This window comes from Martinezella lusitana (assembly GCF_014207095.1).
GTDB classification, from domain to species: Bacteria; Pseudomonadota; Alphaproteobacteria; order Rhizobiales; family Rhizobiaceae; genus Rhizobium; species Rhizobium lusitanum_B.
In genome coordinates this window covers 1-57671 of sequence record NZ_JACHBG010000030.1, presented here as the reverse complement: position 1 = coordinate 57671, position 57671 = coordinate 1, and the positions used below count along the sequence as shown (strand labels likewise).

Below are 57671 nucleotides of genomic sequence, written 5' to 3'. Positions count from 1 at the left end.
GCCTCCAAGCTGACGTCGCCGATGACGGCGCTGACCATTGCCCGCCACATGGTCGTCTATATGCGGCGGACGGGCGCTGAGCCGCAGCTTTCGCCCTGGCTCAGCGGCCGCAACCATGTGCACCCCGCCATCCATCGCGTTCAGGATGCGATCATGGCCGACCCGGCCCATGGCTGGTCGCTCTCTGAGCTTGCCGGCATCGGCACGATGAGCGCGCGACATATTTCACGACTGTTTCAAGAGCATGCCGGCCTGTCGGTGACGGCTTATGTCAATCTGATGCGCGTGACGCTGGCGCGGGACGTGCTTACCAATTCGCGGCTGGACATGGAGCGCGTGGCGGAGAAATCCGGCTTCGCATCGCCACGCCACATGCGGCGCGTCTGGTCGAAGTACAACACGCTGCCGCCCAGCCACTATCGGCGCTCGACGGCGGAATAAAGAAATCGTTAGTAGCCTTTGGCCGGAAAGGCCGGTACCCTGCCGTATCCCTCCCTGCTGGCGCCTCCGACGCCGGCTTTTTGCTCAAGTGACTTGGAGAAATATCATGGACATGCGCAAGCTTGGACGAACCGATCTGTTTGTCGCCCCTATCGTTTTCGGCGGCAACGTCTTCGGCTGGACGGCCGATGAGAAAACCTCCTACGCACTGCTCGACGCCTTCTTCGACGCCGGCTTCAACACGATCGACACGGCCGATGTCTATTCGCGCTGGGTTCCCGGCAACAAGGGCGGCGATTCCGAAGAGATCATCGGCAAGTGGCTGAAGCAGGGCCGCGTTTCTCGCGACAAGGCCATCATCATCACCAAGGTCGGATCGGAGATGGGGCCGGACAAGAAAGGCCTCAAGGCCGATTACATCATCGAGGCGGCGGAGGCTTCGCTGAAGCGGCTGCAGACCGATCATATCGATCTCTATCTCTCGCACTGGCCGGATCCCGAGACGCCGCATGAGGAATCGCTTGCCGCCTATGCCAAGCTGAAGGAACAGGGCAAGATCCGCCATGTCGGCTGCTCGAACCTCGATGCGACGCAGCTCCAGGCTTCGCTCGATGCCGCCGCCAAGGCCGGCCTGCCGCGCTACGACGTGTTGCAACCCGAATACAATCTCTATGCCCGCGACAGCTTCGAGGGGCCGCTGGCGGATCTCTGCGTCAGGCAAGAGATCGGTGTCATCACCTATTTCAGCCTCGCCGCCGGCTTCCTGACCGGCAAATACCGCAGCAAGGCGGACACCGAGGGACGGGCGCGCGAGAACCGGGTTGCCGCCTATCTCGACGACAAGGGTCTGCGGATCCTCGCAGCGCTCGACAAGGTCGCGGCCGAAACCAGCGTGAAGCCCGCTGAGATCGCGCTTGCCTGGCTGCTGCGCAAGCGCGGCGTCACCGCGCCGATCGCCAGCGCCACTAGCCTCAGCCAGCTCGACGCGCTAATCAATTCGGCGAAGCTTTCGCTTTCCGACGAAGCCATGCGCCTGCTCGACGCAGCCGGCGAATAAGAGAGACAACCCGATGACCGTGACGATCCGAGACGCCAGACCTGAAGACGAAGCCCGCTGGCGTGCTCTGTGGGAGGGCTACCTCGCCTTCTACCGCGTCACCATCGCGCCCGAGATCACCGATGCAACCTGGCGCCGGGTCTTCGATCCGGCGTCGGCCATCTTCATGCGGGTAGCAGAGGTCGACAGCGAGGTGAAGGGTTTCACGCTCTGCATCACGCATGAGGGCACATGGACGCTCGCCCCCGACTGCTATCTGGAAGATCTGTTCGTCGATGAAAGCGCCAGAGGCCACGGCGTCGGCCGGGCGCTGCTCGACGATCTCGTCGCGCTCTGCAAGAAAAGCGGCTGGGCACGGCTTTACTGGCATACGGAAGAGACCAACGCGACAGCCCGCAAGCTCTACGATACCTATGTCGAGACGGACGGGCATATCCGCTACCGCGTCAAAATCTGAGCTTGGGAAAGCCCTCGTAAAGAGCCGAATGATCGCCCTCCCAATTGACCATGCCCGGCTTGGTCAGCATGCCGCGCGGGCTGACATAGCTTTGGATGATTCGCATCGGCCGCTCGTGCCATTGGATGTTGAAGGCCCACAGCTTCGGGAAGAAGCAAAGCGACGCATAGGGCAGATGATCGTGAATCCACCAGGCCAGCTTCTGCCAGTCGCCTTCATGGCTGTGGTGATCGATCAGCCACGGCACGACGATGCAAACCGCCGCGCCCATGCAGCCGTCAAGATCGCGCATGTCCCAGATATGGTGTGCGGCGGTGTGGGGATTGGTCGAGCAGTTCAGCCCGTTCCTGTTGCCGAAGGCGTTGACCTCGGGCGAGCGATAGCCCGAACGGATATGTAGCCGGCCAAAGGTCGCCTCCAGCGGCTCCAGCAATTCCTCGCAAAGCCGGCGGCCCGTCTCGATCGCAAGATCGGGATCCTCCGGAATATTGGGGATGCGATAGAAATCAGCGATTTCCGAATGCAGGAAATCGCGAAAGAAGAAGTTCTTCGACAGTCGGACACGTCCGAGATCTTCGAGCCCCTTCATCGACCCCGGTTTTCTCATCGCTGCAATCTCCCTTCTGAAACCATCCGATCAGTCGAGACGAGTTATGGCATTATCGATGCGCGATTTCTGTCAGCAGTCGCTGGTCGCTTGCTTCAACGCAACTCCGAATGCCCTAAGGCCCTGTATATTTGAAGAAATCGATAAAGGCCCTGAGCGCCGGGCGCATCTGGCGGCGGCTCGGGTAATAGATGCAGAAACCAGGATAGGGCGGACACCAATCCTCCAGAACACGGATGAGCTTGCCCTCGGCCAGCTCCTGCTGCACACGAATATCGAAGAGATAGGCGAGGCCGGCGCCATTGAGGGCGGCCAGGACACCGAGCCGATCCTCGATGACGATCAGAGGTCCCTCGATGGCAACGACCAATTCCCGGCCATCCTTCTCGAACTCCCAGCGATAGATCGAGCCATCGGCAAATCGCCGCTTGATGCAGCGGTGGTTGACGAGGTCGCGCGGATGCAGCGGCTTCGGATGCTTCTCGAAATAGGCCGGGGAGCCAGCGATGACGGTGCGGATATCAGGTGAGACCTTCACCGCGATCATATCGCCTTCGATGCTCTCCGCTAGCCGGATGCCGGCATCGTAGCCTTCCTTGACGATATTGCTGAAACCATCCTCGTTGGCGATCTCCAGTGTGATGTCCGGATAGGTATTGAGAAAATCGCCAAGCCGCGGCGCCATGAGAAGATCGGAAGCGAAGCGCGGGGCGGTGATGCGCAGCGTCCCGGCCGGGCGGCCTCGGGTCGCGAGCGTATCCTCCAAGGCGATGTCGATTTCCTCCAGGGCCGGCGCCAGCCGTTGCAACAGTGCCTGCCCCTCCTCGGTCGGCAGCACGCTGCGCGTGGTGCGCGCGAGCAGCCGCACACCGAGGCTTTCCTCCAGGCTGGACACGGCATGACTGACCGCGGACGGCGCGATCGACAATTCCTTGCCAGCAGCGCGAAAGCTGCGATGGGCGGCGACAGCGGCAAAAACCGCAAGTTGGGACAGCTGTGTTCGGTTCATTGATCTAAATTATAGAACAGCTTGTAAGGATTTGCATGGATTTTCATTCATTATGCAGGCCCCTACGTTGAGCTCGTAGGCAGCGGACATAAGCCCCTGCCGCTCCCATAAGGCTCAAGAGGAATACAACATGAAAACCCGCAGGCTTGGTAAGGATCTCACCGTTTCCGCCGTTGGACTTGGCTGCATGGGCATGAGCTTTGCCTATGGCGCTACCGACGAGGCCGAATCCGTCAAAACGCTTCTTCGCGCCGTCGATCTCGGCGTTACCTTCTTCGACACAGCCGAAGTCTATGGCCCCTTCACCAACGAGGAGCTGCTCGGCCGCGCACTGAAGCCCGTTCGCGACCGTGTGGTCATCGCCACCAAATTCGGCTTCAAGCTCGATCATACGAAAAGCGGCCCGGCGGCGATGATCGGCGTCGACAGCCGCCCCGAACATGTCAGGGAAGTCGCTGAAGCCTCCCTGAAGCGGCTCGGCACCGATGTCATCGACCTGTTCTACCAGCACCGCGTCGATCCGAACGTGCCGATCGAAGATACGGTTGGCGCCATGGCAGAACTGGTGAAAGAAGGCAAAGTGCGCACACTCGGCCTTTCCGAAGCCGGCTCCGCCACCATCCGCCGCGCCCACGCGGTGCATCCGATTGCCGCCGTACAGAGCGAATATTCGCTGTGGAGCCGCGATCCGGAAGAGGACGTGCTTGCCACCTGCCGCGAACTCGGTATCGGCTTCGTGCCCTATAGCCCGCTCGGTCGCGGCTTCCTGACCGGCGCAATCCAAAAGACGGATGATCTCGCCGCCGACGACTTCCGCCGGTCGCTGCCGCGCTTCCAGGGCGAGAACTTCGATGCCAACGCGGCTCTGGTCGCCCGGTTGCAATCGCTCGCCGAGGAAAGGGGCGTCACGGCGGCACAACTGGCGCTCGCATGGGTGCTGCACCAGGGCGACGACATCGTCCCGATCCCCGGCGCCCGTAAGCTGCATCATCTCGAGCAAAATGCGGCGGCAGCCGACATCGAACTTTCGCCGCAGGAAGTGAAGGAACTCGGCAACATTATCGCGCCCGACAGCATCGCCGGAAAGCGGTACAGTGATACCGCCCTCGCCATGACAAATATATGACGATTGAGGCGCCGCAAACGCCCTCTCAAAGACACCGGCCGAAGGGGCCGGTGTCATTCCGGGACTGAAAAGAAAAGTGAAGTGCCATCAAGGCACAGCGGAATATGCAAACCGCCTGATTTTCAGTCTTTTTCAATCTTCTAGACAGATCGCCATAGGCGTAAAACGCGTTCGTCCCTCCACGCTCGGTTGACAAACCGGCCTGAAATTTGAAGATTGCCGCCATCAAAAATGGGGTAGCGTTGGGAGGACTTATGTCTAAGCGCGCGTTTATCGGCTTCTCTGCTTTTCTTCTTGCCACTTTTGCATCCTTGAGCCCTTCGGCGGCCGCTGACGTCAAGCGTCAGGTGGTCACCACCAAGGACGGCGACTATTTTGGCTTCGATCTGCGCACGGAGCAGAACGTAACGCTGGACCAGTGCTCCGCCTCGTGCATCGGCGACAAGTCCTGTAAGGCCTTCACCTACAATCCCAAGGTGAAGTGGTGCTTCATGAAGTCCGACTTCAATCAGCTGAACAGCTTCCCGGGCGCGATCGCCGGCAAGGTCGTCGAGACTGCCGCGACCAGCGAGCCGGACATCGGCGCCGCCCCCGCCCTTTCCTTCCTGACAGGTGATTTCATCAAGAGCGCCGGCGATGCGAAGAGCACGCTGACGCTCGGCGACGAACTCAAGGGACAAGGCGTCGAAAGCCTGATCGCGCTCGGCCGTATCGAGCTGACCTCGGGCAACGTCAATGATGCCCTGAACGCCTTCCAGGGCGCGCTTTCGCTCAACCCCGACGATGGCGACCTGTGGATCGAGATGGCGCGCGCCGCCAATACCGTTACGAACGACACGTCTCTCGCCACCAAGGCTGCCTACGCAGCGCTCAACGGCTATCAGCTGACCCGCACGACGACGAGCCGCGCCGATGCGCTCGCCGTTCTCGCCGAGGCGCTGAAGAACGCGCAGAACTACCGCCCCGCGCTGAATGCCTACAAGGCGAGCCTCAATCTCGTCAGCTCCGCCGCCGTGCAGGCGGCCTACAACGATCTGCTGGCACGCCAGGGCTTCCGCGTCTCCGGCAACACGCTCGACAACGATAATGCTTCGCCGCGGGCCTGCGTACAGTTCTCCGAAAAGCTGGTGAAGAGCGGCGTCGACTATACGCCTTTCGTCACTGTCAACGGCGCGGCACCGAAGGGCGTCGACGCCAAGGACAACCAGATTTGCGTCGAAGGCCTGGAGTTCGGCCAGCATTATCGCATCTCGCTGCGCGCCGGCCTGCCGTCCTCCGTTGGCGAAAACCTTGCCGCACAGGTCAATGTCGACGTCTACGTCAAGGACCGCAGGGCTTCGCTGCGCTTCACGGGCGACAATTTCGTGCTGCCCTCCACCGCGCGCCGCGGCATCCCGATCGTCTCCGTCAACGCCAACACGGCCAATCTCAAGCTCTACCGCATCGGTGACCGCAATATTGCGCAGACCCTCAACAACTCGCAATTCCTGACGCAGGTGGACAGCTACAACGCTCAGACCATTCAGGACACCAATGGCGAGCTAGTCTGGCAGGGTTCGATCGAGATCAAGCAGGAACTCAACAAGGAAGTCGCGACCAGCTTCCCGGTTGACGAAGCTCTGCCGAAGCGCAAGCCCGGCGTCTATGTGCTGACGGCCGTTGCGCCCAACAGCGGCGGCCAGGAATGGGATCCGCAAGCAACGCAATGGTTCGTGGTTTCCGATATCGGCGTCACCACCTATGCCGGCACCGATGGCCTCAACGTCTTTGCCCGCTCGCTCGGCAGTGCCAAGCCGCTTGCCGGCGTACAGCTGCAGCTGCTTGCCAAGAACAATGAGATCCTCGGCACCGCCAAGACCGACGACAAGGGCCGCGCCGTTTTCAGCGCCGGCCTGATACGCGGCACGGCGGGCATGACGCCGGCCGTCATCACGGCTCAAAACGGCGACCAGGACTACGTCTTCCTCGACATGACACGCGCCGGCTTCGATCTTTCCGACCGTGGTGTCGCCGGCCGAACCGCGCCCGGCGCGATCGACCTGCTGACATGGACCGAACGCGGCATCTACCGCGCCGGCGAAACGGTGCATGCGTCCGCTCTTGCCCGCGACGTCAGCTCGACAGCGGTTGAAAACCTGCCGTTCACCTTCGTCTTCCTGCGCCCGGATGGCGTCGAGGATCGCCGCATCGTCACCGATGGCGGCAAGCGCGGCGGCTACAACGTCGACCTGCCGCTGCAGCAAACTTCTATGCGCGGCACATGGACGATGAACATCTACACCGATCCGAAGGGCTCCTCCATCGGCTCGCAGACCTTCATCGTCGATGACTTCGTGCCGGATCGCATTGAATTCGACATGAAGAGCGACGCCAAGGAGATCGAAGTCGGCCAGCCGACACCGGTCAATGTCGATGGACGCTATCTCTATGGCGCTCCGGCAGCCGGTCTCAACCTCGAAGGCGAAGTGACGCTGAAGCCGACGCGCCAGAGCGACACCTACAAGGGCTATCTGTTCGGCCTCGCCGACGAAGGCGCCGGCAAGGCCAATAGCGACGACGACAATAGCGGCGGCGACAGCAAGGCCGAAAATACGCAGGTGCCGCTTGAGGACCTTCAGGCGCTGGACGAGAATGGCAAGACGACCTTCGATGTCACCATCAAGGACACGCCCTCGACCACGCAGCTGTTGAACGCCAACATTACCGTGCGCATGCAGGAGGCCGGCGGCCGTGCCGTCGAGCGCTCGCTGACGCTGCCGGTCAAGGCGGATGGTCCGCGCATCGGCATCAAGCCGCAATTCGACGGCAATCTCGGCGAAAATTCCGTCGGCAATTTCCATGTCATCGCCATCGACGAGAACGGTCAGAAGCAGGCGATGCAAGGCCTGACCTGGAAACTCCTCAGTGTCGAGCGCAATTATCAATGGTATCGCGACGGCAACAGCTGGAAGTTCGAGCCGATCATGTCCACCAAACAGGTGGCAGTCGGCACCGTGAACGCCACCACCGACGGTGCGGCGATTTCCATGCCCGTCACCTGGGGCCGCTACCGGCTGGAAGTGTCCACTGCGGACACGAACGGCCCGGAATCCAGCATTGAATTCAATGCCGGCTGGTATGTCGCCTCGAGTTCGACGGAGACGCCGGATGCGCTCGAAATTGCGCTCGACAAGCAGAGCTACCATGTCGGCGACACCGCCAAGCTGAAGGTAACCTCGCGCTATGCGGGCCAGCTGATGGTAACTGCCGGCTCCGAGACGCTGATCTCGGTCACCAATGCCGATATCGGCGCCACCGGCGGCGAAGTCGACGTTCCCGTGACCGCCGATTGGGGTGCCGGCACCTATCTGACCGCCACCCTCTTCCGTCCCGGCGACGCCCAGGAAAGCCGCATGCCGATGCGCGCCATCGGCATCAAGTGGGCGCCTGTCGATCCAGGCGAGCGCAAGCTGCAGATCAAGCTTGACGCGCCGCAGAAGACCCTGCCGCGTCAACCGCTGACCATCGGCCTTCAGGTCGCGGGCGCAGGTGCCAATGAGGATGCCTACGTCACCCTCGCCGCCGTCGATGTCGGCATCCTGAACCTGACGCGCTACCAGCCGCCGGCACCGGATGATTGGTATTACGGTCAGCGCCAGCTCGGCCTTGAAATCCGCGACATCTATGGTCGCCTTATCGATGGCTCGCTCGGCGCGACCGGCAAGCTGCGCACCGGCGGCGATGGCGGGCAGGTCGCCCTGCAGGCAAGCCCTCCGAAGGAAAAGCTGGTCGCCTTCTTCTCAGGCCCGATCAAGCTTGACGCCAGCGGCAAGGCGAGCGTCAGCTTCGATATCCCGCAGTTCAACGGTACCGCGCGCCTCATGGCCGTGGCTTGGTCGAAAGCCGGCGTTGGACATGCGACGCAGGATGTCATCATTCGCGATCCGGTCGTCGTTACCGCCAGCCTGCCGAAGTTCCTCGCACCGGGGGACAAGGCGAACCTGCGGCTAGATGTTGCCAATACCGATGCCCCCGCCGGCGAATACACGCTTGCGGTGACAGGAAATAGCGCCGTGACCGTGGATGAAAAAGCCACACAGCAGAAAATCAACCTGCAGGCCGGCGGCAAATACAACATCACTTTGCCGCTCATCGGCGGCCAACCGGGCGACGGCACGGTCTCGATCAAGCTGTCGAACGCTTCGGGCATGTCTCTGGACCAATCGGTCGATATCCCGGTTCGTCCGGCACAGCTGCCGCTCGCTGAACGGCGTGTGATCGCGCTCGCGCCCGGCAAGAGCCTGACCGTCAACTCAGACCTTCTCGCCGACAGCGTGCTGCCCGGCGCCTCGGTCAGCGTCAATGTCAGCCGCTCCAGCGCCTTCGACGTGCCGGCGCTGTTGATGAGCCTCAGCCGCTATCCCTATGGCTGCGCGGAACAGACCGCGAGCGGTGCCTTGCCGCTGCTCTACTTCAGCGACATGGCCGTCAAGAACGGCCTTGCCGATGACGCCGAGATCCGCAAACGCGTGCAGGACGCCATCTATCGCGAAATGTCCTACCAGTCTTCCACCGGCAGCTTCGGCCTCTGGGGCCCTGGGTCGGGCGATCTTTGGCTGGACGCCTACATTACCGACTTCCTGACCCGTGCCCGCGAACAGAAATATGCCGTGCCGGATCAGGCCATGGTGCAGGCGCTGGAAAACCTCCAGAACGCGCTGAGCGCCAATACCAACGTCAAGGACAACGGCAACGAGATCGCCTATGCGCTCTATGTGCTGGCACGCAACAAGAAGGCCTCGATCAGCGATCTGCGCTACTATGCCGATACGATGCTGAACGACTTCCCGACACCGCTGTCCAAGGCGCATCTGGCGTCCGCATTGGCGCTCTATGGAGATGCCCAGCGCTCGCGCAACATCTTCATCGATGCCCTGCAGATGTCGCAGAAGGCGGCGGTCACGAAGGTCAGCTTCGCCCGTTCGGACTACGGCTCGTCGCTACGTGACGGTGCTGCCGTGCTGGCGCTTGCCGCCGAAAGCCGCCCCGTACCGCCGATCATTCCCGATCTGGCAAGCGTCGTCGCCAAGGATTGGCAGAGTCGGAAATATACCAGCACGCAGGAACAGACCTGGATGCTGCTTGCCGCCCGCGCTCTGCAGAATGGCGATGACGGCCTGACGCTCGACGTCAACGGTGCTGCCCATACCGGCACCTACATGGCGCAAATGTCCGGCGATGCCTTGATGGGCCATCCGCTGACGGTCACCAACACGACGCGCCAGCCGCTGTCTGCTGCCGTGACCACCGTCGCAGCCCCGGCATCGCCACTGCCGGCCGGCGGCACCGGCTTCAAGATCGAGCGCAAGTACTACACGCTCGATGGCGAGGAGGCCAACGTCAGCCAGGCCCAGCAGAACGAGCGCTATGTCGTCGTGCTGCACGTGACGGGCGCCAATGACTGGCCGCAGCGCATCCTTGTGACCGATCTCTTGCCCGCCGGCTTCGAGATCGACAATCCGAGCATCGTCGGCAGCGCCCAGCTCTCGAACTTCGACTGGCTGAGCGATGTGCAGCCCGCCCATGTCGAATTCCGTAGCGATCGCTTCGTCGCCGCCTTCGACCAGACAGACGGCGCCAATCGCGACATGAGCTTCGCCTATGTCGTGCGCGCCGTGACCCCCGGCGTCTACGACCACCCGGCCGCGAGCGTCGAGGACATGTATCGTCCGCAGTTCTCGGCCCGCACCGCAATGGGCCGCATGGAGGTGCTGGCAGCCCAGCAGTAAGTGCAGCCATGAAAGCACGATGGAAGATTGCGATCGGTTTTGGAGCCACTGCCTTGACGGCGGTGGCTCTGGTCTTCGGCCTGGAGGCCGCGGACCGCGCCTATCCGCCGCCTCTGGACGCTGCCCGCGTTGTTTCAGCCGAGGTGCTCGACGCCAACGGCGATCTCCTGCGCGCCTTCGCCACGCCTGAGGGGCGCTGGCGGCTGAAGACCGGGGTTGCCGATGTCGATCCGCAATATCTGCGCATGCTGGTCGCCTATGAAGATCACCGCTTCTACGATCATCACGGTATCGACCCGATGGCGATCGGACGCGCCTTCGTGCAGCTCGTCACGCATGGTCGCATCGTCTCGGGCGGCTCGACGCTCTCCATGCAGGTGGCCCGACTGATCGAGCCTCGCGGTCAGCGCTCGATGACCGCCAAGCTTCTGCAAATCGTTCGTGCCATCCAGATCGAGCGGCGCCTGACAAAGGAGCAGATCCTCGATATCTATCTGACGCATGCGCCCTATGGCGGCAACCTGGAGGGCGTACGGGCGGCAAGCCTTGCCTATTTCGGCAAGGAGCCTCGCCATCTCAGCGTCGCGCAATCCGCGCTTCTCGTCGCCCTGCCGCAGCTGCCGGAAAAGCGCCGGCCGGACCGCAATCTCTCGGCGGCGCAGGCAGCCCGCCACCGCGTCCTCGAACGCGCAGCCGTCGCGACCATCATCGGCGAAGGGGAAGCCGAACGCGCCGCGTTGACACCTGTGCCGGCCGACAGGCGGCAGCTGCCGGCCTATGCGGCACATCTCGCCGAGCTCGCCCTGAAAAAGCAGCCCGATGTCATTCAGCGCCGAACAACCTTGCGGCGCGGTGTGCAACAGGGGCTGGAAGCCGTCGCCGATACGGCTGCGAAACGGCTTGGGCCGAAGGTGTCCGTGGCCATGGTCATGGCCGATGCCAAGACCGGCGAGATCATCGGCGAAGTCGGCTCGGCCAACTATTTCGATTCCGGCCGCGCGGGCTGGATCGACATGACCCGCATCTTGCGCTCTCCCGGCTCGACGCTGAAGCCCTTCATCTATGGGCTCGCCTTCGAACAGGGCTATGTGGCGCAGGAAACGATCATCGAGGACCGTCCCGCCGATTTCTACGGCTATCGGCCGCGCAATTTCGATATGAACTACCAGGGCGATGTCAGCGTGCGGCAGGCGCTGCAGCTGTCGCTCAACGTGCCGGCCGTGCGCCTGCTCGATGCCGTAGGTCCCACCCGGCTGCTGGTGCGCTTCCGCCGCGCCGAGGTGAACCTCAAGCTGCCGCCGAACGAAGCTCCCGGCCTTGCCATCGGCCTTGGCGGCGTCGGCGTGACCCTCAAGGATCTGGTGCAGCTCTATGCCGGGCTTGCCAATCGCGGCAAGGCGATGCGGATCGGCGACGGCGTTCAGGATCAGCCCGGACCGATCGACAGCGAGCCGTTGATGGAGCCGGTGGCCACCTGGAACATCACCGACATTCTCTCCGATATCATCGCGCCGCGCGGCAGCAAACAGCTTGGTATCGCTTACAAGACTGGCACTAGCTACGGCAATCGCGATGCATGGTCGATCGGCTATGACGGCGCGCATGTGCTCGGCGTCTGGGTAGGCCGGCCGGACAACGGCGCCGTGCCAGGGCTGGCGGGCTATGTCTCGGCCGCTCCCATCCTGTTCGAAGCCTTCGCGAAATCGGGCGTTGCCATTACCCCCTTCCCGCCGCCGCCTATGGGCGCCGTGCGCATCTCCGCAACCGAGCTGCCCATCAGCCAGCGCCGTTTTTCGGTCACCGCCGCAGGGCTGCTGGCCGCTTCAAGCCGCGAGCCGGCGCCGCAGATCGTCTATCCGCCCGAAGGCGCACGCGTCGACCTCGGGGCAGGCACCGGCGCCGATCGGATCGCGCCGCTGGCGCTGAAGCTGCAGGGCGGGCGGGCGCCATTTCGGTGGCTCGCCAACGGCAAGCCGCTGCCGGAACTTTCGCGCCGCCGCACCAACCAGTGGACGCCCGACGGCGCCGGCTATTCGACGCTGACCGTCATCGATGCGGCAGGCCGCGCCGCCAGCGTGCGGGTTTTCGTCGAGTAGTATCAGGCAAATCAGCGTGATCGCGCTGTCGTATTTTTGCCAGCCTGTATGGCCTATGCTATCTTGATAGATGTCTCAAACGAGGAATGGCGAGATGTCGGAAGAGCAGGCAATCCGCGCGGTTGTTCACCTCTATGTCGATGGCATGGCCTTCGCGAATGAGCCGGCGCTGCGCAAGGCACTCCACCCGCGCGCTGATATCATCGGCAATTATCAGGGCGCGGTCGAATGGATGACACGGGATGAGTTCATCTCGGCGATCGTCGAGGAAGGCAGCGCGCCACCCGGCACCATACCCCTCATGGAGATCGAGCTGATCGATATCGAAGGCGATGCCGCAAGCGTCAAGGTCGTCGACGAATTCGCCGGAATGCGGTTTTCGGACTATCTGTCACTGGTGAAGATCGACGGACGCTGGAGTATCGTCAACAAGGTCTATCATCTGCATCGGTAGAACCGATTGCTTTCGATATGCCGAGCCCCTGATACCCCCTCTGTCCCTTCGGGACATCTCCCCCACATGGGGGGAGATTGGTACCTCGTTGCACACGCCTGTCATAAAGTAACGTTGCGCCTGCTGAAATCGCAGTTTATTGTTATGAGGTCGACGAGCGACAAGCTCCCAACGATCTCCCCCCATGTGGGGGAGATGTCGCGACAGCGACAGAGGGGGGTGACGCACCCTCCGCAAATTCAGCAGCTGGCAGATTAACCGCGCAGCACCCCACCCGTCGACTTCGTGACGTTCGCCACGATCTTCTGAGTCAGTGCTTCGAAGTCCTCATCGGTGAGCGTCCGCTCGGCGGGCTGGATCTGTACCTCGATGGCGATGGACTTCTTGCCTTCGCCGAGCGATGCGCCTTCGAAGATATCGAAGACGTTGACGCCGGTGACCAGCTTGCGGTCGGCGCCGACGGCAGCGCGGACGATGGCGCAGGCTTCCACCGACTTGTCGACCACGAAGGCAAAGTCGCGCTTGACGGCCTGGAACGGAGAAAGCTCCAGTGCCGGCTTGGTGCGGGTCGCCTTCTTTTTCGGCTCGGGCATGGCGTCGACATAGACTTCGAAGCCGGCGAGAGCGCCCGACACATCGAGTGCTTCCAGCGTCTTCGGATGGAATTCGCCGAAATAGCCGAGCACGACCTTCGGACCCATCTTGATGGTGCCGGAACGGCCGGGATGATACCAGGCCGGGCCACCCTGCTCAATCTGGATATTGGTCATCGGCAGGCCGCAGGCTTCGATCACGGCGAGAGCATCGGCCTTAGCATCGAAGACGTCGACCGGCTTGCCGCCGCCCTTGGCGGTGTTCGACCACATGCGGCCGGCGCCGGAGAGCGTTGCCGTGCCGCGGCGGATGCCGCCGGCAACACGACGCTGGCCCTCGGGTGTGTCATTCTCATAGGTGCCGGAGACTTCGAAGATCGCGACGTCACCATAACCCTTGTCGGCATTGCGCTGCGCGGCAGACAGCAGACCCGGCAACAGCGACGGGCGCATGTCGGACATGTCAGCGGCGATCGGGTTCGCAAGCTTCAGCGCGTCGGAGCCGCCGCCGAAAAGCTTGGCCTGATCTTCGGAGATGAAGGACCAGGTGACGGCTTCGAGCATGCCGCGCGAGGCAAGCGCCCGCTTGGCGGTGCGCGTGCGGATCTGCAGCGTCGTCAGGATCTTGCCGTTGACGGCATTATGACTGCTAAGCGGCTGCGGCTTGATGTTGTCGACGCCGTGGATGCGCATGATTTCTTCGACGAGATCGGCCTTGCCGTCGACATCCGGGCGCCAGGAGGGAACGGCGACCGAAATGCGCTCGCCCGAACCGGAGACCGAGAAGCCGAGCTTCGTCAGGATGGACTTGCTTTCATCGGCCGAGACTTCAAGGCCGGTCAGGCGCTTGACCTCCGACAGCGGGAAGTCGACGACCTTGGCGTCATAGCCCTTATAGCCTTCGACGCGGGCCTTGGCGGCCGTGCCGCCGCAGCAGGCGAGCACCAGTTCCGTAGTGCGCTCAAGGCCCGGAACCATATATTCCGGATCGGCGCCACGCTCGAAACGGTAGCGCGCATCGGTGATGATGCCGAGGCTGCGGCCGCTCTTGGCGATGTTCATCGGATCCCAGAGTGCGGACTCGATCAGCACATCCGTGGTGTTCTCGTCGCACCCGGAATGTTCGCCGCCCATGATGCCGCCGATCGACTCGACGCCGTTATCATCGGAGATGACGACATTGCTCGGATTGAGCTTGTATTCGCGCTCGTCCAGCGCCAGCACAGTTTCACCATCCTTGGCGCGACGCACGACCAGATTGCCCTTGACCTTGGCGGCATCGAAGACGTGCATCGGCCGACCCTGATCGAAGGTCATATAGTTGGTGATGTCGACCAGCGCGCTGATCGGACGCAGGCCGATGGCAAGCAAACGCTGCTGCATCCACTTCGGGCTCGGGCCGTTCTTGACGCCGCGCACGAGGCGAAGCGCAAAGCCGGGGCAAAGGCGCGTATCATCCAGATCGATTTTGAGTTCAGTCGTCGTTTCGCCTTCAATGGCGAAAGATGGCGTGCGGCGCGACTTCAGCGTGCCGAGGCCGGATGCGGCGAGATCGCGGGCGATGCCGTAGACGCCGGTGCAATCCGGGCGGTTCGGCGTCAGGTTGATCTCGATCATCGGGTCGTCGAGGCCGGCATAGGCGGCGAAGCTCGTGCCGACGGGCGCATCTTCGGACAAGTCGATGATGCCGTCATGGCTATCGGAGATTTCGAGTTCCTTTTCCGAGCACATCATGCCGCGGCTTTCGACGCCGCGGATGTTGCCGATGGCAAGCGTCACGTCGATACCGGGAACATAGGTGCCGGGAGCGGCGAAGGCGCCGATAAGGCCGGCGCGTGCATTCGGTGCACCGCAAACGACCTGAACCGGGGAACCGCTGCCGGTATCGACCATCAGCACCTTCAGGCGGTCGGCCTGGGGATGCTTTTCGGCTGACAGCACCTTGGCGATGACGAAGGGCTTGAACGCCGCCTTGTCGTCGACCTCTTCCACTTCCAGCCCGATCATCGTCAGGCGGGCGCAGATCTCGTCGAGTGTGGCGTCGGTTTCCAGATGCTCTTTCAGCCAGGAGAGTGTGAATTTCATGTGCTTTATCCCTTCCTTACGCGCTCAGACCGCCGAACAGCGTCGGCATATCGAGCGGGCGGAAGCCATAGTGGTTCATCCAGCGGACATCGGCGTTGAAGAAGTCGCGCAGGTCAGGCATGCCGTATTTCAGCATGGCGATGCGGTCGAGGCCCATGCCCCAGGCAAAGCCCTGGTACTCATCGGGATCGAGGCCGCCGTGGCGCAGTACGTTCGGATGCACCATGCCGCAGCCGAGAATTTCCATCCAATCCGTGCCTTCGCCGAACTTGACGATCGGGCCGGAGCGGTCGCACTGGATATCGACCTCGAAGGACGGTTCCGTGAACGGGAAGAAGGACGGGCGGAACCGCATCGTCACATTGTCGACCTCGAAGAAGGTCTTGCAGAATTCTTCCAGCACCCAGCGGATATTGGCGACATTCGCCGTCTTGTCGATGACGAGGCCTTCGACCTGATGGAACATCGGCGAATGCGTGGCGTCGCTATCCTGGCGATAGGTCTTGCCGGGGATGATGATGCGGATCGGTGGCTTCTGCGCTTCCATGGTGCGCACCTGCACCGGCGAGGTGTGCGTGCGCAGAACCTTGCGCTCATCCTTTTCGTCCGGCTGGAAGAAGAAGGTGTCGTGCATTTCGCGGGCCGGATGACCTTCCGGGAAGTTCAGCGCCGTGAAGTTATAATAGTCGGTCTCGACGTCGGGACCTTCGGCGATCGAGAAGCCCATGTCGCCGAAGATCGCGGTGATTTCGTCGACGATCTGGCTGATCGGATGAATGCGGCCGCGCTCGGCAGGCGACGAGCGCACCGGCAGGCTGACATCGACGGTCTCCGCCTTCAGCTTCGCGTCGATCGCGGCATCGCGCAGCGCGCCCTTGCGTTCGTTGATCGCGTCGGTGACGGAGTTCTTGAGAGCATTGATCGCCGCGCCGCGTGTCTGCCGCTCTTCCGGCGACATCGCACCCAGCGTCTTCAGCAGTTCGGAAACCGAGCCCTTTTTGCCGAGTGCGGAGACCCTGACGGCTTCGATCGATTGCTCGTCGGTTGCCGCGGCCACCTCGGCCATGAGTTGGGTTTCGAGTGTTACGAGTTCCGTCATCTGATCCTGCCTTGCGGGCGGCGGGCATGGAACGCCGCTCATTCCGCGGAATAATGGATGAACGCCCACATCAGACAGCTTGTGGCAACGATGAGGCGCTGCAGATCACTATCCATGTGCAAGCGGCCAATCAACCGGGCAAATGACAAAAACACGCCGAGAATGCGGTCCCTGGCACTTGTCGCCCGATGCGCGACCCGTTTTTCGAGCTTCGCCCGACAAGACGGCCTGACACGATGGAAAAGCGTATGCTGCAAAAACACAAAACCCGCGCCGGTTTCGCCAGCGCGGGTTTCATAATGAATTTACGAAAGACGTGCGACGCAGCGTTAGTTAACGGCTGCTTCGAACTCGTTCTTCGTGCCAGCTTCCTTGAGGTACTCAAGAGCCTTCTTCGAAGCTGCAACGAGCGCGCCGAACGCTGCCGACTCATGGATTGCCATGTCGGAGAGAACCTTGCGGTCGACTTCGATGCCAGCCTTGTTCAGACCGTCGATAAAGCGGCCGTAGGTCAGGCCATGCTCGCGGACGGCAGCGTTGATGCGCTGGATCCAGAGAGCGCGGAAGTTGCGCTTGTTAACCTTGCGGTCGCGATAAGCATACTGCTTGGAGCGATCGACAGCGGCCTTGGCCGTGCGGATGGTGTTCTTGCGACGGCCGTAGAAGCCCTTGGCTGCCTTCAGAACCTTCTTGTGCTTGGCGTGGGCGGTAACGCCTCTTTTTACGCGTGCCATTTCATGATCTCCTTAGTCTATAGCGTTACGAATAGTCTTAGAGACCGTTCGGCAAGTAGTTCTTGACAACCTTACGGCCATCCGGTTCTGCGAGAACCATGGTGCCGCGGGCGTCGCGAATGAACTTGTTGGTACGCTTGATCATGCCGTGGCGCTTGCCAGCAGCGGCGGCCTTGACCTTGCCGGTCGCGGTGATCTTGAACCGCTTCTTGGCCGAGGACTTCGTCTTCATCTTGGGCATTTTGCTACTCCTTCGATGCTTCCTGGCGCGCTTTTCTAAGAAAGCCCTTCCCACAGGTCCGGACAAACCGGGCTGCAAAAGGTGCCGGAGCGTTTGTTGTTGAACGGCTGAAACGGTGACGAACCGCTCCGCCAGCATTCTGAACTGCCACGGCATGCCCTGCCGGTCAGTTCGGACGCGCGCTTATAACCGCAGTCGCTTAGAAGTGCAACTGGCCGGACGCGTGATTCTTTGCAGATCGATGACAGGACACGACGAGGTCGCCCAAAAGGAAAAAGCCGCCCAAAGGACGGCTCCGGCCTCTCTTACATCTGCCTGCGCCTCACTTCGGCGCAAGCACCATCATCATCTGGCGGCCTTCGAGCTTGGGCTCGGCTTCCACCTTGGCGATCTCGAGCGTGTCTTCCTTGACCTGCTGAAGAAGTTTCATGCCGAGTTCCTGGTGCGCCATTTCGCGGCCACGGAACTTCAAGGTCACCTTCACCTTGTCACCTTCTTCGAAGAAACGGCCGATAGCCTTCATCTTCACCTCATAGTCATGGGTGTCGATGTTCGGGCGCATCTTGATTTCTTTGACTTCGACGATCTTCTGCTTCTTGCGCGCCTCGGCGGCCTTCTTCTGGTTTGCGTATTTCAGCTTACCCAGGTCGAGGATCTTGCACACAGGCGGTTCAGCATTAGGGGAAATCTCTACCAGATCGAGACCGGCCTCCTCTGCCATTCTCAATGCCTGGTCGGTCGGGACGATGCCCATATTCGCACCGTCAGCAGCAATGAGCTGTACTTTGGGAATGCGAATTTCCCTGTTGGAACGTGGCCCATCCTTTACGGGCGCATCGGTTTTAAAGGGTCTGCGAATGGTCTTATTCTCCACGAATTGTTTCGGATAGCTGCAGCCTCTCGCTCCCCGTCGGCGCAACTGACGGAAATGTCGTAAAAGCTATGTTGAAGTCAATAGCATGACATCAGGAAAAAAGCACCTCCTGCGTGTCAATAGAATGTCACAGAGAATGAGATGCGCGAAGGACACAGTCCCGTCGCCAAATAACGCCCAGGCCTACGGCAAACAGCCGAGCATTTTTCGCGTCGCGTGCGGGCGAATCTGTTCTATAGAGCGAAAAACGGGAGTTTCTTGATGTCCGAAGCAGCTACAGCCACCCAACCGACCTTCATTTCCGTTGGCACGGGCGACAGCGAACGCCAGATCGCCATCCATGAGCGCGCCGCCGGCAAGGGTACGAAGAATGTCAGTTTCGTGTGGCTATCCGGCTATCGGTCCGATATGAGCGGCACCAAGGCGGTGGAACTGGACGCTCTGGCCGAACGGGCTGGCCTCGGCTGCATCCGCTTCGACTATTCCGGCCACGGCCAGTCCGGCGGCAAATTCACCAACGGCACGATCTCGCGCTGGCTGGAAGAGGCGATTGCCGTCATCGACCATACGAAGCCGAAGAAGATCGTCCTCGTCGGCTCCTCGATGGGTGGCTGGATTGCGCTCAGGGTCATTCAGGAGCTGCGCAAGCGCAAGAAAGCCCCGGCAATCGCCGGTCTCGTCCTGATCGCGCCCGCCCCCGATTTCACCGTCGACCTCATCGAGCCGAACCTTTCGGATGTCGAGCGCCGTTCGCTGGCCGAGCGCGGCTATTTCGAGGAACCGTCGGAGTATAGCCCCGAGCCGAACATCTTCACCCGTGCCCTGATCGATGACGGTCGCGCCAATCGCGTGCTGACTGGTATCATCGAGACCGGCTGCCCCGTGCATATCCTGCAGGGCATGGAAGACGCAGACGTGCCCTTCGCCCATTCGTTAAAGCTGGTCGAGCATCTGCCGGCCGACGATGTGGTGTTAACACTTGTGCGCGATGGCGATCATCGCCTGTCACGGCCGCAGGATATAGAGCGCATGCTCACCGTTGCCGAGACCCTGGTGCTTAACAATAGCCAGTAAAAACAATCCGATATACTTGAAACAACCCGCCGCGGAGCCTCTGCAGCGGGCGTCTTTTCCGCACGCCTTACGGATCCGGTGCGGTTTGGGATTATGGCAAAAGCCGCCTCAACTGTACCAAAATTAACCATACGCGCCGGTTCCGCCGTTAACACTTAAGTAACGATTGACTTGTCAGGCCCCGCTACATTAACAATTTGTTAACAAATGCAGGGACGATACAAGGAATAGTGGGCGTGCGTATTAAGGGCGTATTGGTTGCCTTCGCTGCTATAATTGCGATGTCATCAGCGGCGATGCCGGCCTCTCAGCAGAGCGCATCGATGACCGTCGGCAACGTCACTTCCCAGCCGATCGGGCACTATGACTTCTGCCAGAGGCATCCCGATGAATGTGGTCCGGTTCGCAATGCCGGCCCCGAGGACATGAACGCCGCCGCTTGGGTGCTGGTCAACCAGATCAACCTGCGCGTCAACAAGACCATCCGTCCGGCAACGGACATGGAGGTCTATGGCCAAGAAGAATACTGGGAATACCCGAAGACGGCCGGCGACTGCGAGGATTTTGCCCTGCTGAAGCGCCGGCTGCTGATACAGAGCGGCGTCTCTGCCTCCAACCTCCTGATGACCGTCGTTCGCAAGCCGGATGGTGAAGGTCATGCGGTTCTGACGCTGCGCACGAAGCAGGGCGATTATGTCCTCGACAATCTTGAGGACGAGATCAAGCTCTGGTCCAAAACCCCCTATTCCTACCTGAAGCGTCAAGCGAGCTTCAACACGGGGCGCTGGGTCACCATCGAAAACGGGAACGACGTTCTGGTCGGCTCCGTCAAGTAAGTGCAAACACTCCAAGACAGACAAAAGGCCGGCAAGAAGCCGGCCTTCCGTTTTTGGGGATTTAGTCAGAACAGTCCTCACTCGCTCGTGCGGACGGATTGGACCTTAGCGGTTACGTCATCTGTTCCTATGGCTCTGCTGACCCGCTTTGGCATGTTGCTCGTGTGAGCCATCGCGCGCATTGCCGGCTTGCTGGTCGTGTGAGCCGCCTGAAGAAGCGCTCCGGCTATTCTGATCCATGTTCTTATGGCTCTGCTGACCTGATTTGACGTGCTGTTCGTGGCTTCCAACTTGGTGTGCCATTAGACAATCTCCTTGGGTTTGCAGAATGAGGCCAAGAGCGGCCTCGTATTGCTAACCGATAGCTCCGATAGGCGTTCCGATTTTTAACATTTCGTGAACGGGAGACTGCTCAGTACAGGCTTCAGGCATTTCCGATCAGGATGCCGGCCGCCAGCACCAGAGAGCCGCCAACCACCACCTGGAATGCGGCACGAAGGAACGGCGTCTCCATATATTTGTTCTGGATGAAAGCGATGGCCCAGAGTTCGAAGAAGACGACGATGGCGGCCGTGATCGTTGCGGTCCAGAAATGCGGGATGAGGTAGGGCAGCGCGTGTCCGAGGCCGCCGATCGCCGTCATGATGCCGCAGGCAAGACCACGCTTGATCGGTGAGCCACGGCCGGAAATCTTGCCGTCGTCATGGGCCGCTTCGGTGAAACCCATCGAAATACCGGCGCCGACCGAGGCCGAGAGACCGACGAGAAAGGTCTGCCATGTCTGCTGCGTGGCAAAAGCGGCGGCGAAAATCGGCGCCAGGGTGGAGACGGAACCATCCATGAGGCCGGCAAGACCCGGCTGCACATAGGTCAGCACGAACTGGCGGCGCGCCTGGGCATCCTCTTCCTGTTTCACGGTTTCGGGCGTGTGCTTGTTGCCAAGCAGGCGGGCAACGTCCTCATGTCCCTGCTCGGCCAGCGCGAGGTCACCGAGAAGCTGCCTTGTCGATGCATCGGAAACCTGCTTGGCGGCCTGGATATAGAAGTTATAGGCTTGCTGCTCCATCGCCTCCGCTTCCTCGCGAATGGCATCCAGGGAGAGATTCTTGCGCAACCAGTCCGGCTTGCGCTCATAGAAGCCGCTGACGTGCTCGCGACGGATCAGCGGAATGCGCTCGCCGAAGCGCTGCCGGTGCATGTCGATCAGGGTCTTGCGATGGGTATCTTCGACTTCGGCCATGTCCTCGAAGACCTTGGCGGATTCGGGATAATGCTGGCGGAGTATGTCGGCGTAGGCGAGATAGATGCGCGAATCGTCCTCTTCGGCGGCGATGGCGATAGCCAGGATTTCCTGTTCCGAGAGGGAGGTGAAGGGACGTTTGGATGGGCGAAAAAGACCGAGCAGCATGGAAAGGTAACCTTATAACTTTAGAATTATTCTAATTCTAAAGTCGAGCAGCGCCCGGGTCAAGCGGCGAGACGCCATCTTGAGTGGAAATCGCGTCGGGGGGAAGTATGACGGATCACGCGGGGAGCGCATGAAGACGAAAGCAAATTTTGACAGTTTGCCGCAACATCCGCATGACGCCTTGGATATGCCCTGAAATTGCATAGATAAGCGGAGACGAAAGCTGACACGGCGATATTCTGCGCGTGACCGGCGGGAGCATCATATGGACAATGACTTACAGGGCCGTGCGGCTCATCTTGCCGGTATTCGCGAAAGGGCCGAGGCTGAGATGGCCGGCATGGGCATCGATGCCGCCTTCATCGACAGGCTGGTGGACACCTTTTATGGCCGCGTGCAGAAGCATCCGCGGCTTGGGCCGGTATTCGACGGGCGACTTGCCGGGCGTTGGCCTGACCATATGGAAAAGATGAAGCGCTTCTGGTCATCAGTCGCCTTCAAGAACGGAGCCTATGGCGGCAAGCCGGTGCAGGCGCACCTCGGCGTCGAAGGCATGGCGGCCGATCTCTTTCCGGAATGGCTGGCGCTTTTCTCGCAGACGCTCACCGATATCGCACCTTCCGAGCAGGCAAGAGACTGGTTCATGGCAACGGCCGAACGTATCGCCAAGAGCCTGACTTTGTCGCTCTTCTATAATCCTGCGCTGGATGATCCCGCGAAGAAGACCGTTTGAAGCGTATCGCGGAAAGTAACGAGTGCGGCGACGCAAGCCACCGGCCTCTCGCGGTCAGATCTGATTGTAGTGGCAACAATAGCCATCAAAGGCTGGGGCAGCCGGCAAACACGTAGTCTGCGGCGTCAGCTTCGTTTAATCTCGAAGTTGTATTCGAATCGGCTTGCTCGACCATCATAAAGAAAGGTTTGCTGCATATGACCGACGTAGCCGTCAAAAAGGCAGGCGGTGTTCCTTCAAACTACGCTATCATATTATTCGGTTTATTCTTTTTTCCTATTCAGATAGTCGCGATGCTCTTCGCGAAGAGAAGACTTACCGACGGCGGCGAATGGGAGAGATCCCATTATGAAATGCAATATCGCAGTGCAGCGGTCTATCTGGTGATACAAGCGGTTTTATTCGGCATCGGGGCCGCAGGGATGTTCCTGATGCATGGAAAAAGCAACGTGGAGGTCGCGGGTTTGCGAACTTGGGTGGCTGTCATCACCTATGCGAGCTACATGCTCATGGCCTGGCTCGCCATACGATGCGTGCGGGGTCTGTTTTTAGCAGGGGCAAAGACACCTTTGGCTAACCCGCGCTCCTACACCATTTGGCCTCATTGAGGGCCTCGAGGACAAACACACCGGAAGCGGTCAAAACGCGGCCGACCTTAGCGTTGACCGAACAGAGAACCGCAAGCGTGACCCTCGATCTGAAAGACTATGATATCCGGTGAATTCAGCCCTTCGTCGCGAAGATCGTGGCACCGATGCTGGCGGAAACGACGAGGGCGGTGCCGAACATCTGTGACGGCGTCATTGGTTGCGACAGGATAATAAAGCCCGCAACGGCGCCGATGGCGGGTTCGAGGCTCATGAGAATGCCGAAGGACGAAGTCGGCATGCGCCGCAGCGCCACCATTTCCAGCACATAGGGAAGCAGCGGAACAAGTAGCGCTAGGCCGGCGATCTCGAGCAGGCCATAACCTGTCAGATGCGGAACCGCGGACGCGAAGCCGAAGGGGGTCGAAACCACGGCTGCGACCAGCAACGACATCGAGAGTCCTTCGAGGCCCTGAAATGCGTTGCCAACCTTCTTTGTCAGCAGAATGTAGCTGGCCCAGCCCGCCCCTGCCCCGATGGCAAAGAGAATGCCGGGCAGATTGCCGACCCACGCCTCGCCATCATAGGCCAGCAGCAGCACGCCGATGGCCGCGAAAAGAGGCCAGAGAAGCTGGCGGCTGAGCCCGAAGCCCAGGGTCGCGACCAGCAGCGGCCCGAGAAACTCGATCGCGACGGCAAGGCCTAAGGGAATGCGCGCAATCGCCGAGAAGAAGAACGTCGTCATCAGCGCCGAAACGGTGCCGAGCGCCAGCACGCCGAGCCACTGCGAGCGGCTGTAGCTTAGAATTTTCGGACGGACGATGATCGCCAATGCTGCGGAGGCAAAGACGAGCCGAAGCCATGTCGCGCCCACCGGCCCATAGGCATTGATGATCGGAGCCGACAGGGCCGAGCCGAACTGGATGCAGGACATAGACATGACGCACATCAGTATCCCCGCGGCGATGCCGCCGGAGGAGGGCGCAACATTCGGATGCGGCATCAATACTGCGCCGCCATCCGTGCCACTTTCGATAAGCTTCTGATCCATGACCTCTCCCATCGGGCGAGGGTTTTAGAGGCATGGGCTTATGCTGGCAAATTCAAACTTTTCATGCTGGGATCAGGCGCTTTGATGCAAGAGCCGCTCAGGCTTCAAGGCCTTTCAGCACATTGGCGACGTTGAGACCGATTTCGGGCACGCCATAACCGCCTTCCATGCAGACGAGCACGGGCAATCCCGCCGCGGCGATGCGCTCGCCCATGCGGATGAAATCCTGCGACGTCAACGCGAAGAAAGAGATCGGATCGCGCTCGAAAGTATCGACGCCGAGCGAGAGGACGATTGCTTCGGCGCCGAAGGCCTTGATGCGGGCCAGCGCATCGTCGAGCGCCGATGACCATACCTCCCATGGCGTGCCCGGCTGCATCGGGTAATTGCGGTTGGCGCCGAGCCCGTTGCCCTCGCCCTTCTCGTCGGCATGACCAAGGAAATAGGGGAAGGCATGGAGGGGATCGCCATGCAGCGAAGCCGTGAAGACATCGCCCCGCCGGTAGAATATGTCCTGCGTGCCGTTGCCATGATGGAAATCGACATCGAGCACCGCAACCCTGGCCGCGCCATGGTCGCGCAGGCGCTGTGCGGCGACACCGGCATTGTTGATGAAGCAATAGCCACCGAAGAGATCGGAGCCGGCATGATGGCCGGGCGGACGGCAGAGCGCAAAGGCAAAGCGATTGCCAACGTGTAGCCAGTCGGCGCCGGTCAAGGCGCAGCGCATTGAGGCGAGCGCCGCCTCGTAGGATCCCTTGGTGATGGAGGTATCGGCCGCATTGGCATAATGGCCGATCATGCCGACGATATTTTCCGGCACGCGCTGACTGGTGCGCCTGACAGGGAAGGAATTGGAGATCGCCTCACCCGTAAACCCGGCCGCGACCCAGCGCTCCCACACCACGCGCAGAAATTCGAGATAGGCGGGATCATGCACCTTGCATGCCGTCTCGAGCCCGTAGACCTCAGGTGCGACGACATCGACGAAGCCTGCTTCCTTGACGGCGGCGAGGATCCATTCGGCGCGGAACGGCGCTTCGAAGGGGGTGACGAGCTTGCCATCATGCAGCTCGGTCTTGGCATCCCTGAGCTTGTGATCTTCCGAATAAATGACCCGCATATTCGCCTCCTCCATTATATCATTTGCCCTAAAGGCTACATGCATCGCGGCCAGGAAAAAAGAGCGATGCGCTCTTGAACGCTACCGCAAGTGACCGCATTTTCCGCCTGCATTTGACGAAGCGAGGATGGCCGCATGAAAATCCTGATGGTCGATGTCGACGGCGTCCTGGTTCACGGAAGGCCAAGCGACGGGCTGCCGCTTTTCACCTATCTGGAGCAGGACCTCGGCTTGCGGCTGAATGTGCTTCAGGAGGCATTCTTCAAACCCTATTGGCAAGATATCGTCACCGGCCGCGACGCGCTGGAGCCAAGGCTTTCAGAGGTCCTTGGCGAGATCGCGCCGCAACTCCCCGCGAAAACGCTGATCGACTATTGGTTCGAAAACGACTCCCGCCTCGATCACGGCCTGCTCGAAGATCTTGCCGCGCTGCGCGCCGACGGCACGAAGATGTTCCTTGCAACCAATCAGGAGCATATGCGCGCGGCCTATCTAATGGAGACGCTTCAGCTCTCCCAGCGTTTCGACGGCGTTTTCTATTCGGCCGCTCTCGGCCATCAGAAACCTACAGTCGAATTCTTTCTGCTGGCGACCGAACGCGTCGGTTTTGCCCCAAACGAGATCGGCTTCATCGACGATGTAGAAGCCAATATCGAGGCTGCACGGCAATTCGGCTGGAAGGCGATGCAATGGGCGCCGGGCTCGACATTGCGAGATGCCATGGCCGCCTTTTCAGCCTGAATCATCTTTTCACGCAGCGATGCGCTTGTAGAAGAGTGTCGTGTCGCAAAGGCCGCCTTCCGGCCACATGGCATAATCCGGCACCACGCCGACACGCTGCCAGCCGAGGCGTGGATAGATCGCTTCGGCATCGCTGCCGGTCGCCGTATCTAGCACGAGCAAGGTCTTGCCGATGCGGGCAGCTTCGCGTTCCGCGGCGTCCATCAGGAGACGGGCAAGGCCCTTGCCCCGCGCGGATCTGTGCACCAGCAGCTTCTTAAGATCGCCGCGATGCGGCTGGTTCGGCATCTGCGCCGCACCCACCTGCACCGTGCCGACGACCCGGCCCTCGATCACGGCGACGAAAAGCAGTGTCGCGCCGCGTTCGACGCTGTCGGCCACACCCTGCCAGTAGGGCAAGGCGTCGGCTACGCCATAAGGCTGCATGAAGCCGACGGAAGCGCCGCCATTGACGCAATCGGCAAGCACCTCGCAAAGATCGGATAGCCTGTCGCGAGCGTCGGCAGCGGAGAGAAGACGAATATCGGGCATGATAAAGATCCTTGAAGCTTATAAACGGCCGCGATCGAGGATGACGCTGTAGCGCGCCGGCACCTCGCCGGGATTGTGAAAGGCGTGGCCGTCGCCGACGCCCATGAAGAGGCAATCGCCGGGCATCAGGTGATGGGTCACATCACGATGCGTCACCTTCATCTCGCCCTCGAACAGCCAGACATGCTGGGTCATGTCGGCACTTGCCGTATTCGGTGGGAAGATGACGCGCGCGCCGGCGGGGAAGATGACCTCGACGACATCGACCTTCGAGCCCGTGCCCGGCGGCGAGACGGAGCGCCTGACATAGCCGGTTCCCGGATCACGCCAGATCGCCTGCTGCTCGCGGCGGGCAAGCGGCGACACCTCCATGTCCTCCTCGGCAAAGAAAGCCGAGAGCGAAAGGCCGAGCGCTGCACAGAGCCGCGATAGCAACGAGGCCGTCGGACTCGCCTCCGCCCGCTCGATGCGCGAGATCATCGCACGGCTGACGGCCGAAGCATTGGCAAGCTCATCCAGTGTCAGGCCGCGAGCGATGCGCAGCTCCTTGATGCGTGCACCGATCGCCAGATCCAGATCGTCATCCGCCATTGTCAATGTCTCACGCTTCGAAATTCTACTATAAGAGAAATACACGTTCTCATGATGGAATCAAGCGGGCTTCGAGATTCCCTGGCGGCGGGCCGGAAAAGGCTAACATAACGTGAAGATAGCCGCCAAAGCCCCGCTTTTCCGCTTTGCGGCGCGGGGCGGCGCTGCTATATGGCGCGCATGAGCACCAATTCGACCACTCCGCTTTCGCATATCCGCAACTTCTCGATCGTGGCCCATATCGACCACGGCAAATCGACGCTGGCCGATCGCCTGATCCAGACGACGGGCGGTCTCGCCGAACGCGAGATGTCGGAGCAGGTGTTGGACAATATGGAGATCGAGCGCGAACGCGGCATCACCATCAAGGCCCAGACGGTGCGCCTGCACTACAAGGCCAACAACGGCGAGACCTATATTCTCAACCTGATCGACACGCCCGGACACGTCGACTTCGCCTATGAAGTCTCGCGCTCGCTGTCGGCCTGCGAGGGTTCGCTGCTTGTCGTCGACGCCTCTCAGGGCGTGGAAGCGCAGACGCTCGCCAACGTCTATCAGGCGATCGACAACAATCACGAGCTCGTCACCGTCCTCAACAAGATCGACCTGCCGGCGGCCGAACCCGACCGCATCAAGGACCAGATCGAGGAAGTGATCGGCATTGATGCGTCCGACGCCGTGCTGATTTCGGCCAAGACGGGCCTCGGCATTCCGGATGTTCTCGAAGCCATCGTCAACAGGCTGCCGGCGCCGAAGAGCCCCGGTGGCGAGAAGGCACCGCTGAAGGCGCTGCTGGTCGACAGCTGGTACGACACCTATCTCGGCGTCATGGTTCTCGTGCGCATCATCGACGGCACACTGACCAAGGGCCAGACCATCCGCATGATGGGCACGGATGCGAAGTATCAGATCGAACGCGTCGGCGTTCTCACACCGAAGATGGTCGCCGTCGACAGCCTCGGCCCCGGCGAGATCGGCTTCATCACCGCTTCGATCAAGGAAGTGGCCGACACCCGCGTCGGCGATACCATCACCGAAGACAAGCGCCCGACCGCGGCAGCGCTGCCGGGCTTCAAGCCGGCGCAGCCTGTGGTGTTCTGCGGCCTCTTCCCGGTCGATGCCGCCGATTTCGAAGACCTACGCTCCGCGATGGGCAAGCTGCGCCTCAACGATGCCAGCTTCTCCTTCGAAATGGAATCGTCTGCCGCTCTCGGCTTCGGCTTCCGTTGCGGCTTCCTCGGCCTACTGCATCTGGAAATCATCCAGGAGCGCCTGGAGCGCGAATTCAACCTCGACCTGATCGCCACGGCTCCGTCCGTCGTTTATCAGCTCACCATGACCGACGGCACCGAGATCGAGCTGCACAACCCGGCCGATATGCCCGACGTCGTCAAGATTTCCGAATTCCGCGAACCGTGGATCAAGGCGACGATCCTGACGCCGGATGATTATCTCGGCTCGATCCTGAAGCTCTGCCAAGACCGCCGCGGCATCCAGACTGAGCTGACCTATGTCGGCAACCGCGCCATGATCACCTACGATCTGCCGCTCAACGAAGTCGTCTTCGACTTCTATGATCGCCTGAAGTCGATCTCCAAGGGCTATGCCTCCTTCGACTACAGCCTGACCGATTATCGCGAGAGCGATCTCGTCAAGATGTCGATCCTCGTCAATGCCGAGCCGGTGGATGCGCTGTCCATGCTCGTGCACCGCTCGGCGGCGGAAAAGCGCGGCCGTGTCATGTGCGAGAAGCTGAAGGACCTGATCCCGCAGCACATGTTCCAGATCCCGATCCAGGCCGCCATCGGCGGGCGCATCATCGCCCGCGAGACGGTGAAGGCGCTCCGTAAGGACGTGACCGCTAAATGCTACGGCGGCGACGCTACCCGCAAGCGCAAGCTGCTCGACAAGCAGAAGGAGGGCAAGAAGCGCATGCGGCAGTTCGGCAAGGTCGAAATCCCGCAGGAAGCCTTTATCGCCGCGCTGAAGATGGGGGACGAGTGAGGCTCTTATCAAAATCAAATTATGCGCATATAGTTTGCGTATAATCTGAGGAACGCCTCATGACTCGGACAGCGCGAAAAGCCGCGAATTTATCTCTCGACGAGCAGCTCGTTGCAGATGCACGCGAGTTGAAAATCAATATCTCACGCGCTGCCGAAGATGGCATAACCCGCGCCATCAAGGCTGAGCGCGAGCGACTGTGGCTTTTGGAAAATGCCGACGCAATCGAACAAGCCAATGCCTATGTTGAAAAACATGGTCTGCCATTTGGAAAATATCGGCAGTTCTGATGGCAAGGTTCCATGTCTATGCCTTAAAGCACGGTGGAACTCTCGCATTGGATATTCAGTCTGACTTGTTGGAAAGACTGAGTACACGAATGATGGTGCCTCTGCTTCCCCTGGAGGATGTATCAATGCCAATGGCAAGGCTCAATCCGCAGTTCACTATCGCTGACAAGCCCCGCATCATGGCAACGCAATTGATGGCAGCAATACCGTTCACCGAGATTGGAGAATTGATCACCGACTTGAGTTTGCACGGCGATCAGATTACCGCCGCGACCGACTTCCTTTTTCAGGGCTTTTGACTTCAGTTTCCTGCCATATACTCCCCGATCAAGCCTTCATATTCATCCATCGCCGGCAGCGCGGCATAGCTGTGCTTGGCCGGCGTGGTGACCCATGGCAGCTTTTCGCTCGTCCAGGTCTCCATGAAAGGCGTGAACCAGCCGACATCGTTGAGCATGGTGGCGCGGACATTGACGAACCAGTCGACGCCTTCCAGCTTCGTGAACAGCCAGCTCATGCAATGCGGGCAGAAATAGTGATGGATGGCATCGCCATGCAGGCCGCCGATGACGGGCTCGCCCTCCGTCACCTCGAAACCCTCGGAGGGGATCGCTGCACTCAGCGAATAGGGGCCGGCCGTCATGCGCTGGCAGCCGGTGCAGTGGCAGGCCATGGTCAGCAACGGTTTGGCGTCGATCTTCAACCGCACTTGCCCGCAACGGCAGCTGCCCTCGCATGGTAGTTCCAGCGTGCTCATGGTGTCGTCTCCTCTTATTTGCTGGCGTTCTCAGGCCTCTGCCGCTTCCGGAAGCTTTGCCTGCGTCCTGATGGTCTTCACCCAGGCCCTTGCGATGGCAAGACCGGCCGTGTCGGCCGCGACTGCGTGCTTGGAGACCAGCTCGGGATATTTCTCCAGCCAGCCCGGCTCCTTGCGCTCGATCGTTTCCTGGTGTTCGTCCCGCCAGCGCTCCACCACGGCGGCATTCGCCTCGAAGTGAAACTGCGTGCCATAGGTGGCACGGCCGATGCGGAAAGCCTGATTGCGCGTCACGCCGTTGGTCGCAAGACGGGTAGCGCCGGCGGGTAGCGCAAACGTGTCGGAATGCCACTGGAAAATGGTGAAGTTGTCGCCGACATCGGCCAGCAAGGGATCGACCTTGCCTTCGTCGGTCAGGCCGATCGACTTCCAGCCGAATTCGTGGGCGGCACCGAGCAGGTTTTCCGCCTCATAGGCGCGCGCCAGGATCTGGCTGCCGAGGCAGATGCCGAGCACGGCCTTGTCCTCACTCTCGAAGCGGCGCATGAGCCGCGCCAGCGCGGGCAGATACGGGTGGGTGTCATCGTCACGCGCGCTCTGCTCGCCGCCGAGCACGACCAGCGCGTCATGGGACTTCGTGTCCTCGGGCAGCGCCTCGCCACTCCAGGGGCGGAACCATTCGACCTGCGCCGCGGCCTCTTCCAGCGCGATGCCGAGTGCACCGAGCGGTGTGTTCTTCATATTTTCGATGACGGCGACGCGCATTCCGATAATCCCCAACTGACAGTCCAATCAGAGATGAGCATGCGGCCGGGCGACAGGCAAGGGGTCAGAGCCGCTCGTTTTGCGCAATTCCGGACGGAAAGTCGGTCGATACCTTTGCTGCGCTCGCTTCCGCTTGCAGGCGAATAATCTTGAGCATAAATGTCAGCAAACAACGAGGATAATGACGATGAGCGACAAGCCCCGGATCACCATTCTCTACTGCACCCAGTGCAACTGGCTCCTGCGCTCCGGCTGGATGGCGCAAGAACTACTGCAGACCTTTACCGACAGTCTCGGCGAAGTGGCGCTGATACCCGGCACCGGTGGCGTCTTCGAAATCCGCATCGGTGGCGAACTGCTGTGGGAGCGCAAGCGCGACGGCGGCTTCCCAGGGCCAAAGGAGCTGAAGCAGCGCGTGCGGGATGTCATCGACCCGCAACGCGATCTCGGCCATACCGACCGCGCCTCGCTGGAGAGTTGAGCCTACCCTCCCCGTACCGAACCGTCAGTCGAAGGGCGAACGGCACTCCTTGAAGCCATGATTGATGGTCGAATAGAGGTTAGTGCCGGGATTGTAGCTGCGATACTGTCTGGCGCACCACATCTGATGCTGCGAGCGCTGCTGGGCCGGCGAAGGGTAGACGACCTTTGGCGGCGTATAGGTTTCGCGCGGGGGCATTTGAATGCGCGTGCTGTCGTAGCGGTTCACCCCGCCGGTATAGGGCGGCGTGATCGGAAGCGGCTGGCCGGGGCGGGTGTAGAACTGCCGTTCCCCGAAACCGAAACAGCCTCTGGCATCGCAGAGGACGCGATTGCCGGGGCTGGGCGGCTGGATGCCCATTTTCGGAGGATCCGAGGCCGCAACGGCAAGCCCTGCTTGTGCCAGCAACGAAAGGCCGAAAGCGCAACCAAGCGCAACCCTATGAAAAGCAACCATGATGAACTCCCGTGCGGGTACCGCGAACCAAAACCGACGCGCGCCTCGCCTTGATCTTATCTGGGGCATTGGCAGGGATAAAACCAGTATCGCCGCAACTGGAAATCGCCGTTCCACGACGAGTTGATCGCCGCCGCCGCTTGCTCCATAACAGCGCGATCATTGCAAGGAGATTGCCCGTGAGCAGCTTGAAATTCGGCACCAGCGGCCTTCGCGGCCTATCCGTGGATCTTACCGGCCGGGCTTCCGCGCTCTATGCGACGGCATTCGCCAACCATCTGCTGAAGAGCGGCCATGCCAAGCCAGGCGATCTCATTCTTGTCGGCCGCGATTTCCGCGAATCGAGCCCGGCGATATCGGCGACCTGCATCGGTGCGCTGAAGCGTGCCGGCCTAACGCCGATCGACTGCGGCACCTTGCCGACGCCGGCGCTGGCTCTCTACGGGCTGAAGCACAAGGCGGCATCGCTGATGATCACCGGCTCGCATATCCCTGCCGATCGCAACGGCATCAAATTCTACAGGCCGGATGGCGAGATCGACAAGCGGGACGAAGTGGCGATCAGCGAGGAGGCCTTGGCGATCGGCGATTCCGTACTGGACGAGACGCCTGCCGAGGCGGAAAACCACACGGCAGAGACGGAGGCGCTGTTCCTAGAGCGCAACAAGGGGCTGCTGCCATCAGGCAGCCTCGCGAGCCTCACCATCGGCGTCTATCAGCACAGCACGGTGGCGCGCGACCTTTTCGGACAGGTGCTCGGCCATTACGGCGCGCGCGTCGTACCGCTCGCCCGCTCCGAGAGCTTCATTCCGGTCGATACCGAAGCCGTCTCTGCCGAGACCATCCGTCTCATGAAAGGCTGGGCGCCAGAGCACGGCCTGGACGCCATCGTTTCGGCCGACGGCGACGGCGACCGGCCGCTGGTCGCCGATGAAACCGGCGAGCCCCTGCGCGGCGATCTGCTCGGCCTTATCGCCGCAAACTTCCTCGGCGCAGAAGTGGTGGTGACGCCGGTCACATCCAATTCCGGCATCGAAGCGGCCGGCTCCTATGCCGTTACCCGCACCCGCGTCGGCTCGCCCTATGTGATCGCGGGCATGGATGAGGCGGTTGCCGCCGGCAAGACTGGCGTCATGGGCTTCGAAGCCAATGGCGGCACACTGACGGCCAGCCGCTTCACCGTCTCGGGCAAGCCCTTCGAGCCGCTGCCGACACGCGACAGCTTCCTGCCCGTCCTGGCGACGCTCTACGCGGCCGCAAAGGCCGGCCGGCCGCTTTCGGCGGTCGCCGGCAGCTATCACCTGCCCTTTGCCGCCGCCGACCGCCTTGAGAATTTCCCCGTGGAAACCAGTGCCGCGCTGATGGCGCACCTGCGCGCTTCGGACATCAATCTCGCTGAATTCCTCAAGCCCGTCGCAGCCGTCGCGTCGAAGAGCGACATCGACGGACTCAGGGTCACGCTTGTGGATAACCGAATCATCCATTTCCGCCCCTCTGGAAATGCACCGGAAATGCGTTGCTATGTGGAAGCGGCGAGTGAAAACGAGGCAAAGACCTTGCTGGAACAGGGACTTGGCCTGATCCGCACCTGGGCTGCGACCCGGGTCTGACCCGGGCCTCAACCGCTTTTTTCACAATCGACACGAAAACTTCAAAAACCCTGTTGACACCGGACGGCCACCCCCTTACATGCGTGTCCGTCGCCCAGATGGCGGAATTGGTAGACGCGCCAGCTTCAGGTGCTGGTACCCGAAAGGGTGTGGAGGTTCGAGTCCTCTTCTGGGCACCATTCCATTTTGAGAAACGTAGATTTCTCAATTATTTCAAGACTAACGAGTTCCTTTGGAACACACTCGGTTCACCGAATGTGTACGATGGGACTTGTCTTGAAATGGGCGAAGACGACAAAAATTTCCACTTAGCGATACCTTAAGCGGATACCCTGTGGCGGCCCGCGGAATCCTCCCCCGTGGCGGCCATTTCTCGGCGCCCGATGAGGCAGCGCGCCACCTCATGGAGGTCGTGGACTCCGCACACGCCACGGTGAGAACTCAGATTTTGGATCATCTTTAAATCGTTGACTGTGGAGAAAACCACGACCTAATAGGGGAAACCTTGAGGGATTTTCGATGCACCACAAGAGCGACTGGTATGATCTGATTGTTGGCGACGGCAACGTCAACCAGGGGCTGGCGAGGATGATGGGTTCCATCCTCGCGTTCATCGTGGTTTTCGGCGTGATTTTCTGGTTGATCTAACCGATCGCGTTGCCTCCCGCGGCCCAGGGCGTTCGTTCTGTCCCTGATGTAAGGCAGGTCTAGTGGATGCTCCCCGCATCCGGCTTGACGTAAAGCCCGGCCTCCCGCGCCGCTTCAAGAAAAGCCTCTCTCGACTCTTCGGCAGAGACTTTGCCGAGGACGGCATCCAGGCACACTAGGACGGCCTCGTCCGCCACCGGTCCACCTTCGGCGGGCCATTCCTCGCTCATGCAGTTTGCCGCATCGAGCGCGTTGGTAATGATCGCAAAACGGCCGATCCCACCAAGCTCGACTATGACGGGACTTCTCCAATCACCATTGTCCATGCTGAACCTCCCTCACCCATAGTGCGCCATCAGCGCTGCGATCAGAAATGAGCCGGTGCCGGAGCACGCGGCCATGGTCACATAATAGTCCATCGGGTTTCGTTCCTTGCCTTGGATGACGCCTCGATAACGTCGAGCAAGGTTGGATGTTCCTGGGTCGAAAATGTTTCGTCGGGATTTTACTGAGGCGTTCAAGGCAACTGAGCGGGCGATCGGTGTGATCAAGCCGACGGACGCGTGGCATGGCCTAACCGCTTTTCTGCCGTTCATCGCGGATAGGAAAAGGCCGCCGAGATTTCCCTCGGCGGCCTGCAGGCAATCCAGAATACGAGAGCTAGCCGCCTGTCAGCTGCACTGCTGTCGCGGGCCACGCAAATTCGGCCGAAGTTACAGCTTCGGGCTCAGCGGGACGATGGCGGCAAAGCGCAGCCAATCCTTCTGTGCCTTCGGCGTCCAGGCAGCCTCGGCAATGGCCGGCAGGCGCGGGAAGACCAGCCGGTTGAAATAATCGCGCGAGGTGTAGTTCTCCTGCCAGATGCACGCCTGCACGCCCTTCATCAGATGCCTCAGCTCTTCCGGGAAATCGCCCTCCGCCTCGTAGGCATAGGTATGGGCGGGCGGCACGGTGCCGGCCCAGCTCGCGCCCGGCTCCTGCCAGGCATCGGCCTGTACCATGTCGAGATAATAGGCCTGGCCGGGCGTCATGACGACCTCATAGCCCTCGCGTGCCAGCTCGATGCCCACCTCGGGCTTTTCCCAGGCCATTAGCAAGGTGCTTTCCGGATCGACGCCGCCGCCATGGGCGACTTCGTTCCAGCCGGCGAGCTTGCGGCCGCGCTTGCTGAGCATCGCCTTGATCCGCCTGAGGAAATAGGACTGCAGAGCGAAGGTGCCCGAAATGCCTTCCTTCTCCATGAGCTTGCGCGCCAACGGCGAAGCCAGCCACGAACCATTGGCGACCTCATCCCCGCCGATATGGAGATATTGCGAGGGGAAAAGTTCGACCATTTCGTCGAAGACCTTGGCCAGGAATTCGTAGGTCGACTCGATGGCCGGGTTAAGCGCGTTGTTAGGATAGCCCTGGACGGAATGATAGCTTTCCGGCGCTTCCTGCCCGTCCGCCAGATCAGGCAGAGCGACAAGGGTCGCGGTGCTATGGCCTGGGATATCGATCTCCGGCACGACCTCGATGCCGAGCGCGGACGCATGGGCGACGATCTCGCGGACATCATCCTGCGAATAGAAACCGCCGACAGGCTCGGCGCCGTTGCCAAGCTGCGGCAACAACGGCTCGTCCGGTCCGCGCAGGACACCCAAGGTCGTCAGCTGCGGATAGGCGCGGATTTCCAGGCGCCACGCCTCATCGTCCGTCAGGTGCCAATGGAAGATGTTGAGCTTCAGCCAGGCGAGAATATCGAGCAGGCGCAGCACATCGGCCTTCGGCACGAATTGCCTGGAGACATCAAGATGGCAGCCGCGCCAGCTGTAACGCGGCTGATCGGCGATGCTGCCCGAAGCCGGGAAACGGAACTTGCCGGGCTCACGCCGTGCGCCGTCCAGAAGCTGCGCCAGCGTCGTCAGGCCATAGAGACGGCCGGCATCATCAGAGAAAGCCAGCGTGATCTCATCCGCCCCGAAGGACAGCTCATAGGCCTCCGCAGCGAGTGCCGACCGCTCAACAAAGCGCAGCGCCTTGCCCTGTGGCACAGCGACAAGGCTGAAGGGAATGTGGCTGGTGGGAAACAGCCGGCGGAAGTGCGCCTGTGCGGTCGCAAGCGCCTTTACGCTCGCAGCATCGGTTCCTTTGGCCGGATAGAGCGCGACGGGGAAGCCTTCGCCCGGCTTGAGATCGATGGATGCCGGCCAAGGCTGAATGGCAAAGGGAAGCTCCAGCCTGCCTTCCGGCAACAGCACCGGTGGTGGCTCGCTGGCGCGACCGTCGAGCAGCAGATCCGACGTGAACACATTGATATGTCTCCCGTCTTCAAGCGTAATATAGGCGGACTTGGCTCCGTCCGTGCAATGCTTGGCAACGCGGTGCAGGCTGGACACCGTAAACGTCCAGCTCTCTCCGGGAGCCAGGGAAAGACCGGCCGGCGGCGCGAATTCATGAAAATTGGCGTTGCGGCGCACGAAGACCGCATTCTCGCAGACCTTCGGGTCGATGAAACGCGTCAAGGTCGTATAGGCGAGGCGAAAATTCGAAAGCGGCGCGCCTGAGAAATTGAAAAGCGTCAAGGTCAACCGACCATGCTTTCCGCCCTCGGGAGACCAGGTGTTTTCGAGATGATAGGCAGCGGACTGCATCAAGATTCCCCTTTGGCGGCGGGCATCAATAGTGATCAGACTGCGTGAAGGTGTGCGCAAGCTCAGCTTGCCCCGCCGTCAGGCCGCAATCGACCGGCAGACACACACCCGTAATGGCCGAAGCAAGCGGGCTTGCGAGAAAGGAAACGGCATTGGCGACATCGACGGGATCTACGACGCGGCGCAGCGCATACCAGCGCTTCGCTTCCTCGAAGACATTCGGATTGGCGGCCGCCCGCGCTTCCCAAGCCTGGGTCCGCACGGTGCCCGGTGCAACCGCATTCGAGCGGATGCCGAACTTGCCGTATTCCACGGCGACGAGCTTGGTGAAATGCAGGAGGCCGGCCTTGGCGGCGCTGTAAGCGGGATGACCGAAAACGGCCATGCCGTTGACGGAGGCGATATTGATCACCGAACCCTTCGACGCCTTCAACATATCCTCGACGGCGCGGAAGCAGAGAAATGCGGCCTCGAGATTGAGGGCGCTGTCGGCACGCCAGATCTCCGGCGTCGTATCATGCAGGCTAACCGCGCGGGCTGCACCCGCATTGTTAACCAGCGTTTTCACCGTGCCCAGGGCCGACGCCGCCTTCGCCATTGCGGCCGTGTCAATCTCGCTCGTGATATCCGCCTTGAAGACGACGAAACGTCCGGCCGGCCCCAGCGCCTGCGCCGCCTTCTGCGCGGCGGCTTCGTCGACATCAACGAGCAGGATGACATCATGGTCATCGGCCAGACGCTTCGCGATGGCGCGGCCGATATCGCCTGCGGCCCCGGTCACGATGGCAACGGATTTACTCATATGGCTTTCCTCTTATCAAGTTCCCGAGCGGCGGGCATCCGCCGCCGTCTCTCGTTGTTTTCGACGCACCTGCGGGCGGAAGCCGCGACGCAGTATTCCTGGTTCGCATTGAAGCGGTTCAGCTCCTCACGGACATCTGAACCGCTCCAACTTGTTGTTTCATGCAATTCCGCACGCAAAGACGCCGCGCACTTCGGTGGGAATTGCTCTAGTCCCCGAGAAGCTGACGGTCGTCGCCGTCGCGATGGGTGACGAGCTGCTGCTTGATACGGCGCAATGTCGCCGTCGCTTGCGGCCGGAGACGATAGGCGACGAGGCTGGCGAGAATATCCAGCACGGCAAGATAGGCGATGCGGGTCGATGTCGGCCTGTAGATATTGTCGCCTTCGGGCAGATCGATCGGCACGGTGACATCGGCGACATCGGCCACAGGGCTTCCACTCTGCGTGAGCGCGATGGTCGGCACCTTGGCCTCGCGCGCCAGCGTGAAGGCGCGCACCAGTTCGGTATTGCGGCCGGAGAAAGACGAACCGATCAACAGATCCGTCGGCTTGGCCGCCGCGGCCATCATCAGCTGCATGCTATGATCGGAGCTCGAGGTAATACGCAAGCCCAACCGGAACAGGCGGTTCTGCATCTCGCTGGCGATCATCGACGAGTTGCCGCCGGAGCCGAAGGCATAAATCATCTCCGCACCGGCAATCCGGTTTGCCGCCGCCTCGATCGCCACCACGTCAAGCCCGCGATGCAACAGAAAGAGCGCATTCTGCGCCTTGGTAATAATGTCCTGGGCGACATCGGCGGGCGCAATGCTCTTGGGCTCGGGCTTGAGATAACGCATGCCGACATAGGCTGTGCGGGCCAGCTGCACCTTGAAATCGGAGAAGCTTTCGCAGCCGAGGCGACGGCAGAAGCGCGTCACCGTCGGCGGCGAGACATCGGCTTTGCCGGCCAGCTCGATGATGGAAGCGTTAACGGCGAATTCGAAGTCGTTGAGGACAATGTCGGCGATGCGGATTTCCGATTGCGAAAGCCGACCCCTCTCGTCCTGCATGGTCGTGAAGATATCCATCAGCTTCCCCTTTATTCTGTCGCTGGGCTCTAAACGTCCGATACTTAATAAGCGATGCAAACCATCTCAATCTCGCAATTCGTCATCGATGCCGGTCTACGAGTGTGCGAGGGGGCGCGGCTTGCCGTTTACGCCCATCTGACGGGAGCCATATGCATGACGATCATCATATGATTCCTGCAAATTATTTTCTTGATACGTTGACAAATGACCATAGAAAGCAGAATTTGACTAGCGAAAATCGAAAATCATGAAAAGAATTTAAATGGCGGCGGATACAATGCGTGATCCTTTCAAGAATCCCTTCCCTGTCAGCGATGCTGCCAGGCATGCGATCTGGGAGATGCTCGTCCCGCGTGATATCGATGCCTTTTTGGCCGCCGACTGGTCGATGGTAGCGGGCGATTTCGTTGAAGAAGGCTTCATCGGCATCGACGGCAAGCGCGAAATCAGCCCCGACAAGTGGCGCCTCGCCTTCCCCACGCTCGTTGCTTATCGTGACGAATGGCTGCGGCAGGCACGCGACTTCGCGACGCAGTCCTTCGCTGAGGATACGCGCACGGCCATTTTCACCACCACGACGCTCGAAGACATCGAGATCGAAGGCGATATGGCCCTGGTTCGCAAGAAATTCGATGGCAGCCTGAAGAAGTCGGACGGCAGCATCGACATCATGAAATGGCAGACGCTCTATTATTGCCGCCTGCACCAGGGACAGTGGAAGATCAGCGGCTTCACCGGTTACCTGCCGAACCCCATGGAATAGAGGCGACAGCATTGCGCATTTTCACCGCGGCTCTAGCGACCGAAACGAACACCTTCTCCCCCATCTGCATCGACCGGCGCGCATTCGAGGCATCTCTCTATGCGCCGCCGGGCATGCACCCGGAAACGCCGACGCTGTGTTCCGCCCCGATCACTGTGGGCCGTCAGATCGCCGTGCAGAAGGGCTGGGAAGTGATCGAAGGCACCGCCACCTGGGCGGATCCGGCAGGTCTGGTAAACCGCCGGGCCTATGAAGAGCTGCGGGACGAAATCCTCGACCAGTTGCGGGCGGCGATGCCGGTCGATGCCGTCGTGCTCGGATTGCATGGCGCCATGGTCGCCGATGGCTACGAAGACACCGAGGGTGATTTCCTGTCGCACGTCCGCGAAATCGTCGGGCCGGACATTCTCGTCTGCGCCGAGCTTGATCCGCACAGTCACCTGACGGCAAAGCGCCTCGCCGCCGCGAACTTCTTCGTCTATTTCAAAGAATTCCCGCACACCGATTTCGTCGATCGCGCCGAAGATCTCTGGCGGCTCGCCATCGATACGCTCGAGGGCCGGATCAAGCCGGTCATGTCGGTCTTCGACTGCCGCATGATCGATGTCTTCCCGACTTCGCGCGAGCCGATGCGCTCCTTCGTCGACAAGATCATGGCGATGGAAAAGAGCGATGCCGACATTCTCTCCATCTCCGTCATTCACGGCTTCATGGCCGGCGATGTTCCCGAAATGGGCACCAAGCTGCTGGTCGTGACCGATAATAAGCCGGATAAGGGTTCAGCGATCGCGCGCGAGCTAGGGCTGGAACTGTTCTCCAAACGCGGCACCTTCATCATGCCGCAAATCGACGAGAAGCAGGCCGTCAGCCAAGCCATGGCGGCGAAGGCAGGCCCGGTCGTTATCGCCGATGTCTGGGACAATCCGGGCGGCGGCACGGCCGGCGACGCAACCGTCATCCTGAAGGAGTTGCTCGACCGCGGCGCTACCGACACGGCGATCGGCACGATCTGGGACCCTATGGCCGTGCAGATCTGCATGGCGGCTGGCGAAGGTGCGGAAATTCCGCTGCGCTTCGGAGCGAAATCGGCACCGGGCACGGGCAACCCCATCGACGGCCACGTCAGGATCGTGCGCCTCGTCAGCAATGCCGAGATGCGTTTCGGCGAGAGCTTTGCGCCATTCGGCGATGCTGCGCATATCCAGCTCGACGGCATCGACATCATCCTGAATTCGACGCGCGCACAGAGCTTCGACCCGAGCCTTTTCTCCGTCATGGGCATCGATCCGACGGCCAAGAAGATCTTGGTCATCAAATCGACCAACCACTTCTATGCATCTTTCTCGAAGATTGCTGCGGAAATCCTTTACTGCTCGGCCGGGACGCCCTATCCAAACAATCCAGCTCGTACCCCCTATCGCCGTGCGCGGAAAGACATCTGGCCCATGGTGGCCGATCCCCATGCGGCAGCACAGAAAGACGCCTGATATGGCACACGATATCGCCTCCGAAGTCAGCCCTAAGGCCGGCGACCGGATTGAAGAGCTTTCCACGCCACGCCCCATCATCGACGAAGATCGGCTGGCCGGGAATATCACCCGCGTCCAATCCTATATGGATCAGCATGGACTGAATTTCCGTCCGCATATCAAGACGCACAAGATCCCCGCGCTGGCGCGCGCCCAGGTCGCCGCCGGTGCCAAGGGTATCAATTGCCAGAAGGTCACAGAGGCGGAGGCCTTCGCCGATGCCGGTTTTGAAGACATCCTGATCACCTTCAATATTCTCGGTGCCGAGAAGCTCGTTCGCCTCGCGGCCTTGAACGACCGCATTTCCGGCCTGAAGGTCGTTGCAGACAGCACCGTCACTGTCGATGGGCTTTCCGCCTGGTTTGCCGAACGCAAGCCACTGACGGTACTGGTGGAATGTGATACCGGCGGTGCCCGCTGCGGCGTGCAGACGCCGGAACAGGCAGCCGGTCTCGGCAAGCATATCGCCGGCAAGCCAGGCCTCGTCTTTGGCGGCCTGATGAGTTATCCGAAACCGAGCAATGCCGCGGCAACACAGGCCTTCCTGGCCGAGTCCGTCGCGCTTCTGAAGAAGGAAGGTATCGACTGCCCGATCGTCAGCAACGGCGGCACGCCGAGCCTGTTTGAGGCGCATCTCGTGCCGGCTGCCACGGAACACCGTGCAGGCACCTATATCTATAACGACCGATCCATGGTTCGCGCCGGTCATTGCCGCGAGGAGGATTGCGCCATGCACATCCTCGCGACCGTCGTGTCGCGACCGACCGAAGACCGCGCCGTGATCGATGCCGGCTCGAAGGCGCTGACTTCGGACCTACTCGGTTTTGCCGATTACGGCCATGTGGTGGAATATCCGGAAGCCGTCATCAAGGGCCTTTCCGAAGAGCACGGCGTGATCGATCTGACGAACTGCAAGGGCGCCCGCCCTCAGATCGGCGACAAGATCCGCATCATTCCCAACCACACCTGCGTGGTTTCCAATCTGTTCGACCAGATGGTGTTCCACCGCGACGGCGTTGTGACGCGCGTCGAGGACGTGGCTGCACGCGGCCTCGTCTGGTAGGCAGAAATATCCTGCTTCAAAGAAAACGGCGGCCTCAGGCCGCCGTTTTCGTTTGTCTCATGGTCCCATCCTCCGCTTGGCCCTGAGCCAGCCAATAACAGGACCCGCTAGAGCAAGTCAGCACTTCCTGGAAGTGCTGACCTGGTGGCCGTCGGCTCGACGCAATTCGAACGGCTAAGACGCAGAGGAACTCAGAATATCCATGTCGATCTCGGTCAGTTCGACACGGCGCTCGAAAGCCTGGCCGCTTTCATCGAAGAGGTGGCAGTCGCCAATACGCATGCCGGTCCTCAGCGGCGCATCCAGGCGGATGGCGGCGCTGCCGGACAGCGTGGCGCAGAAGTTCTCGTCAATGCCCTCTGCGGACGCGTAGGCAACCGTCTGCGCACCGAGATGCTCGACCACTGTCGGCACGACGGTCAATGTCAGGTCGCCATCGCCGAGCAGGATATGCTCGGGACGAATGCCCAGCGTCAGCTGCTTGCCGACGGCTCCCTCGCGCGGCTTGACCGGCAGAACGGCCTTCTGCCCTTTATAGTCTATCTCGACACCCGCTTCGCTGACATTGGTGCAGGTCACGGACAGGAAATTCATCTTGGGATTGCCGATGAAGCGGGCGACAAACGTATTTGCCGGCTTGTGATAAAGCTCCAGCGGCGCACCGACCTGCGATATCTCGCCGGCATTGAGGACGACGATCCGGTCAGCCATGGTCATGGCTTCAACCTGATCGTGGGTTACGTAAATCATCGTCGCCTGCAGCTGGTGATGCAGCTTGGCCAGCTCGATGCGCATGTCGGCGCGCAAGGCGGCATCGAGGTTCGACAAGGGCTCGTCGAACAGGAAGATCTTGGGTTCGCGCACGATCGCGCGGCCGATGGCTACGCGCTGGCGCTGGCCGCCGGAAAGCTGGCCCGGCTTCTGATGCAGACGCTGATCGAGATGCAAGATGCGGGCGGCATGCTCGACCTTGGCCTTGAGCTTGTCTTCCGGCATCCTCTCGACCCGCAAGGGGAAGGCGATGTTCTCGAACACCGACATATGCGGATAGAGGGCATAGGACTGGAAGACCATGGCGATGCCGCGCTTGACGGGCGGCAGGTCGTTTACTCGGGCGCCATCGATCATGATGTCGCCGCTGGTCACCTCGTCGAGGCCGGCGATCATGCGCAGCAAGGTCGACTTGCCGCAGCCGGACGGACCGACGAAGACGATGAACTCACCGTCCGTTACGTCGAGCTCAACGCCCTTGATGACCTCGAAATGACCGTAGAATTTCTTGACCTGATGAAGGTGCAGCTTTCCCAAACTCTGTCTCCGCGCGGCGCCGCTACTAGGCGGGCAGGGCTCGAAAGGCCGCGCGCAATGCGCGCGGCCCGGTTACTTGCAGGCTTCTTACTTATACTGCTCGAGATCGGCAGTTGCCTTTTTCAGGGCATCCGCAGGCTGGGCCTTGCCGGTAACGACCGACTGGACCATCTCGATCATGACGTTCTGGAAGCCCTTGTAGTCCTTGAAGAGCGGCTCGGGACCACCGTAGGCGATGCCATCGATGAACGGCTTCCAGGAAGCGTCCTTCTTGACGAACTCGTCTACCTTCGCCGACGGACGCAGAGGCGTAAGGCCGGCGCCGCCCTGCAGTTCGTACTCGCCCTGCGGGCCGGGCGACGTGATGAACTTGGCAAACTCGGCTGCTTTGTCCTCGACGCCAGAACCCTTGAAGACAGCAAGACTGTCGGTGATGAGCAGCGTGCCCTGGCCCTTGGCGGAAGGGCCGAGCGGCAGCGGTGCCACACCCCAGTTGATCTTCGTTTCCTTCAAGCGAGCGGCAGCACCGGAGCCGGCCTGGATCATGCCGACCTTGCCATCGAGGAAGATGGCGCGCATTTCGTTCTGCTCGTAAGCCGTCGGACCTTCGACCGAGTAAGGTGTGATGTCCTTGTAGGCCTGGAGGGCTGCCAGCACTTCGGGGCTATTGAGGACGATCTTGTCGCCATCGATGACCTTGCCGTTGTTGGTGTAAACCCAATGCAGGAACTGGTGCATGGTGTTGTCGAAGGTCTTGGCCGACAGGCCGTAGCCCGGAATGCCGGTCTTTTCCTTGATCGCCTTGGCGTCGGCGATTTCCTCGGCCCAGGTTGTCGGCGCCTTCTCGGGGTCTAGACCGGCCTTCTTGAACAGATCCTTGTTCCAGTAGAGCGCCTTTGTCGAGAAGGCGATAGGCGTGCCCCACTGCTTTCCATCGAAGGTTACCGTACCGACGATGCCCGGATAATAAGCCTTCTTCTCGTCGTCCGTCATCGGGATCGGAACGATCAAATCGTTGTCAGCGAACTGCTTGAGCGTACGCGAGCCAACATAGGCCAGGCCGACCGGCGTGCCGGCAGCAGCCAGCGTCGTTGCCTTGTCCTGGCACTGTTCCCAGCCGACGACTTCAGGCTTGACGGCCCAGCCCGGATTCTTCTCTTCCCACTGCTTGATGTATTTCACATGGATCGGGTCGATGCTGTCGCCGCAATAGATCCAGCTGATCTCCTTGTCAGCCGCGTGGGCGGTCACAGCGCCAAGCGCCGTGGAGCCGAGCAAAGCAAGGGCGAGAAGCCCCGTTTTGAAATGGAATGTCACGTTTAAGCTCCCGTTCTCTGGTTTTAGATTGGTTTTATTGCTTCACCGCGCCAGCGGTCAGACCGCTGACGAGATACCGTTGCAGGAAGAAGATCACGACCAGTGCCGGCGCGATACCGACGAAGCTTGCGGCCATGAGTTCGTTCCAGACGACCTCCTGCCGGCCGAAATAGGCAAAGAGCCCAACCGGCAGCGGCATGTATTCCGTTTTCGAATTGAAGGTAAGCGCATAGATGAACTGCTGCGCATAAGAACCGATGAAAGTGGTAATGGCGACGACGGTGATGCCTGGCATCGCGATCGGCAGGATGACGCGTCGCAGCGTATAGAAATGGCTGGCGCCATCGACAAAGGCCGCTTCGTCAAGCTCCTTCGGAATTCGTATCATATAGGTGCGCAGCAACCAGATTCCCGAGGGAATGAGGAACGCGACACCCGGTACGATCATGGCGAAATAGGTGTTCAGCAGGCCGAAGGAGCGCATGAGCCGAAACAGCGGGATCAGCAGCACGGCGCCGGAGAACATGTTGACCGCCAGGAAGGCACCGAGCAGCAGGCCGGCACCTCTGAACTCGAAACGCGCGAAGGCATAGGCCGCCGGCACGACGAGGATCAGCACGATAATAGTGCTCACACCGGAAATCAGGAACGAGTTGAAGATATACCAGCCGAAGCCGGGCACGCTGGTCCACATGGTGCGATAGGCTGCAAACGAGCCGTTCTCGGGAATGAAGCGGTAAGGCGACGAGAAGAGCTGGCTGAGCGGCTTCAGCGAGACCAGAAACCCTTCGGCGAAGGGCGCCAGCACGAAAGTCAGGAACAGCAGGATCCCGGCATAAATGCCGATGAGCTCGTACCACTTGTAGCGATGGATCATCGAAGACTTGCTCATCGCTGTTTCGCTCCCGTTGAAAAGCGGCTGGTGAGGCGGAAATAGGCAAGGCAGAAGAGCGACAGGAAGATGCAGATCAGCACCGCACGCGCAGCACCCTCACCATATTTGTAGGATCCGATCGCGGTGCGATAGGTGTCGATGATCATCGTCGTCGTCTCGCCGTTCGGGCCGCCGCGGGTCAGGATCCAGATGATGTCGAAGGAGTTGAAGGTGGCGATCAGCGACAGCATCGACATGGTGACCAGAGACGGCACCAGCAGCGGCAGCGTGATGCGGCGGAAGCGATAGAAGCGACCGGCGCCATCCGTCCAGGCGGCCTCGTAGAGATCATTCGGGATCGCCTGCATGGCGGCCAGCATGTAAAGCGTGACCATCGGCACGCCGATCCAGACGTCGGTGACGATCGTCGCCCAGAAGGCGGTACTGCCATAGGCGAGGAACGCCACCGGACTATCAACGATGCCGAAACGCTGCAGCAGGCCGGAAATCATGCCGAACTGGCCGTTGTACATCCAGCCCCACATGAAGATGCCGATCGCCATGGGTACGACCCAGGGCGGCATGATCAGCACGCGGAAGAGCGACCTGCCGGGAACAGCGGAGTTCATCAGAGTCGCGCCCAGCGTGCCGATGATCATCTTGATCGACACGGAGAAGAACGTCCAGATGAACGTCCGGACGATCACCGAGGCGAAGGTCTCATTGAAGATCTTGGCGTAATTCTCGAAACCAACCCAGTTCGTCGCCTTCTTCAACGACGCGTCGGTGAAGGAAAGGATAATGGTGTCGACTAACGGATAGGCGACGATGACGGCGACATAGAGAAGAGCCGGAAAAAGAAGGAGCCAAGCGAAGATGACTGTGCTGCGTTGAACACCCATCTTACGCCCCTCCCTAGGCTACTTTTGCATAGAGCGCTTCGTCGAATTCGTCCCATATCGGCCGGAGATCGACAACAGTTTTCTTCATGCGTGCCTCGTCTATCGAGAGCGCCAGAATGCCCGCTTCAAGCGCATTCAAGGTGGAGACAGGCAGATGCTGGCCCAATTTAACATGCGAGACGATGTCGGCGGCCATCTGCTCATCGGCGCCGTAGTGCTGCGAAAGCGCGGTGGCCGCGTAGGTATTTCCGATCACCTTCTTGCCGGTGAGCACCTCGTGAACGTTGAAATAGCCGCGAATGAAGTCGCCCTCGGCCATGCCGCGCGAACCCATGATGGCAAAGCGGCGGAACTGGTCCGGCGCGTTCAGATTGGTGTGGAAGTTCATGCCGACGCCGTTGGCATATTCGATGATCGCGACCTGGTAGTCGATGATGTCGCCATCGCTATCGAAGACCTTGTCCGACCCCATCCAGCCACTCGGCTTGCGATGGAAAAGCTCAAGATCATTGATCCCTTCGCGTGCCGGATCGTTTTCCGGAATGAAGCTCTTGCGGCCGCCAAAGCTTGCGACGCGCTCGGGACGAGCACCGACGACGCCATTATATAGGTCGAGGTCGTGGCAGCATTTTTCCAGCAGGAAGCTGCCGGAATAGTGCTGGTAGCGGCGCCAATCCCGCATGAAGAAGGCGCCATGATAGGGCTCGATATGCTCCGCGGCCTCGATCGACACGACGTGACCGAGCTTCCCCTCAGCCTGAGCGACCAGCAGATCACGATACATGGGCGAGTAGCGCAGGACGAGACCGACCATCAGCCGTTCATGACCGTATTTCGCCATTAGACGAGCAAGCTCGATACTGTCCTTGATGGTTGAGACGATCGGCTTTTCGCAGAAAATCTTCAGACCGGCCTCGAGGCCGATGCGGATGTGATCGAGATGCATGTGGTTCGGCGAACCGATCATCAGCAAATCGAGCTTTTCGTTGGCGATCAGCTCTTGAGGAGTAGCATAGGCCTTTCCAGCCGATATCCCCTTCTCGATCAAACCAGGCAAGCCCGCCGGCTCCGGATCAACATATCCGGCAATCTCGAAGCTCTCATCGATCGCCTTGAACACATAGCCCAGATATCCTAGGCGGAACCCTAGCCCAATGATTCCAACTCGCATACTTTTGAGTTCCCATTACGTAATTTATTTTCGTAATCTTGGGGCAAATTTTCGCATTCGTCAACGACGTTCACGCATTTACACGAAAACATGAAATTTATTTTCAGATAGACGCCTAAAAAAGCGCAACTTTCAAATATGAAGCTGCGCTCATTTTGGATGCATTGCCGCTTATTTCAGCAGGCACGCCTGCAGCATCTCACCTGTCGAGGTCGTTGTACTGCCAAAATTGATTGTTCGGCTTCCTGGTGCTGCTGGAAATGACGCCATTCTGCTCGCACACATAGCCCACACGCGGCAATCCACGATAGTAGAAGCCTCCGTGGAACTCATCCGAATACAGGGTGGTCGTGCGGCATTGAAATTTTTCGTCGGCGGCCATCTTGGGCGCGGTCACACCCGGCAAGTTCTTGTAGGGATAGACCGGCGCGACATAGGGCTTGGGAAGAAGCGGGTTGTCAGCCAATGCCGCCACAGGCATCACGGCTGCAAGCAAAAGGGCTGCAACGGCGATTTTCGATTTATTCCACATGACTGCGACGCTCCTTCACCCATGTCTACGCAATGGATGCGCAACACAGCTGAAATATAGTAAGGCCCGTCCGGCACGCCAACTCCCGGGCCAATCGAGAGAAGGTGCCGTCTTACGGATCTATGGACATATTCACACTTCGTTACATCGAATAACGTGCTTTTATCTGCGAATGCAACATTGACGAGAAGTGGCGATTTGCGACAATTCATAGGCATGGTATATAGTAGAAATATCGCAATTTTAGTTGCCGTCGGCGCCAATTCTGTTTGTAGGAGTAACAAGTCATTCTCGAACAGATAGATCGCACCCCTCGCCCGATAGATTCTACGCTTGCTGACGACGATGTTCAGCCCTTGCGTATCTATGTCATCAACCTCGATCGCTCGCGCGATCGCTGGGAGCGCTTGTGCGGTCAGGCTGCGGAACATGATTTGGACATTACCCGAATTCCGGGCATCGATGGCAAAGCCGTCGCCGATCAGGATCGCGTCGATTTTCAGCAGAGGTCTTTCATCTATCATAATGGCCGCAAGCTTCTGCCTGGCGAATACGGCTGTTATCGCAGCCATCTGCTCGCTCTGGAGCAATTCGTTGCCACAGGCGACAGGATGGCCATCATCATGGAAGACGACATCGAACTGAACGAAAGGCTGATCCCGCGAGCGATCGCCGCAATGGATAGTATCGGCGGGACGGGTCTCGTCAAACTCGTCAACCACCGCCTGGTCGGCTTCAAGCAAGTGTGCGAGACGGCAGAGCACGATGTTATCGGCCGCTGCATGCATGGCCCACAGGGGTCGGCGGCCTGCTACATCGTCGACCGCAAGGCAGCCATGAAACTACTGGTGACACTGAAGCCGCTGCTGCTTCCCTACGATGTTGCTCTCGAACGCGGCTGGTCTACCGGCGTCGGAACATTTGCGACGCTGGAAAATCTCGCAGAGTTCAGCCCGTATCGATCCGATACGACGATCGGCAACCGCGCGCATTATCGAGCCGTGAAGCGGCATTTCCTGCTGCGGATGTCGACACACTGGTTCCGCACATGCGACCAGCTGCGCCGTTGGCGTTACGCCGTCGGCAGCCGCTGATAAACAGACATACCGGAAAGACGTCCAATAGACGGATACCGGATGGAAGCGCTTACCGGCTCCCTTCTATTGCTTCCGCTCAATGCGGGTGAAAAGCGCCAGCGATCGACCCGAACGACACTATAGCGGCTCGACGTTGTCGAGATCCGGCCTATCGATGGCAAGGTCCGTTTCGCGTTCGCGATAGACCAGATCCACCACCTCGCTGCTCGGTGCATAACCGGACACAAGCTTTTCCAGCAGGGTTCTCGCAAGAGGTATGTCGTTTTCGTTCAGCGCCGCTTCAAGCGCCGCAAGCCGCTTCGACAGCTCAGGCCACAGCAGGAAGTCCTCCTTGGCCTGCATGATGCGCGGATGGCTCGTCGGCTGCGGATTGTCGCCAATCAGCAATTCCTCGTAGAGCTTCTCGCCCGGCCGCAGCCCGGTGATTTCGAGCTCGATGTCGCCATCCGGCTCGCTCGCGTCCCGCACGGTCAGGCCGGACAATTCCACCATCCGGCGGGCAAGATCGGCAATGCGCACCGGCTCACCCATGTCGAGTAGGAAGACATCGCCGCCTCCGGACATGGCTCCTGCTTGGATGACGAGCTGCGACGCCTCGGGAATCGTCATGAAATAGCGGGTGATCTCGGGATGCGTCAGCGTAATCGGGCCGCCATCGCGGATCTGCTGGCGGAAGAGCGGCACCACGGAACCCGACGAACCAAGCACATTGCCGAAACGGACCATGGCGAAATTCGTGCTGGGCGCACCTGCCTTGCGATCGGCGTCCATGGCCTGCAGCACCATTTCCGCCAGCCGTTTGCTGGCACCCATGATATTGGTCGGTCGCACGGCCTTGTCGGTGCTGATCAAGACAAAATGCTCGACGCCGTGATCACGCGCGGCCTCGGCGGTGATCTGCGTTCCCAACACGTTGTTGCGGATGCCTTCGACCGGGTTGTATTCGACCAGCGGCACATGCTTATAGGCGGCGGCATGGTAGACCGTCTTCGGCCGCCATGCCTCCATGATCTGCCGGATACGTTGATCGTCACGAACGGAAGCGAGGAAGGGGATGATGCGAATATCGGCGTGACCGGCAGCGGCCACCGATTTTTCAAGCTCCCCGTGAATGGCATAGAGTGCGAATTCGCTCTGCTCGACCAGCAACAGCGACGAAGGGCCGTTTTTCAGGATCTGGCGACAAAGTTCGCTGCCGATCGATCCACCTGCGCCGGTCACCATGACCACCTTGCCGTGGATATTCTTCTCGATCAGCGCCCGATCGGGTGCGATAACGTTGCGGCCGAGCAGGTCTTCGATGTCGAGTTCGCGCAGGTCGGAGACGGCGACACGGCCTTGAGCCAGCGCCGTCAAATCCGGCATGGTGCGCACGGTGACGCGCGCCTTGCGCATGTCTTCGAGGATTTCATTGCGGCGTTGCCGCGTGGCGTTCGGCAAGGCTAGCAGCACGCCCTTGATCTCGCCGGACAGCGCGAGTGCCAAGAGGTCCGCCGGGTCGTAAATCGGCAGACCGCCCATGATGCTGCCATGCAGGTTTTGATCGTCGTCGAGATAGCCGACCACATTCAGCTCGGCACTGTTGGCCAGTGCGCCGGCAAGCTGACGACCGGAGGCGCCGGCGCCATAAATCAATACCTTGGCGAGCTGATTGCGGTTGAGAAGCCGCTGATAGGCATTGCCGAGCCAATAGCGCGTCCACATGCGCGACAGGCCGATGGCGATCAGCAGCAGCAAGGGCTGCAGGATGCCGACGGTACGCGGCACGCCCGGCACGCTGATCGCGGTGAAAATTGTCATGAACGCGAGCGCGTAGATTGCCACGGCCTTCACGACGGTCATGAAAGCCGACAAGCCCGCATATCGAAAGATGGCGCGGTAGAGACCCAGCACGATGAAGATGGGGATGGCGACGAGAAGCGAGACGATGGCCGGCAGCCATTCGATGCCTTCTAGAATGACCCAATCGTCAAGGCGCAGACAATAGGCGAACCAGACCGTCAGCACGCAAAGGCTGGCATCGACAAGCAAGGCAAGCGCACGCTTCGTGGAGCGCGGTAATGCCAGAAACGGCAGGACAAGCTTATCCGCGGGCACCATCGGTCAGTTCCCCTTGGCGCCGGTGATCAAAGCGTTACGCTGCATCTCTCGCATAAGTTGTCTCACAATACGCCGTATGACGCACAATGATCGCATCACACATTCATTAGCGGGTCTCAATTCAATCCAGCGCCGCTTTACATGTAGAACAGCCGGCGCACAATTGCATCCTCGTTGTTCAATAAGCCCATGGCGCAGAAAGATGAGAGAGGCTTACTTGCCGAGATAGCTGCGGACGACGGGATGCCTGAAGAGACCAAGGAGAATGGCGAAGGCCATGCCCATCCCTGCGCCGAAGATCGCGCCGGCAATCAGCCCGGCGATCATCATCACCTTTCGGCTTGGTCCATCCGTCGTCAGCGGTGGCTCGGCTTCCGAGATGACGCGGATATTGCTCCGTGACAGATCCTGCGCATCGCTCGTCTGGCCGGACCGCTTCAGGAGAGATTCGTAGAGATCGCGCGCGGCAGCGGCCTTACGTTGCAGTTCGTTGAGGCCGACGAGTTTGCCCGACGTATTGACCTGAGAGGCCTTCTGCACCGTCAGTTCCTTGGCAATGTCCTGCTCGGCCTTCTGCGCCTGCTCGTATTCGGCACGGGCAGAGGCCATCTGCCGCTGCAATTCGTTACGGATTTCCGCCCCCAGGCTTTCCAGCGAGGATTTGGCGGCAAGAAGGCGGGGATGACGGGCACCAAGCTGGCTTTGCAGGCTGCCGACATTGGCGGCAAGCGCCGCATATTGCTGACGCAGGCTGCTCAATGCCGTCGATCCGGCGCTAGCTGCCGGATTGTTGGAAACGACCTCCTCGAAGCTCAACTTGCCGGCGGCGTCGGCGCGTGCCTTAGCCTCGATCATCTTCTGCTGGGCTGTCACCAGCATGTCGTTCAGCGCGGTCAGGCGCTTGTCGGAAATCAGGTTGCCTTCGACGGCGACCATGTCATTGTCAGCGCGATAGGTTTCGACTGCCTTCTCAGCGGCAAGCACCTGCCGGCGCAAATCGTCAAGCCTGCTGTCCAGCGCAGTATTGCTGGTCTTGTAGCTGCTTGCCGCCGCCTTGCTCTCCTCCTCCATGAAGGACGAGACGAGCTGGTTGGCAATCGTCGCCGATTTCTGCGGATCGCGCGTCGTCACCTTCAAAGTCACGACATAGGTGCTCGCCTCGCGGGCGATCTGCGCGGCCTTAGCCAGAACCGCCGTTGCGATGGATTTGGCGGTATCGCCCGTTGCTCCACCGTTGAACTGCGGATCCTGATCCAGTTTCAGAACATCGACCACGTGACCGAGCACCCTGCCCGAGGACAGGATCTGCGTCTGGCTGTCGATCATCGTCAAGATCAGTTCGGGAGCCGTCGGCGCCTGCTGCCCGGAATCGGCGTTACCGGCAGGCCGAGGATCGAAATAAAGGCTGGTTGTGGCGGAAAATTTCTGCGGCACAAGCCGAACGGCACCTGCGCCGAGAACGGCGCCGACGACCGCCAGAGCGAGAACCAGCTTCTTCTTACCCCATATCGCGCGGACCGCACTGCGCAAATCCAGCAAAGGCCCGTCGATGGTCTCTGTCGGCTGAACTTCGGCCGGCGATGCGGGTAGGACAGGCACCTCCATGGCCGGAGCTGCCGTCGGCGCGACGATCGGCTTCGCCACCGGCGGCACGATCGCTTCAGCCTCGAATTCGCGTTTGGCTTGGAGCTTTTCCCGAACAACGGTGGTGCTTGTCGGCGACTCGGCCGGCTGAACATCGGCAACCGGCTCGGCTTCGGCGACGAAGTCTCGCGGACGCAGCACCGGGCTGCGCGGACGAAAGCCCTGACGCGACTCGTCATACGGCTCAATGCCACGCCAACCCGGAAGTTGGTCCGATCGTTTGCTTCGTTCCATTGAGCTCATGTCAGGCTTTCAACGCTCCGCGGGCAAGTTGCACCCGGCAGATGCCGCAAGTTTAGAAATGTTTGGCTAACGGACTGTTAAGGACACTCGCAGGAACTCATCATACGGGCGCGGCACGCGGCTCACATTCATCATTGTTCAAGAGGATGGTCCCTATGAACATGGCTCCTTCAAAGCGGGAGCGTACCATGGCCGGACCGAATTCGAGACTGCTGCGCCGCCTGCTCGCAGTGACGGTGACCGTTGCGTCCCTGCTGCCGGCCGGCAACGGTCTTGCCGCCTCTCAGCTCTGCTATCGCGGCATCAACCTCTCCGGCGCCGAATACGGCGATCGCGATGGCGTGCCCGGCGTCAACTTCACCTATCCTTCGGAAGCGACGGTGCGTTACTTTGCTGCCAGGGGCATGAATACGGTGCGCCTGCCCTTCCGTTGGGAGCGTCTGCAGCCGGTGCTCGGCCAGCCTTTCGACGGGGCGGAACTGCAGCGGCTGAAAGATACCGTCGATCTCATTCAGAAACACGGCATGACCGTCGTGCTGGATCCGCATAATTTCGGCTATTACGACAAGACGCAGCTGACGCAGGCACCGGCGACCGATCTCGCCTTCGGCGACTTCTGGGCACGGCTCGCCATCGAATTCGCCAATCGCAAGGGTATCCTGTTCGGCCTGATGAACGAGCCGCACGATATCAAGGCGCCAGATTGGCTGGAAGCCGCCAATACGGCCATTCGCAGCATCCGGACGGTGGGTGCGCGCAACCTCATCCTCGTCCCCGGCACGAACTGGTCGGGCGCGCATAGCTGGTCCACCGACGTGCTGGGCGGTGGAGCCAACGGCACAGTCATGCTAGGCGTCAAGGATCCCCTTGATTTCTACGCCTTCGAATTCCATCAGTATCTCGACGCGGATAGTTCAGGAACGCATCCGGTCTGCGACGGCAGCGCTTCCGCGCAGAAGGGATTGACCGACGTCACGAGCTGGCTGCGCCAGAACGGCAAGCGCGGCTTTCTTGGCGAATTCGGAGTGCCCGGAACCGAGTCTTGTCTTGATGGCCTGAAAACCGTTTTCGGCATCATGTCCGATAACAGCGACGTCTGGCTCGGCTGGAGCTATTGGGCGGCCGGTGAGTGGTGGCCGCCGCAGGAACCCTTGAACGTCCAACCGCGTGACGGCAAGGACCGGCCGCAGATGAAGGTAATCACCGCCGCGGCCGGCAGGAAGACAGCGCTTGCTCCGAGCTGCGCCGCCGTCAAGCCGGCCGGCTGATCAATCGCGTCTGTCGATGGAAAGCGGACGGATAGCGCTTTGTCGCGAATCATGTGGCTGATATCCTTGCGCCGGCATCGTTATGACGGTCTTGGAAGATCGCCGCAGCCCTGGACAGTAGATGAAGAGCCTCCCCGATAAACAACGCCTCGATTATCCGATCCTGGCAATCACGCTGTTTTCGGTGCTCTACAATTGCATTCTCGCCTACATCAACCACAACGTGATGCAGCTTTCGGTCACGCATGTCGTGCTCTGCGAGGGGCTTATGATGATCTCCAGCGTGGCCTTCATTTTCAAGAAGGGCATCTACGAGGAAGATCTGCCGCTCGTCCTGTTCCTCGTCTTTACGTTGATCGTGACGATCTACATTACCGTTTTCAACCGCCTGACCTTTATCGATCAGTTCCGCAACGTGCTCATCATTTTCGCCTTTGCCGGCATCGGCAGCTGGGCAAGCGAACGCACGGTCAAGCTCATCTTCCGCATCGCCTCCTTCATGGTGCTGCTGTTCCTCGTCTGCGAAGTCGTCAGCACGCCGTTTTACGTCACGCTCTTCCATCCCGCCGAATATTTCGAGAGTACGCGCGGCATCAAGCAGATGAGCTTCAACACGACCGGCCTCTTTGCCAATGCGCTGGGCTTTCAGGGGCGCTTCTCCTTCGGTCTCATCGACCATCGGTCCTCATCGATCTTCCTGGAGCAGGTGTCGCTCGCCAATTTCTGCGGCGTCTCGGTCATTTATCTGCTCTCCTTCTGGCCGAAGCTCGGCAAGATCGACAAGGCGCTGTGCATCTCGACAGTGCTGCTGATCCTGCTCACCAACGACACCCGTACCATGCTGATCTTTTCCTTTGTCAGCATCGCCGGCTATTTTCTGTTTCCCAAAATTCCGAAGGCGTTCAATCTCATCCTGATGCCGCTCATCATCCTCATCGGCTTCTTCGTGCATTTCATGAAGCCGGATGAGGTCGGCGACAATTTCACCGGGCGTATCGGCGTTACCGTCAAGAAGATGCTCGATCTCGACATCCAGTCCATGCTCGGCCTGTCGATCTCGCGCATCAGTGAATTCGCCGACAGCGGCTACGTCTACCTCATATACGGCTCAACGATCTTCGGTCTGATCGTTTTCTGGCTCTTCGTATGCCTCTATCCTGCCGGAACATCGCCGGCGCAGAGACGCTGCGCCCATTCACTCTCTCTTTTCATTTTTCTGAATATGATGATTGGCGGCACGGCGATCTTTTCCATCAAGATTGCCGGGTTGCTCTGGCTGCTCGTCGGTTACATGCGCGTTTCGGAAAATCCGCGCACCGTTCGCGTGCGGTCGGAAAATCTAAATGGAAGTCGAGTGCCGGGCTGAGCGTATTTGCGTCGGTCGCGGCCGCGTGAGGATCGGGATGCTTGTCCAGCTGCAGTATCTGCGCGCCATCGCTGCGCTGATGGTCGTCTATTTTCATTCGGTGCTGCAGGTGCCGAAGGTCGATCCCGGCTTCCAGACGGTCTTCCATCTCTTTGGCGAGACCGGCGTCGACATTTTCTTTGTGCTTAGCGGCTTCGTGATGTGGCTGACGACGGCAGGGCGCGAGATACGCCCGCTGGATTTCTACCGGCGCCGTATCCAGCGCATCGTGCCGCTCTACTGGCTGGCGACCCTATTTGCCGCCTTTGTCGCACTGGTAGCTCCGACGCTGCTGAAATCGACGGTGTTCGAGTTTCCGCATGTCATCGCCTCGCTGTTCTTCCTTCCATGGAAAAATCCGGCCGATCCGACGCTGACTGTGCCGGTGGTCGTGCCGGGCTGGACGCTGAATTACGAAATGTTCTTCTATTTCGTGTTCGGCCTGCTGCTGCTCGTGCGCGAAAAATGGCGCCTGGCCGCGCTCTTCGTCGCGATGACGGCCATCATCGTCTTCTGCCGGATACTGCCCGGCGATCTGACCGCCGCCAAATTCTATGGCGATCCGATCATCTATGAATTCCTGGCGGGCGTGCTGCTTGCCAAGCTCTATCTCGACAAGGTCCTGCTGCCGCAGACGGTCGCCTGGCCGGCGCTCGTCATGGGGTTCTCGTTCCTGCTGATCAACGAGACGCTGTGCGAAGCCAGCACGCGCTCCTACATGTGGGGCATTCCGGCCATCGTCATCGTCTATTCGGCCGTGTCGATAGACTTTTCAAAGCTGCCGGTGATCGGCTCGCTTAACTATCTCGGCGATGCCTCCTACAGCATCTACATCACGCATGCTTTCACGCTCGCCATACTGCGCGTCGTCTGCGTACACCTGAATATCGACATTCTGGCCAATGCCCCGATCTTCGTCAGCTGCTGCATCCTCTTCTCTGCGCTCGGCGGCGCCATCGTCCATGAGCTGACGACACCCAGCCGCTGGCGGAAGTGGAAACGGAAGCGCGCGGTCGCCGCGTGATCGTTTTACCGCCAAATTCAGCCCGTCTTCTCTCAAGACGACGGGGATACGCGGCTTAAGGGCGCAATGGGAACGGAATTTTCCACCGCCTGTCCTAAGCTTTGTCCCATGTTCGGATCGGGAGCTTTTCCCTGCCGGTTGATTGCGCTAAGCGAGCGGCAGCAATGAGCCGCTTAATGAGGTTAGAGATATGAAGAGCTTTGTACTGACAGTGGCGTGCAAGTCGACGCGCGGGATCGTGGCGGCGATATCGAACTATCTCGCCGAGCAGGGTTGCAACATCGTCGATTCCAGCCAGTTCGACGATCTCGATACCGGCATGTTCTTCATGCGCGTCTCCTTCATCTCAGAGGAGGGTGTCGGCGAGGCGGCGCTGGTCGAGGGCTTCAAGCCGATCTCGGACAAGTTCGCCATGGTCGCCGAATTCCATGACAGCAAGAAGCGCATGAAGGTGCTCTTGATGGTGTCGCGCTTCGGCCACTGCCTGAACGACCTGCTTTATCGCTGGAAGATCGGCGCCCTGCCGATCGACATCGTCGGCGTCGTCTCCAACCATTTCGATTACCAGAAGGTCGTGGTCAATCACGACATCCC

53 protein-coding genes and 1 tRNA gene (1 of these 54 running past the window's edge) are annotated in these 57671 nt (G+C 60.3%); 27 read left to right on the top strand and 27 right to left on the bottom strand.

All coding sequences use genetic code 11. The features are described from left to right. From GGD46_RS30900 to GGD46_RS30890, 3 genes are all read left to right on the top strand, one after another. Positions 1-441 carry the 3' portion of a GlxA family transcriptional regulator gene (locus GGD46_RS30900; protein ID WP_184711023.1) on the top strand. It extends 558 nt beyond the left edge of the window, so only the last 441 of its 999 coding nucleotides appear in the window; the start codon falls outside the window, past its left edge; the stop codon is at positions 439-441. A gap of 106 nt (positions 442-547) precedes the next feature. Continuing rightward, positions 548-1498, top strand: coding sequence for an aldo/keto reductase (locus GGD46_RS30895; protein WP_184711021.1), 951 nt, complete (start codon positions 548-550; stop codon positions 1496-1498). 13 nt (positions 1499-1511) lie between these two features. Further along, on the top strand, positions 1512-1955 hold the full coding sequence (locus GGD46_RS30890) for a GNAT family N-acetyltransferase (protein WP_184711018.1): 444 nt from the start codon (positions 1512-1514) through the stop codon (positions 1953-1955). Here the strand turns inward: GGD46_RS30890 and GGD46_RS30885 are convergent. Both GGD46_RS30885 and GGD46_RS30880 read right to left on the bottom strand, forming a co-directional pair. Then, positions 1945-2562, bottom strand: coding sequence for a hypothetical protein (locus GGD46_RS30885; protein WP_184711016.1), 618 nt, complete (start codon positions 2560-2562; stop codon positions 1945-1947). The genes GGD46_RS30890 and GGD46_RS30885 overlap by 11 nt on opposite strands. A gap of 115 nt (positions 2563-2677) precedes the next feature. Beyond that, positions 2678-3571 (bottom strand): LysR family transcriptional regulator, encoded by an 894-nt coding sequence (locus GGD46_RS30880; RefSeq protein WP_184711014.1) that lies wholly within the window; start codon positions 3569-3571, stop codon positions 2678-2680. Positions 3572-3701: 130 nt separating this feature from the next. Between GGD46_RS30880 and GGD46_RS30875 the strand changes: the two genes are divergently transcribed. From GGD46_RS30875 to GGD46_RS30860, 4 genes are all read left to right on the top strand, one after another. Continuing rightward, complete coding sequence (locus tag GGD46_RS30875) at positions 3702-4697, top strand: aldo/keto reductase (RefSeq protein ID WP_184711011.1); 996 nt, start codon at positions 3702-3704, stop codon at positions 4695-4697. A 254-nt stretch (positions 4698-4951) separates the two neighbouring features. Beyond that, positions 4952-10465: an alpha-2-macroglobulin family protein gene (locus GGD46_RS30870; RefSeq protein ID WP_184711009.1), complete on the top strand. Its 5514-nt coding sequence runs from the start codon at positions 4952-4954 to the stop codon at positions 10463-10465. Positions 10466-10473: 8 nt separating this feature from the next. Continuing rightward, positions 10474-12561, top strand: a complete 2088-nt coding sequence (gene pbpC, locus GGD46_RS30865) for a penicillin-binding protein 1C (RefSeq protein ID WP_184711008.1) — start codon at positions 10474-10476, stop codon at positions 12559-12561. A gap of 94 nt (positions 12562-12655) precedes the next feature. After that, positions 12656-13015 (top strand): nuclear transport factor 2 family protein, encoded by a 360-nt coding sequence (locus GGD46_RS30860; RefSeq protein ID WP_184711006.1) that lies wholly within the window; start codon positions 12656-12658, stop codon positions 13013-13015. A 254-nt stretch (positions 13016-13269) separates the two neighbouring features. Here GGD46_RS30860 and pheT read toward each other — a convergent pair whose 3' ends face one another. The 5 genes from pheT to infC all read right to left on the bottom strand — a co-directional run bounded on the left by pheT (position 13270) and on the right by infC (position 18626). Next, positions 13270-15693 carry a phenylalanine--tRNA ligase subunit beta gene (pheT, locus tag GGD46_RS30855; RefSeq protein WP_184711004.1) on the bottom strand — a complete coding sequence of 808 codons (2424 nt, stop codon included), beginning with the start codon at positions 15691-15693 and terminating at the stop codon, positions 13270-13272. A gap of 16 nt (positions 15694-15709) precedes the next feature. Then, a complete protein-coding gene (gene pheS, locus GGD46_RS30850) occupies positions 15710-16792 on the bottom strand; it encodes a phenylalanine--tRNA ligase subunit alpha (RefSeq protein WP_184711002.1) in 1083 nt (360 codons plus the stop codon). A gap of 329 nt (positions 16793-17121) precedes the next feature. Continuing rightward, positions 17122-17526, bottom strand: coding sequence for a 50S ribosomal protein L20 (gene rplT, locus GGD46_RS30845; RefSeq protein WP_184711000.1), 405 nt, complete (start codon positions 17524-17526; stop codon positions 17122-17124). A gap of 37 nt (positions 17527-17563) precedes the next feature. Then, the gene (gene rpmI, locus GGD46_RS30840) at positions 17564-17767 is read right to left on the bottom strand and encodes a 50S ribosomal protein L35 (RefSeq protein ID WP_004108077.1); all 204 of its coding nucleotides are present in this window, start codon (positions 17765-17767) and stop codon (positions 17564-17566) included. Between the two features lie 322 nt (positions 17768-18089). Further along, positions 18090-18626, bottom strand: coding sequence for a translation initiation factor IF-3 (infC, locus tag GGD46_RS30835; protein ID WP_028750883.1), 537 nt, complete (start codon positions 18624-18626; stop codon positions 18090-18092). 276 nt (positions 18627-18902) lie between these two features. Between infC and GGD46_RS30830 the strand changes: the two genes are divergently transcribed. Both GGD46_RS30830 and GGD46_RS30825 read left to right on the top strand, forming a co-directional pair. Further along, positions 18903-19715: a carboxylesterase gene (locus GGD46_RS30830; RefSeq protein ID WP_184710998.1), complete on the top strand. Its 813-nt coding sequence runs from the start codon at positions 18903-18905 to the stop codon at positions 19713-19715. Positions 19716-19951: 236 nt separating this feature from the next. Continuing rightward, a complete protein-coding gene (locus GGD46_RS30825) occupies positions 19952-20551 on the top strand; it encodes a transglutaminase-like cysteine peptidase (protein ID WP_184710996.1) in 600 nt (199 codons plus the stop codon). Between the two features lie 424 nt (positions 20552-20975). Here GGD46_RS30825 and mbfA read toward each other — a convergent pair whose 3' ends face one another. Continuing rightward, entirely contained in the window at positions 20976-21959 is a 984-nt protein-coding gene (mbfA, locus tag GGD46_RS30820) for an iron exporter MbfA (RefSeq protein ID WP_184710994.1), read from the bottom strand. A gap of 265 nt (positions 21960-22224) precedes the next feature. Between mbfA and GGD46_RS30815 the strand changes: the two genes are divergently transcribed. Beyond that, positions 22225-22692, top strand: coding sequence for a group III truncated hemoglobin (locus tag GGD46_RS30815; RefSeq protein WP_184710992.1), 468 nt, complete (start codon positions 22225-22227; stop codon positions 22690-22692). A 197-nt stretch (positions 22693-22889) separates the two neighbouring features. Beyond that, positions 22890-23300, top strand: a complete 411-nt coding sequence (locus tag GGD46_RS30810; protein WP_184710990.1) for a hypothetical protein — start codon at positions 22890-22892, stop codon at positions 23298-23300. A 115-nt stretch (positions 23301-23415) separates the two neighbouring features. Here GGD46_RS30810 and GGD46_RS30805 read toward each other — a convergent pair whose 3' ends face one another. Then, a complete protein-coding gene (locus GGD46_RS30805) occupies positions 23416-24330 on the bottom strand; it encodes a DMT family transporter (RefSeq protein ID WP_184710988.1) in 915 nt (304 codons plus the stop codon). 97 nt (positions 24331-24427) lie between these two features. Then, entirely contained in the window at positions 24428-25453 is a 1026-nt protein-coding gene (locus GGD46_RS30800; protein ID WP_184710986.1) for a histone deacetylase family protein, read from the bottom strand. Positions 25454-25588: 135 nt separating this feature from the next. On the opposite strand from GGD46_RS30800, the gene GGD46_RS30795 reads away from it, so the two are divergent. Then, positions 25589-26194, top strand: coding sequence for an HAD-IA family hydrolase (locus GGD46_RS30795; RefSeq protein WP_184710984.1), 606 nt, complete (start codon positions 25589-25591; stop codon positions 26192-26194). Positions 26195-26203: 9 nt separating this feature from the next. On the opposite strand, the gene GGD46_RS30790 is transcribed toward GGD46_RS30795, so the two are convergent. Next, complete coding sequence (locus tag GGD46_RS30790) at positions 26204-26725, bottom strand: GNAT family N-acetyltransferase (RefSeq protein WP_184710982.1); 522 nt, start codon at positions 26723-26725, stop codon at positions 26204-26206. An 18-nt stretch (positions 26726-26743) separates the two neighbouring features. Then, the gene (locus GGD46_RS30785; RefSeq protein ID WP_184710980.1) at positions 26744-27316 is read right to left on the bottom strand and encodes a helix-turn-helix domain-containing protein; all 573 of its coding nucleotides are present in this window, start codon (positions 27314-27316) and stop codon (positions 26744-26746) included. A 171-nt stretch (positions 27317-27487) separates the two neighbouring features. Here GGD46_RS30785 and lepA point away from each other — a divergent pair, with 171 nt between their 5' ends. Genes lepA through GGD46_RS30770 form a run of 3 tightly spaced genes read left to right on the top strand, consistent with a single transcriptional unit; the run spans position 27488 to position 29909 of the window. Beyond that, positions 27488-29320, top strand: a complete 1833-nt coding sequence (gene lepA / locus GGD46_RS30780; protein ID WP_184710978.1) for a translation elongation factor 4 — start codon at positions 27488-27490, stop codon at positions 29318-29320. Between the two features lie 59 nt (positions 29321-29379). Next, a complete protein-coding gene (locus GGD46_RS30775) occupies positions 29380-29610 on the top strand; it encodes a type II toxin-antitoxin system CcdA family antitoxin (protein ID WP_184710976.1) in 231 nt (76 codons plus the stop codon). Next, on the top strand, positions 29610-29909 hold the full coding sequence (locus GGD46_RS30770) for a CcdB family protein (RefSeq protein ID WP_184710974.1): 300 nt from the start codon (positions 29610-29612) through the stop codon (positions 29907-29909). The genes GGD46_RS30775 and GGD46_RS30770 overlap by 1 nt, the downstream gene beginning before the upstream one ends. 2 nt (positions 29910-29911) lie before the next feature. Here the strand turns inward: GGD46_RS30770 and GGD46_RS30765 are convergent, their stop codons facing one another. Together GGD46_RS30765 and GGD46_RS30760 are read right to left on the bottom strand one after the other, a co-directional pair. Next, entirely contained in the window at positions 29912-30367 is a 456-nt protein-coding gene (locus GGD46_RS30765; RefSeq protein WP_184710972.1) for a GFA family protein, read from the bottom strand. Positions 30368-30397: 30 nt separating this feature from the next. Continuing rightward, positions 30398-31132 carry a type 1 glutamine amidotransferase gene (locus tag GGD46_RS30760; RefSeq protein WP_184710970.1) on the bottom strand — a complete coding sequence of 245 codons (735 nt, stop codon included), beginning with the start codon at positions 31130-31132 and terminating at the stop codon, positions 30398-30400. Between the two features lie 187 nt (positions 31133-31319). Between GGD46_RS30760 and GGD46_RS30755 the strand changes: the two genes are divergently transcribed. Continuing rightward, positions 31320-31613, top strand: coding sequence for a SelT/SelW/SelH family protein (locus GGD46_RS30755; RefSeq protein WP_184710968.1), 294 nt, complete (start codon positions 31320-31322; stop codon positions 31611-31613). 24 nt (positions 31614-31637) lie between these two features. On the opposite strand, the gene GGD46_RS30750 is transcribed toward GGD46_RS30755, so the two are convergent. Then, entirely contained in the window at positions 31638-32069 is a 432-nt protein-coding gene (locus tag GGD46_RS30750) for a BA14K family protein (RefSeq protein WP_184710966.1), read from the bottom strand. A 188-nt stretch (positions 32070-32257) separates the two neighbouring features. Between GGD46_RS30750 and GGD46_RS30745 the strand changes: the two genes are divergently transcribed. The 3 genes from GGD46_RS30745 (at position 32258) to GGD46_RS34335 (ending at position 34327) form a co-directional block, all read left to right on the top strand. Next, on the top strand, positions 32258-33679 hold the full coding sequence (locus GGD46_RS30745) for a phosphomannomutase (RefSeq protein ID WP_184711045.1): 1422 nt from the start codon (positions 32258-32260) through the stop codon (positions 33677-33679). Between the two features lie 92 nt (positions 33680-33771). Beyond that, positions 33772-33858, top strand: a tRNA-Leu gene (locus GGD46_RS30740). A 340-nt stretch (positions 33859-34198) separates the two neighbouring features. Then, positions 34199-34327, top strand: a complete 129-nt coding sequence (locus tag GGD46_RS34335; protein WP_280949786.1) for a hypothetical protein — start codon at positions 34199-34201, stop codon at positions 34325-34327. A gap of 59 nt (positions 34328-34386) precedes the next feature. Here GGD46_RS34335 and GGD46_RS30735 read toward each other — a convergent pair whose 3' ends face one another. The 4 genes from GGD46_RS30735 to GGD46_RS30720 form a co-directional block, all read right to left on the bottom strand. Next, entirely contained in the window at positions 34387-34653 is a 267-nt protein-coding gene (locus GGD46_RS30735; protein WP_184710963.1) for a DUF982 domain-containing protein, read from the bottom strand. 387 nt (positions 34654-35040) lie between these two features. Beyond that, positions 35041-36960: a beta-N-acetylhexosaminidase gene (locus GGD46_RS30730; RefSeq protein ID WP_184710961.1), complete on the bottom strand. Its 1920-nt coding sequence runs from the start codon at positions 36958-36960 to the stop codon at positions 35041-35043. 25 nt (positions 36961-36985) lie between these two features. Beyond that, positions 36986-37762, bottom strand: a complete 777-nt coding sequence (locus tag GGD46_RS30725; RefSeq protein WP_184710959.1) for an SDR family oxidoreductase — start codon at positions 37760-37762, stop codon at positions 36986-36988. A gap of 208 nt (positions 37763-37970) precedes the next feature. Continuing rightward, positions 37971-38834, bottom strand: coding sequence for a MurR/RpiR family transcriptional regulator (locus GGD46_RS30720; RefSeq protein WP_184710957.1), 864 nt, complete (start codon positions 38832-38834; stop codon positions 37971-37973). A 280-nt stretch (positions 38835-39114) separates the two neighbouring features. Here GGD46_RS30720 and GGD46_RS30715 point away from each other — a divergent pair, with 280 nt between their 5' ends. From GGD46_RS30715 to GGD46_RS30705, 3 genes are read left to right on the top strand one after another with little or no spacing between them, the layout of a single operon-like run. Continuing rightward, positions 39115-39600: a hypothetical protein gene (locus tag GGD46_RS30715; RefSeq protein WP_184710955.1), complete on the top strand. Its 486-nt coding sequence runs from the start codon at positions 39115-39117 to the stop codon at positions 39598-39600. An 11-nt stretch (positions 39601-39611) separates the two neighbouring features. Further along, entirely contained in the window at positions 39612-41087 is a 1476-nt protein-coding gene (locus tag GGD46_RS30710) for a M81 family metallopeptidase (protein ID WP_184710954.1), read from the top strand. A gap of 1 nt (position 41088) precedes the next feature. Beyond that, positions 41089-42192, top strand: a complete 1104-nt coding sequence (locus GGD46_RS30705; RefSeq protein WP_184710951.1) for a D-TA family PLP-dependent enzyme — start codon at positions 41089-41091, stop codon at positions 42190-42192. Between the two features lie 174 nt (positions 42193-42366). On the opposite strand, the gene GGD46_RS30700 is transcribed toward GGD46_RS30705, so the two are convergent. The 6 genes from GGD46_RS30700 to GGD46_RS30675 all read right to left on the bottom strand — a co-directional run bounded on the left by GGD46_RS30700 (position 42367) and on the right by GGD46_RS30675 (position 48296). Beyond that, positions 42367-43500, bottom strand: a complete 1134-nt coding sequence (locus tag GGD46_RS30700) for an ABC transporter ATP-binding protein (protein WP_184710949.1) — start codon at positions 43498-43500, stop codon at positions 42367-42369. Between the two features lie 87 nt (positions 43501-43587). Beyond that, entirely contained in the window at positions 43588-44817 is a 1230-nt protein-coding gene (locus tag GGD46_RS30695; protein WP_184710947.1) for an ABC transporter substrate-binding protein, read from the bottom strand. Positions 44818-44851: 34 nt separating this feature from the next. Next, entirely contained in the window at positions 44852-45709 is an 858-nt protein-coding gene (locus tag GGD46_RS30690) for a carbohydrate ABC transporter permease (RefSeq protein ID WP_184710945.1), read from the bottom strand. Next, entirely contained in the window at positions 45706-46593 is an 888-nt protein-coding gene (locus tag GGD46_RS30685; protein ID WP_184710943.1) for a carbohydrate ABC transporter permease, read from the bottom strand. The genes GGD46_RS30690 and GGD46_RS30685 overlap by 4 nt, the downstream gene beginning before the upstream one ends. 13 nt (positions 46594-46606) lie before the next feature. Then, entirely contained in the window at positions 46607-47764 is a 1158-nt protein-coding gene (locus GGD46_RS30680; RefSeq protein ID WP_184710941.1) for a Gfo/Idh/MocA family protein, read from the bottom strand. 199 nt (positions 47765-47963) lie between these two features. Next, positions 47964-48296, bottom strand: a complete 333-nt coding sequence (locus GGD46_RS30675) for a hypothetical protein (RefSeq protein ID WP_184710939.1) — start codon at positions 48294-48296, stop codon at positions 47964-47966. 356 nt (positions 48297-48652) lie between these two features. On the opposite strand from GGD46_RS30675, the gene GGD46_RS30670 reads away from it, so the two are divergent. Then, positions 48653-49390, top strand: a complete 738-nt coding sequence (locus tag GGD46_RS30670; protein WP_210325775.1) for a glycosyltransferase family 25 protein — start codon at positions 48653-48655, stop codon at positions 49388-49390. A gap of 120 nt (positions 49391-49510) precedes the next feature. Here GGD46_RS30670 and GGD46_RS30665 read toward each other — a convergent pair whose 3' ends face one another. Together GGD46_RS30665 and GGD46_RS30660 are read right to left on the bottom strand one after the other, a co-directional pair. Further along, positions 49511-51493 (bottom strand): polysaccharide biosynthesis protein, encoded by a 1983-nt coding sequence (locus GGD46_RS30665; protein WP_184710937.1) that lies wholly within the window; start codon positions 51491-51493, stop codon positions 49511-49513. 213 nt (positions 51494-51706) lie between these two features. Beyond that, on the bottom strand, positions 51707-53380 hold the full coding sequence (locus tag GGD46_RS30660) for a GumC family protein (protein ID WP_184710935.1): 1674 nt from the start codon (positions 53378-53380) through the stop codon (positions 51707-51709). A gap of 188 nt (positions 53381-53568) precedes the next feature. On the opposite strand from GGD46_RS30660, the gene GGD46_RS30655 reads away from it, so the two are divergent. From GGD46_RS30655 to GGD46_RS30640, 4 genes are all read left to right on the top strand, one after another. Next, on the top strand, positions 53569-54648 hold the full coding sequence (locus GGD46_RS30655; protein WP_184710933.1) for a glycoside hydrolase family 5 protein: 1080 nt from the start codon (positions 53569-53571) through the stop codon (positions 54646-54648). Positions 54649-54769: 121 nt separating this feature from the next. Beyond that, positions 54770-56014: a hypothetical protein gene (locus tag GGD46_RS30650; protein WP_184710931.1), complete on the top strand. Its 1245-nt coding sequence runs from the start codon at positions 54770-54772 to the stop codon at positions 56012-56014. 37 nt (positions 56015-56051) lie between these two features. Beyond that, positions 56052-57077 carry an acyltransferase gene (locus tag GGD46_RS30645; RefSeq protein ID WP_184710929.1) on the top strand — a complete coding sequence of 342 codons (1026 nt, stop codon included), beginning with the start codon at positions 56052-56054 and terminating at the stop codon, positions 57075-57077. Positions 57078-57267: 190 nt separating this feature from the next. Continuing rightward, positions 57268-57671, top strand: a 404-nt coding sequence (locus GGD46_RS30640) for an ACT domain-containing protein (RefSeq protein WP_409527725.1), incomplete at its 3' end; no start/stop codon positions are given.

Excerpts from the sequence above, each read along its gene's own strand:
- GGD46_RS30895 (WP_184711021.1), top strand. The coding sequence starts at position 548 with ATGGACATGCGCAAGCTTGGACGAACCGATCTGTTTGTCGCCCCTATC.
- GGD46_RS30890 (WP_184711018.1), top strand. The coding sequence starts at position 1,512 with ATGACCGTGACGATCCGAGACGCCAGACCTGAAGACGAAGCCCGCTGG.
- GGD46_RS30885 (WP_184711016.1), bottom strand. The coding sequence starts at position 2,562 with ATGAGAAAACCGGGGTCGATGAAGGGGCTCGAAGATCTCGGACGTGTC.
- GGD46_RS30880 (WP_184711014.1), bottom strand. The coding sequence starts at position 3,571 with ATGAACCGAACACAGCTGTCCCAACTTGCGGTTTTTGCCGCTGTCGCC.
- GGD46_RS30875 (WP_184711011.1), top strand. The coding sequence starts at position 3,702 with ATGAAAACCCGCAGGCTTGGTAAGGATCTCACCGTTTCCGCCGTTGGA.
- GGD46_RS30870 (WP_184711009.1), top strand. The coding sequence starts at position 4,952 with ATGTCTAAGCGCGCGTTTATCGGCTTCTCTGCTTTTCTTCTTGCCACT.
- pbpC (WP_184711008.1), top strand. The coding sequence starts at position 10,474 with ATGAAAGCACGATGGAAGATTGCGATCGGTTTTGGAGCCACTGCCTTG.
- GGD46_RS30860 (WP_184711006.1), top strand. The coding sequence starts at position 12,656 with ATGTCGGAAGAGCAGGCAATCCGCGCGGTTGTTCACCTCTATGTCGAT.
- pheT (WP_184711004.1), bottom strand. The coding sequence starts at position 15,693 with ATGAAATTCACACTCTCCTGGCTGAAAGAGCATCTGGAAACCGACGCC.
- pheS (WP_184711002.1), bottom strand. The coding sequence starts at position 16,792 with ATGACGGAACTCGTAACACTCGAAACCCAACTCATGGCCGAGGTGGCC.
- rplT (WP_184711000.1), bottom strand. The coding sequence starts at position 17,526 with ATGGCACGCGTAAAAAGAGGCGTTACCGCCCACGCCAAGCACAAGAAG.
- rpmI (WP_004108077.1), bottom strand. The coding sequence starts at position 17,767 with ATGCCCAAGATGAAGACGAAGTCCTCGGCCAAGAAGCGGTTCAAGATC.
- GGD46_RS30830 (WP_184710998.1), top strand. The coding sequence starts at position 18,903 with ATGTCCGAAGCAGCTACAGCCACCCAACCGACCTTCATTTCCGTTGGC.
- mbfA (WP_184710994.1), bottom strand. The coding sequence starts at position 21,959 with ATGCTGCTCGGTCTTTTTCGCCCATCCAAACGTCCCTTCACCTCCCTC.
- GGD46_RS30815 (WP_184710992.1), top strand. The coding sequence starts at position 22,225 with ATGGACAATGACTTACAGGGCCGTGCGGCTCATCTTGCCGGTATTCGC.
- GGD46_RS30810 (WP_184710990.1), top strand. The coding sequence starts at position 22,890 with ATGACCGACGTAGCCGTCAAAAAGGCAGGCGGTGTTCCTTCAAACTAC.
- GGD46_RS30805 (WP_184710988.1), bottom strand. The coding sequence starts at position 24,330 with ATGGATCAGAAGCTTATCGAAAGTGGCACGGATGGCGGCGCAGTATTG.
- GGD46_RS30800 (WP_184710986.1), bottom strand. The coding sequence starts at position 25,453 with ATGCGGGTCATTTATTCGGAAGATCACAAGCTCAGGGATGCCAAGACC.
- GGD46_RS30795 (WP_184710984.1), top strand. The coding sequence starts at position 25,589 with ATGAAAATCCTGATGGTCGATGTCGACGGCGTCCTGGTTCACGGAAGG.
- GGD46_RS30790 (WP_184710982.1), bottom strand. The coding sequence starts at position 26,725 with ATGCCCGATATTCGTCTTCTCTCCGCTGCCGACGCTCGCGACAGGCTA.
- GGD46_RS30785 (WP_184710980.1), bottom strand. The coding sequence starts at position 27,316 with ATGGCGGATGACGATCTGGATCTGGCGATCGGTGCACGCATCAAGGAG.
- lepA (WP_184710978.1), top strand. The coding sequence starts at position 27,488 with ATGGCGCGCATGAGCACCAATTCGACCACTCCGCTTTCGCATATCCGC.
- GGD46_RS30775 (WP_184710976.1), top strand. The coding sequence starts at position 29,380 with ATGACTCGGACAGCGCGAAAAGCCGCGAATTTATCTCTCGACGAGCAG.
- GGD46_RS30770 (WP_184710974.1), top strand. The coding sequence starts at position 29,610 with ATGGCAAGGTTCCATGTCTATGCCTTAAAGCACGGTGGAACTCTCGCA.
- GGD46_RS30765 (WP_184710972.1), bottom strand. The coding sequence starts at position 30,367 with ATGAGCACGCTGGAACTACCATGCGAGGGCAGCTGCCGTTGCGGGCAA.
- GGD46_RS30760 (WP_184710970.1), bottom strand. The coding sequence starts at position 31,132 with ATGCGCGTCGCCGTCATCGAAAATATGAAGAACACACCGCTCGGTGCA.
- GGD46_RS30755 (WP_184710968.1), top strand. The coding sequence starts at position 31,320 with ATGAGCGACAAGCCCCGGATCACCATTCTCTACTGCACCCAGTGCAAC.
- GGD46_RS30750 (WP_184710966.1), bottom strand. The coding sequence starts at position 32,069 with ATGGTTGCTTTTCATAGGGTTGCGCTTGGTTGCGCTTTCGGCCTTTCG.
- GGD46_RS34335 (WP_280949786.1), top strand. The coding sequence starts at position 34,199 with ATGCACCACAAGAGCGACTGGTATGATCTGATTGTTGGCGACGGCAAC.
- GGD46_RS30735 (WP_184710963.1), bottom strand. The coding sequence starts at position 34,653 with ATGGACAATGGTGATTGGAGAAGTCCCGTCATAGTCGAGCTTGGTGGG.
- GGD46_RS30730 (WP_184710961.1), bottom strand. The coding sequence starts at position 36,960 with ATGCAGTCCGCTGCCTATCATCTCGAAAACACCTGGTCTCCCGAGGGC.
- GGD46_RS30725 (WP_184710959.1), bottom strand. The coding sequence starts at position 37,762 with ATGAGTAAATCCGTTGCCATCGTGACCGGGGCCGCAGGCGATATCGGC.
- GGD46_RS30720 (WP_184710957.1), bottom strand. The coding sequence starts at position 38,834 with ATGGATATCTTCACGACCATGCAGGACGAGAGGGGTCGGCTTTCGCAA.
- GGD46_RS30715 (WP_184710955.1), top strand. The coding sequence starts at position 39,115 with ATGCGTGATCCTTTCAAGAATCCCTTCCCTGTCAGCGATGCTGCCAGG.
- GGD46_RS30705 (WP_184710951.1), top strand. The coding sequence starts at position 41,089 with ATGGCACACGATATCGCCTCCGAAGTCAGCCCTAAGGCCGGCGACCGG.
- GGD46_RS30690 (WP_184710945.1), bottom strand. The coding sequence starts at position 45,709 with ATGAGCAAGTCTTCGATGATCCATCGCTACAAGTGGTACGAGCTCATC.
- GGD46_RS30685 (WP_184710943.1), bottom strand. The coding sequence starts at position 46,593 with ATGGGTGTTCAACGCAGCACAGTCATCTTCGCTTGGCTCCTTCTTTTT.
- GGD46_RS30680 (WP_184710941.1), bottom strand. The coding sequence starts at position 47,764 with ATGCGAGTTGGAATCATTGGGCTAGGGTTCCGCCTAGGATATCTGGGC.
- GGD46_RS30675 (WP_184710939.1), bottom strand. The coding sequence starts at position 48,296 with ATGTGGAATAAATCGAAAATCGCCGTTGCAGCCCTTTTGCTTGCAGCC.
- GGD46_RS30665 (WP_184710937.1), bottom strand. The coding sequence starts at position 51,493 with ATGGTGCCCGCGGATAAGCTTGTCCTGCCGTTTCTGGCATTACCGCGC.
- GGD46_RS30660 (WP_184710935.1), bottom strand. The coding sequence starts at position 53,380 with ATGAGCTCAATGGAACGAAGCAAACGATCGGACCAACTTCCGGGTTGG.
- GGD46_RS30655 (WP_184710933.1), top strand. The coding sequence starts at position 53,569 with ATGGCCGGACCGAATTCGAGACTGCTGCGCCGCCTGCTCGCAGTGACG.
- GGD46_RS30650 (WP_184710931.1), top strand. The coding sequence starts at position 54,770 with ATGAAGAGCCTCCCCGATAAACAACGCCTCGATTATCCGATCCTGGCA.
- GGD46_RS30645 (WP_184710929.1), top strand. The coding sequence starts at position 56,052 with ATGCTTGTCCAGCTGCAGTATCTGCGCGCCATCGCTGCGCTGATGGTC.